Origin of the sequence: Gilliamella sp. B2889 (assembly GCF_026536885.1) — a bacterium.
GTDB lineage: Bacteria > Pseudomonadota > Gammaproteobacteria > Enterobacterales > Orbaceae > Gilliamella > Gilliamella apicola_E.
In genome coordinates this window covers 346,028-403,698 of the sequence record NZ_JAFNNF010000003.1, presented here as the reverse complement: position 1 = coordinate 403,698, position 57,671 = coordinate 346,028, and the positions used below count along the sequence as shown (strand labels likewise).

At 35.1% G+C, this 57,671-nt stretch carries 45 protein-coding genes, 5 tRNA genes, 1 pseudogene and 1 CRISPR repeat array; of the genes and pseudogenes, 25 read left to right on the top strand and 26 right to left on the bottom strand.

Features of this window, described 5'->3' with window-relative positions; genetic code table 11:
• The first annotated feature begins 9 nt into the window (after window positions 1–9).
• Genes J3U09_RS06820 through J3U09_RS06755 form a run of 14 tightly spaced genes read left to right on the top strand, consistent with a single transcriptional unit; the run spans window position 10 to window position 12,013 of the window.
• Complete coding sequence (locus J3U09_RS06820) at window positions 10–264, top strand: phosphopantetheine-binding protein (RefSeq protein ID WP_267357605.1); 255 nt, start codon at window positions 10–12, stop codon at window positions 262–264.
• Between the two features lie 15 nt (window positions 265–279).
• Window positions 280–528 (top strand): acyl carrier protein, encoded by a 249-nt coding sequence (locus J3U09_RS06815; RefSeq protein ID WP_065562160.1) that lies wholly within the window; start codon window positions 280–282, stop codon window positions 526–528.
• 4 nt (window positions 529–532) lie between these two features.
• Window positions 533–1,096: a hypothetical protein gene (locus J3U09_RS06810; protein ID WP_267330135.1), complete on the top strand. Its 564-nt coding sequence runs from the start codon at window positions 533–535 to the stop codon at window positions 1,094–1,096.
• Window positions 1,066–2,442, top strand: a complete 1,377-nt coding sequence (locus tag J3U09_RS06805) for an AMP-binding protein (RefSeq protein ID WP_267357603.1) — start codon at window positions 1,066–1,068, stop codon at window positions 2,440–2,442. Before J3U09_RS06810 ends, J3U09_RS06805 begins: the two co-directional genes overlap by 31 nt.
• Complete coding sequence (locus tag J3U09_RS06800) at window positions 2,439–2,789, top strand: hypothetical protein (protein ID WP_065562163.1); 351 nt, start codon at window positions 2,439–2,441, stop codon at window positions 2,787–2,789. Before J3U09_RS06805 ends, J3U09_RS06800 begins: the two co-directional genes overlap by 4 nt.
• Window positions 2,780–4,513: a glycosyltransferase family 2 protein gene (locus J3U09_RS06795; RefSeq protein WP_267357601.1), complete on the top strand. Its 1,734-nt coding sequence runs from the start codon at window positions 2,780–2,782 to the stop codon at window positions 4,511–4,513. The genes J3U09_RS06800 and J3U09_RS06795 overlap by 10 nt, the downstream gene beginning before the upstream one ends.
• Window positions 4,506–4,928 (top strand): acyl-CoA thioesterase, encoded by a 423-nt coding sequence (locus J3U09_RS06790; protein WP_267336788.1) that lies wholly within the window; start codon window positions 4,506–4,508, stop codon window positions 4,926–4,928. Before J3U09_RS06795 ends, J3U09_RS06790 begins: the two co-directional genes overlap by 8 nt.
• Entirely contained in the window at window positions 4,925–5,530 is a 606-nt protein-coding gene (locus J3U09_RS06785) for an outer membrane lipoprotein carrier protein LolA (protein WP_267357599.1), read from the top strand. The genes J3U09_RS06790 and J3U09_RS06785 overlap by 4 nt, the downstream gene beginning before the upstream one ends.
• Window positions 5,508–7,835 carry an MMPL family transporter gene (locus J3U09_RS06780; protein ID WP_267357597.1) on the top strand — a complete coding sequence of 776 codons (2,328 nt, stop codon included), beginning with the start codon at window positions 5,508–5,510 and terminating at the stop codon, window positions 7,833–7,835. The genes J3U09_RS06785 and J3U09_RS06780 overlap by 23 nt, the downstream gene beginning before the upstream one ends.
• Window positions 7,832–8,398: a DUF3261 domain-containing protein gene (locus tag J3U09_RS06775; RefSeq protein WP_220225025.1), complete on the top strand. Its 567-nt coding sequence runs from the start codon at window positions 7,832–7,834 to the stop codon at window positions 8,396–8,398. Before J3U09_RS06780 ends, J3U09_RS06775 begins: the two co-directional genes overlap by 4 nt.
• Window positions 8,399–9,580: a beta-ketoacyl-[acyl-carrier-protein] synthase family protein gene (locus tag J3U09_RS06770; RefSeq protein ID WP_267357595.1), complete on the top strand. Its 1,182-nt coding sequence runs from the start codon at window positions 8,399–8,401 to the stop codon at window positions 9,578–9,580.
• Window positions 9,580–10,053 (top strand): 3-hydroxy-fatty acyl-ACP dehydratase, encoded by a 474-nt coding sequence (locus J3U09_RS06765; RefSeq protein ID WP_255561339.1) that lies wholly within the window; start codon window positions 9,580–9,582, stop codon window positions 10,051–10,053. Before J3U09_RS06770 ends, J3U09_RS06765 begins: the two co-directional genes overlap by 1 nt.
• Before the next feature lie 5 nt (window positions 10,054–10,058).
• Window positions 10,059–10,790, top strand: coding sequence for a 3-ketoacyl-ACP reductase FabG2 (locus J3U09_RS06760; RefSeq protein ID WP_220225027.1), 732 nt, complete (start codon window positions 10,059–10,061; stop codon window positions 10,788–10,790).
• Window positions 10,787–12,013, top strand: coding sequence for a beta-ketoacyl-ACP synthase (locus J3U09_RS06755; RefSeq protein ID WP_220225028.1), 1,227 nt, complete (start codon window positions 10,787–10,789; stop codon window positions 12,011–12,013). The genes J3U09_RS06760 and J3U09_RS06755 overlap by 4 nt, the downstream gene beginning before the upstream one ends.
• 170 nt (window positions 12,014–12,183) lie before the next feature.
• On the opposite strand, the gene purD is transcribed toward J3U09_RS06755, so the two are convergent.
• From purD to araC, 3 genes and pseudogenes are all read right to left on the bottom strand, one after another.
• Window positions 12,184–13,473 carry a phosphoribosylamine--glycine ligase gene (purD, locus tag J3U09_RS06750; RefSeq protein ID WP_065562173.1) on the bottom strand — a complete coding sequence of 430 codons (1,290 nt, stop codon included), beginning with the start codon at window positions 13,471–13,473 and terminating at the stop codon, window positions 12,184–12,186.
• A gap of 26 nt (window positions 13,474–13,499) precedes the next feature.
• On the bottom strand, window positions 13,500–15,092 hold the full coding sequence (gene purH / locus J3U09_RS06745; RefSeq protein ID WP_267357592.1) for a bifunctional phosphoribosylaminoimidazolecarboxamide formyltransferase/IMP cyclohydrolase: 1,593 nt from the start codon (window positions 15,090–15,092) through the stop codon (window positions 13,500–13,502).
• A gap of 195 nt (window positions 15,093–15,287) precedes the next feature.
• Window positions 15,288–16,133 (bottom strand): annotated as a pseudogene (gene araC, locus J3U09_RS06740) (arabinose operon transcriptional regulator AraC); the annotation flags it as partial.
• Window positions 16,134–16,336: 203 nt separating this feature from the next.
• Between araC and J3U09_RS06735 the strand changes: the two are divergent.
• The 4 genes from J3U09_RS06735 to J3U09_RS06720 all read left to right on the top strand — a co-directional run bounded on the left by J3U09_RS06735 (window position 16,337) and on the right by J3U09_RS06720 (window position 21,815).
• The gene (locus J3U09_RS06735; RefSeq protein ID WP_267357590.1) at window positions 16,337–17,998 is read left to right on the top strand and encodes a ribulokinase; all 1,662 of its coding nucleotides are present in this window, start codon (window positions 16,337–16,339) and stop codon (window positions 17,996–17,998) included.
• Window positions 17,999–18,039: 41 nt separating this feature from the next.
• A complete protein-coding gene (araA, locus tag J3U09_RS06730) occupies window positions 18,040–19,548 on the top strand; it encodes an L-arabinose isomerase (RefSeq protein ID WP_065562177.1) in 1,509 nt (502 codons plus the stop codon).
• Window positions 19,549–19,631: 83 nt separating this feature from the next.
• Entirely contained in the window at window positions 19,632–21,047 is a 1,416-nt protein-coding gene (locus J3U09_RS06725; RefSeq protein ID WP_065734316.1) for a sugar porter family MFS transporter, read from the top strand.
• A gap of 75 nt (window positions 21,048–21,122) precedes the next feature.
• Complete coding sequence (locus tag J3U09_RS06720) at window positions 21,123–21,815, top strand: L-ribulose-5-phosphate 4-epimerase (protein WP_065562459.1); 693 nt, start codon at window positions 21,123–21,125, stop codon at window positions 21,813–21,815.
• Window positions 21,816–21,895: 80 nt separating this feature from the next.
• Here J3U09_RS06720 and era read toward each other — a convergent pair whose 3' ends face one another.
• The 8 genes from era to J3U09_RS06680 all read right to left on the bottom strand — a co-directional run bounded on the left by era (window position 21,896) and on the right by J3U09_RS06680 (window position 31,278).
• A complete protein-coding gene (gene era / locus J3U09_RS06715; RefSeq protein WP_065562179.1) occupies window positions 21,896–22,801 on the bottom strand; it encodes a GTPase Era in 906 nt (301 codons plus the stop codon).
• Window positions 22,798–23,475: a ribonuclease III gene (gene rnc / locus J3U09_RS06710; protein WP_370632544.1), complete on the bottom strand. Its 678-nt coding sequence runs from the start codon at window positions 23,473–23,475 to the stop codon at window positions 22,798–22,800. Before rnc ends, era begins: the two co-directional genes overlap by 4 nt.
• 2 nt (window positions 23,476–23,477) lie before the next feature.
• Window positions 23,478–24,476 (bottom strand): signal peptidase I, encoded by a 999-nt coding sequence (gene lepB / locus J3U09_RS06705; protein ID WP_065562180.1) that lies wholly within the window; start codon window positions 24,474–24,476, stop codon window positions 23,478–23,480.
• Window positions 24,477–24,496: 20 nt separating this feature from the next.
• Entirely contained in the window at window positions 24,497–26,293 is a 1,797-nt protein-coding gene (lepA, locus tag J3U09_RS06700) for a translation elongation factor 4 (RefSeq protein WP_065562181.1), read from the bottom strand.
• A gap of 139 nt (window positions 26,294–26,432) precedes the next feature.
• Window positions 26,433–27,329: a MucB/RseB C-terminal domain-containing protein gene (locus J3U09_RS06695; RefSeq protein ID WP_267357588.1), complete on the bottom strand. Its 897-nt coding sequence runs from the start codon at window positions 27,327–27,329 to the stop codon at window positions 26,433–26,435.
• Window positions 27,330–27,428: 99 nt separating this feature from the next.
• On the bottom strand, window positions 27,429–27,986 hold the full coding sequence (locus tag J3U09_RS06690; RefSeq protein ID WP_065562183.1) for an RseA family anti-sigma factor: 558 nt from the start codon (window positions 27,984–27,986) through the stop codon (window positions 27,429–27,431).
• A 47-nt stretch (window positions 27,987–28,033) separates the two neighbouring features.
• Window positions 28,034–28,606, bottom strand: a complete 573-nt coding sequence (rpoE, locus tag J3U09_RS06685) for an RNA polymerase sigma factor RpoE (RefSeq protein WP_065562184.1) — start codon at window positions 28,604–28,606, stop codon at window positions 28,034–28,036.
• Between the two features lie 200 nt (window positions 28,607–28,806).
• Entirely contained in the window at window positions 28,807–31,278 is a 2,472-nt protein-coding gene (locus J3U09_RS06680; protein WP_267357586.1) for a class I adenylate cyclase, read from the bottom strand.
• Between the two features lie 167 nt (window positions 31,279–31,445).
• Between J3U09_RS06680 and J3U09_RS06675 the strand changes: the two genes are divergently transcribed.
• The 3 genes from J3U09_RS06675 (at window position 31,446) to J3U09_RS06665 (ending at window position 34,830) form a co-directional block, all read left to right on the top strand.
• Entirely contained in the window at window positions 31,446–32,018 is a 573-nt protein-coding gene (locus J3U09_RS06675; RefSeq protein WP_267357583.1) for an NUDIX hydrolase, read from the top strand.
• A 311-nt stretch (window positions 32,019–32,329) separates the two neighbouring features.
• Window positions 32,330–33,130, top strand: a complete 801-nt coding sequence (locus J3U09_RS06670; RefSeq protein ID WP_267357582.1) for a YdgH/BhsA/McbA-like domain containing protein — start codon at window positions 32,330–32,332, stop codon at window positions 33,128–33,130.
• Between the two features lie 290 nt (window positions 33,131–33,420).
• Window positions 33,421–34,830: a hypothetical protein gene (locus tag J3U09_RS06665; RefSeq protein ID WP_141673907.1), complete on the top strand. Its 1,410-nt coding sequence runs from the start codon at window positions 33,421–33,423 to the stop codon at window positions 34,828–34,830.
• 115 nt (window positions 34,831–34,945) lie between these two features.
• On the opposite strand, the gene J3U09_RS06660 is transcribed toward J3U09_RS06665, so the two are convergent.
• From J3U09_RS06660 to J3U09_RS06630, 7 genes are all read right to left on the bottom strand, one after another.
• A tRNA-Gln gene (locus J3U09_RS06660) sits at window positions 34,946–35,020 on the bottom strand.
• A 22-nt stretch (window positions 35,021–35,042) separates the two neighbouring features.
• Window positions 35,043–35,127: transfer RNA gene (locus tag J3U09_RS06655), tRNA-Leu, on the bottom strand.
• 71 nt (window positions 35,128–35,198) lie between these two features.
• A tRNA-Gln gene (locus J3U09_RS06650) sits at window positions 35,199–35,273 on the bottom strand.
• A gap of 25 nt (window positions 35,274–35,298) precedes the next feature.
• Window positions 35,299–35,383: transfer RNA gene (locus J3U09_RS06645), tRNA-Leu, on the bottom strand.
• Between the two features lie 37 nt (window positions 35,384–35,420).
• A tRNA-Met gene (locus tag J3U09_RS06640) sits at window positions 35,421–35,497 on the bottom strand.
• Window positions 35,498–35,614: 117 nt separating this feature from the next.
• A complete protein-coding gene (locus J3U09_RS06635; protein ID WP_324170055.1) occupies window positions 35,615–36,706 on the bottom strand; it encodes a multifunctional CCA tRNA nucleotidyl transferase/2'3'-cyclic phosphodiesterase/2'nucleotidase/phosphatase in 1,092 nt (363 codons plus the stop codon).
• Window positions 36,707–37,315: a TIGR04211 family SH3 domain-containing protein gene (locus tag J3U09_RS06630; protein WP_065562190.1), complete on the bottom strand. Its 609-nt coding sequence runs from the start codon at window positions 37,313–37,315 to the stop codon at window positions 36,707–36,709.
• Window positions 37,316–37,541: 226 nt separating this feature from the next.
• On the opposite strand from J3U09_RS06630, the gene J3U09_RS06625 reads away from it, so the two are divergent.
• From J3U09_RS06625 to J3U09_RS06615, 3 genes are all read left to right on the top strand, one after another.
• Complete coding sequence (locus tag J3U09_RS06625) at window positions 37,542–39,659, top strand: alpha-galactosidase (protein WP_267331245.1); 2,118 nt, start codon at window positions 37,542–37,544, stop codon at window positions 39,657–39,659.
• Between the two features lie 330 nt (window positions 39,660–39,989).
• Complete coding sequence (locus J3U09_RS06620) at window positions 39,990–40,994, top strand: substrate-binding domain-containing protein (RefSeq protein ID WP_065562192.1); 1,005 nt, start codon at window positions 39,990–39,992, stop codon at window positions 40,992–40,994.
• A 202-nt stretch (window positions 40,995–41,196) separates the two neighbouring features.
• Entirely contained in the window at window positions 41,197–44,295 is a 3,099-nt protein-coding gene (locus J3U09_RS06615) for a beta-galactosidase (protein ID WP_416380044.1), read from the top strand.
• 52 nt (window positions 44,296–44,347) lie between these two features.
• On the opposite strand, the gene recB is transcribed toward J3U09_RS06615, so the two are convergent.
• The 3 genes from recB to J3U09_RS06600 are packed head-to-tail and all read right to left on the bottom strand — an operon-like array spanning window position 44,348 to window position 48,547.
• Window positions 44,348–47,803 carry an exodeoxyribonuclease V subunit beta gene (gene recB / locus J3U09_RS06610; RefSeq protein ID WP_267357578.1) on the bottom strand — a complete coding sequence of 1,152 codons (3,456 nt, stop codon included), beginning with the start codon at window positions 47,801–47,803 and terminating at the stop codon, window positions 44,348–44,350.
• Complete coding sequence (sixA, locus tag J3U09_RS06605; protein ID WP_218060002.1) at window positions 47,782–48,225, bottom strand: phosphohistidine phosphatase SixA; 444 nt, start codon at window positions 48,223–48,225, stop codon at window positions 47,782–47,784. Before sixA ends, recB begins: the two co-directional genes overlap by 22 nt.
• A gap of 25 nt (window positions 48,226–48,250) precedes the next feature.
• Window positions 48,251–48,547 (bottom strand): YfcZ/YiiS family protein, encoded by a 297-nt coding sequence (locus J3U09_RS06600; RefSeq protein WP_065562196.1) that lies wholly within the window; start codon window positions 48,545–48,547, stop codon window positions 48,251–48,253.
• A 146-nt stretch (window positions 48,548–48,693) separates the two neighbouring features.
• Here J3U09_RS06600 and J3U09_RS06595 point away from each other — a divergent pair, with 146 nt between their 5' ends.
• Complete coding sequence (locus tag J3U09_RS06595; protein ID WP_267357576.1) at window positions 48,694–50,091, top strand: MFS transporter; 1,398 nt, start codon at window positions 48,694–48,696, stop codon at window positions 50,089–50,091.
• A 29-nt stretch (window positions 50,092–50,120) separates the two neighbouring features.
• Here the strand turns inward: J3U09_RS06595 and J3U09_RS06590 are convergent, their stop codons facing one another.
• From J3U09_RS06590 to J3U09_RS06570, 5 genes are all read right to left on the bottom strand, one after another.
• A complete protein-coding gene (locus tag J3U09_RS06590; protein WP_267357574.1) occupies window positions 50,121–51,881 on the bottom strand; it encodes a DEAD/DEAH family ATP-dependent RNA helicase in 1,761 nt (586 codons plus the stop codon).
• Window positions 51,882–52,233: 352 nt separating this feature from the next.
• Window positions 52,234–53,085 (bottom strand): lipoprotein NlpI, encoded by an 852-nt coding sequence (gene nlpI, locus J3U09_RS06585; RefSeq protein WP_065734300.1) that lies wholly within the window; start codon window positions 53,083–53,085, stop codon window positions 52,234–52,236.
• A gap of 25 nt (window positions 53,086–53,110) precedes the next feature.
• Window positions 53,111–55,225 carry a polyribonucleotide nucleotidyltransferase gene (pnp, locus tag J3U09_RS06580; protein WP_065562199.1) on the bottom strand — a complete coding sequence of 705 codons (2,115 nt, stop codon included), beginning with the start codon at window positions 55,223–55,225 and terminating at the stop codon, window positions 53,111–53,113.
• Window positions 55,226–55,542: 317 nt separating this feature from the next.
• Complete coding sequence (gene rpsO, locus J3U09_RS06575) at window positions 55,543–55,812, bottom strand: 30S ribosomal protein S15 (protein ID WP_065562200.1); 270 nt, start codon at window positions 55,810–55,812, stop codon at window positions 55,543–55,545.
• 146 nt (window positions 55,813–55,958) lie between these two features.
• Window positions 55,959–56,882 carry a LysR family transcriptional regulator gene (locus J3U09_RS06570; RefSeq protein WP_065562201.1) on the bottom strand — a complete coding sequence of 308 codons (924 nt, stop codon included), beginning with the start codon at window positions 56,880–56,882 and terminating at the stop codon, window positions 55,959–55,961.
• Between the two features lie 317 nt (window positions 56,883–57,199).
• A CRISPR array of direct repeats spans window positions 57,200–57,473; the repeat unit is 29 nt; unit sequence CGGTTTATCCCTATGTATATAGGGAACAC.
• Window positions 57,474–57,671 lie beyond the last annotated feature (198 nt).

Sequence of the window (57,671 nt, the reverse complement as noted above, 5' to 3'; positions counted from 1 at the left end):
GGAAATTAAATGGAAAAATTATATCATGATATAAAATCATTAATAATCGAAGTGCTTAATTTAGAAGATATCACATCTGAAGATATCGATACCCAAGCTCCATTATTTGGTGATGGTTTAGGTTTAGACTCAATAGATGCATTAGAACTAGGTCTTGCTATCAAAAATCAATATGGTATTGTTTTATCGTCAGAAAGTGAAGAAACCAAAAAAGCATTTTACTCAGTTAAAACGCTAGCTGATTTTATTAATTCTCAACAGTAATAAGGAAGATTTTTAATGGATAAGCAACAAATTTTTCAACAAGTACAATCAGCACTAGTTCAGCTTTTTGAATTATCTGCCGATGAGATTAAGCCAGAATCTAAACTTTTTGAAGAATTAGACTTAGATAGTATTGATGCAGTAGATTTAGTTGTACATTTACAAAAAAAGATAGGCAAAAAAGTTGATCCTGAAACGTTTAAAGCAGTAAGAACTGTTCAAGACGTGGTTGATGCAGTGTACAATTTGCTAAATGCTAAATAGCATAATGAATAAATTTAAGTTAATAATAAAAGCAATGACAGGAATAATCCTGTTTTGCTATCCGATAGTTATTTACTTATCTTTAAAATATCAAATTATTAATATCGCTGTTTTATGCATTGCTGCATTATTAGTGTTAAGGCTAATCGCCTTACCTAATTTATTTTCAAATATTGGTTGGTTAGCAAAAGTAACAACTTGCTTTGGTTTGCTTTTAGCATTAACCAGCTGGATATTTAACAAATTTCAATTTTTGCTCTATTACCCCGTAGCAACAAATCTTCTATTCTTAATATTTTTTGGATATTCATTGTATCAGCCACAAAATATTATCGAAAGATTCGCCAGATTAAAACATGATAATTTACCAGCAAGTGCAATTAACTATACAAGAAAAGTAACTATATGTTGGTGTCTATTTTTCATACTAAATGGTTTAATCGCACTAATAACTTGTCTTATTAATGATATTTATTGGTGGACAATGTATAACGGATTAATAAGTTATATTCTTATCGGATTATTAATGGGGGGAGAATGGATTGTTCGCCAAAAAGCAAAACATTAGTTTTATTATCCGAGCAATTATTACGACCAGATAATGAAATAATTGCATTCAGAAAGCAACTAGCTTTAACTGTTGGAGAGCTAAAACAACAAATTAGCATAATTGTTAATGAATTAGACAATCATACTGAAGAAAATTGGGTTTTATTCATGGATGATAGTTTTAATTTTGTTGCAGGATTTCTCGCTCTCTTATATTCAGGAAAGCATCCACTTTTACTAAATCCTAGGCATGTCGAATTATTACACCATTATCAAGCTGTATTAACCGATACACATCTTACAAATATTAATTTGCCAACTAATTTGCCAATTATAAACATCAGCAATATTAATCAACATCAATCAGTTAAATCAAAAAAAAATAATCCGAATTTTAGACAAACATCATTTACATTATTCACCTCTGGCTCAACAGGTTTGCCAAAACCAATTAAAAAATCTATTTCTCAACTTGAGCAAGAAATTAATATATTAATAGATAATTTAAAAATTTCACCTTGTGACTTGCTTATTGCTTCTGTGTCACATGAGCATATGTACGGATTAACCTTTAAGATAATGCTTTCTTTAATCTGCAATATACCTTTCGTTTGTGAAACAATACTCTATCAGGAACAATTAGCAACTTACCAATCTAAAAAAATCACTTACATCACAACGCCATCAATTATCAAAAATTTAGATCATAATTTATCTACTATTAACTGTACTTGTGTATTTTCATCTGGTGGTGAGCTTAGTTTTGAAAATGCCCAATTTTGTTTACAGAATTTCAAAGTGTTACCTTATGAAATTTATGGTTCAAGTGAGACAGGTATTATAGCCAAAAGACAACAAAAATCGCTTAATACACCTTGGGAACTCTTTTATCCATTACAATTAAAATATACCCCCAATCAACAACCATTATTAATATCACCTTTATTACCACAAGCTGAATTACTAAATGATAAATTACAAAAAATAGATGACATTAAATTTTATTTAAAAGGCCGGATGGATAAAATAGTCAAAATTGCAGAACAACGCCTATCTTTAACCTATATAGAGAACCAGATCAATAAAATTACAGCCGTTGAAAAAGCAATTGTTATTCCCTTAGAAAAAAACAATAGAACAATATTGGCCGCCATCATTAAAATAAAACCATCTCATAGTAAGGAAATAGATAACTTTAATTATTTCAAACTTACACAATATTTTCGACATTTACTTAAAGATACATTATCATTAGTTGAAATACCTAAGAAATGGCGTTTTATTGAAAGTTTTCCTGAAAATTTGCAAGGAAAATGCACATATACTGACTTAAAAGCATTATTCGATACTCCAAATAAGATATGAAAAAAGAGTTTCCCAACGAAATAAGCATTAGTAAAACTGAAACAGAAGCTAATATTGAAATCACAATACCGCCAGATCTTTTTTGGTTTAAAGGACATTTTCCTACACAACCAGTGTTACCAGGTGTGACTCAGGTTAATTGGGTAATTGGTTATGCCCAAAAATTAATTAATCCAAACTTATCAATATCGTCCATCGAGGTGGTAAAATTTCAATCGCCAATATTACCTAATGATCGCCTAAAACTAACGCTACTCTGGAATGAAAATAAGCTAAAATTCACTTATAGTTTTATTACACAGCATGGCAACATAGCAAGTACAGGAAAGCTTACACTATGTCAGTAATTGAGCCTTCGCTATCAAAAAACTATTGCTTTATTATACCTTGTTACAATCATAGTGATGCTTTACCGCGTGTTTTACAAAATATTGAACATTATCAATTGACTTGTTTTCTAATTGATGATGGTAGCTCGTATGAACATGCACAAAAACTGACAGAAATAGCAAAACAATATGCATGGGTCAATTTAGTGCGTTTAACTAAAAATGAAGGTAAAGGTGCGGCAGTAATGTGTGGTTTTAGTCACGCATTAGATCATGGTTTTGCTTATGCCATTCAGATAGATGCTGATGGCCAACATGATAGCCAAATTGTCAAACAGCTTATTGAACAATCACAATTAAATCCCAACACTTTAATATCTGGTTGTCCTATCTATGATGATTCAGTTCCTAAACACCGACTTATTGCGCGATATATTACCCATTTTTGGGTATGGATTGAAACCTTAAGTTTTAATATTAAGGACAGCATGTGTGGGCTTCGTGTCTATCCATTAAAACAGACTTGTCACCTCATCAGTCAACAACAAATTGGTAAAAAAATGGATTTTGACACCGACATAATGGTTCGACTATATTGGCAAGGTACTGATTCTATTTTTGTACCAACACATGTCACTTATCCCGCTGATGGTGTTTCTCACTTTAACGCATTCAAAGATAACCTATTAATTACTTGGATGCATACTCGACTATTTTTGGGCATGTTGCCACGAATTCCAGCATTAATAAAACAAAACCGACGTAAGAAAAATAAAGATAGTCACTGGTCTCAAACTGACGAACGCAAAGGTTTAATGGGGATCAAGTTAATTTTAATGCTTTATCGCCTTCTAGGAAGACGTGTTGCTCAAATGTTCATGTTCCCAGTTATCAGTTATTTCTGGTTAACAGGGAAAAAACAACGACAAGCATCCAAAGCATATTTAGAAAAAATCCTTAAACAATATCCTAACGTGCCATTGATTGAAAAGAAAAAATTAACCTCTTTCCGACACTTTCAACAATTTGGTGAGTCACTGTTAGATAAACTAGCCAGTTGGCAAGGCGATATTAAGCTTGATGATATCTATTCACCAAACAAAGGCGAATATTTAAGACTAATTTCTGAAAAAAAGGGGATTATCTTAATTTGTTCACATTTAGGTGATATTGAAATGTGTCGAGCACTAGCAGAATTATCCCATAATGTGACAATAAATGCTTTAGTGCATAAAGGTAATGCTGTACGATTTAACAAAGTATTAAAACAGGTTAATCAAAATTCAATAATCAATCTAATAGAAGTTGCTACATTAGGAGCGGATACTGCCATAATACTGCAACAAAAGCTTGAAGCTGGTGAATGGGTAGCTATCATTGCTGACAGAACATCAATTAATCCTTACCAAAGAGTGCCAGAAAATGCTATTGTTTGGGCCAATTTCCTTGGTAAACCTGCACCTTTTCCTAAAGGGCCATTTATACTATCTTCTGCATTAAAGTTCCCCGTTTACTTTTGTTGGGGATTAAAACCCAATGGTCGATTCCAAATATATCTAGAACATTTTACTGATGAGCTAAAGTTATCTAGAAAAAATAGACAAGCGGAACTAGAACAAACCATTGAGTATTATGCCAATCGATTAGAATATTATTGTTTACAATCACCACTTGATTGGTTCAATTTTTTCGATTTTTGGCAATTTAATCCACCTGAAATAACGAATAATAAAAATGAATAATTTTAATCACTGTCATATCACCATCGACTATAAACCATCTTTCCATGACACAGACGCCATGGGCGTGGTTTGGCATGGTAATTATCTTAAATTTTTTGAAAAAGCTCGCGAAGCATTATTTCGAAAATTTAATTATGGTTATAAAGAAATGGTTGATTCGGGTTATATTTGGCCTATTGTCGATGCAAGAATAAAATATACAGCACCCGCCCTTGCAGAACAAACTTTAGAAATCTTTGCCAAACTAGAAGAATATGAGCATCGCATAAAAATTAGCTACCTAATAAAAGATAAAAAAACTGGTAAAAAAACAACTTCTGGCTACACAACTCAAGTTGCGGTCTCTACAGATACTCAGGAAATGTGTTTTGTTACACCTGATATATTTTTGAATTGCTTTGGATTAATTAAATGAACAAATGCCTAGTTGCTTTCGCAACAACACTATTATTAACTTTCTCAACAATAACGAGTGCAATCACGCTAAGTGATATACAACTGCTATTTAGCAAAAACCAAGTTGTTCGAGCTGATTTTACCCAAGATCGCTATATTAATGGTTTAACCTCACCCATCCATTCAACGGGAAAGATGATAATATCTAAGGAATTAGGTCTATGGTGGCAACAAAATACACCATTTGCTATGACATTGAAAATGAATCAACAGCGAATGGAACAACGCATAGAAGACCAAACTCCAGAAACAATAACTGCAGAAAAACAACCTCAGCTATTTCAGTTCAATCATTTATTAACGGCAATTTTCACTGCAGATAAAGAGATGCTTGAAAATAATTTTGATATAACAGTCACCGAACAAAATAATATTTGGACATTAACGCTAAAACCTAAATTAGCACCGCTAAATAAAATTTTTAAACAAATTATTCTTAGTGGAAAATCCTATTTAGAAAAAGTCACTATTAATGATATGCAAAATGACAAAACAGAGCTTACATTCAAAAATCATAAAACGACAAAATTAAATCAAGATGAACAATTGCTATTCAGATAATCAATTAACATTAAAAAGAAGAGCAATCTTATGGTTGATGATGGTCGCTTGTCTGATTCTTGCTGCTTATTACCTTTTAGCTAATAGTAAAATCAACAGTAGTGTTTTATCTCTATTACCTAAAGAGCAAACCAACAATGTTCCTACTGAACTTATTGATGGTTTTCAAAATCGATTAGATAGGCAACTTGTCTGGTTGATTAAGCCCACTAATGGCGAATTAGAACCAGTTAATTGGTGGTATCAAACCCTAAAAAAACAATCTTTTATTAGCCAAGTAAACGGTTATTTTGATGAAACATTTCAAAAAAATTGGGGAAAATTTGCTTTTCAATATCGTTATCAGCTACTGGACTCAAAAACTAGTGAAAGATTAAAAAATGGCACTCAGCTGAATTGGATAAAAAGCCAGCTATATTCTCCTTTTAGCGGAATAAGTGCAACTGAATTGGAAAATGATCCATTATTATTAACTCGTTCATCTCAATTAAATCAACTGGCTAACTCAGGTGGGTTGACCATTCAAAATAATTGGTTATCAGGACAAGATGACCAAGGCAATCAATGGTACATGATTTTTGCTGAGTTAAATAATTCATCATTTAACATGAGCCAATCTCACCAAATTACCACACAATTAAATGAACTTACCAAACAATTACATGAAAAGTGGCCAAATGTTGAAATTTTAAAACGAGGCGTGCTTTTTTATAGTGATTACGCAAGCAGTGAAGCTATAGATGATATAACAACCATCGGTAGCTTATCAATTATAGGCATTATCATATTGATAATTAGTGTATTTCGATCGATAAGACCAATTATTTTATCGATACTATCAATTTTTGTTGGAATTATTTGTGGTTTAGTGGCTGTTTTAAGCCTATTTGGTGAAATTCACATAATGACAATTGTTATGAGTACTAGTGTAATAGGAATAACTGTCGACTATTCACTGCACTACTTAACTGAACGACTGCTACATGGTAATCAAGAATCACCTTATGCAAGTTTAAAAAAACTCATTTCAACTTTGACGTTAGCGTTATGCACAAGTTTTATTGCTTATCTAATCTTATTAATTGCGCCGTTCCCGGGCTTAAAGCAATTATCAATATTTGCAGTTTTTGGTCTACTCGGTGCTTTTTTAACTGTAATATGCTGGTATCCTCTGCTCGTTAACAAATTACCAGTACGTGAAGATGTTGGTTATAAGTTACTAAGTAGCTGGCTAAATTTATGGAAAAATAAACAGATGCAATTGATAATGGTATCAATCGCTCTATTATTTATCGGCTATGGGTTTATTAATTTAAAAGTTGATGACGATATTGCCAAACTACAAGCATTGCCAGAACAATTACAACTACAAGAACAAAAAATTATCAGTATTACCCATCAAACAACAGATCAAAAATGGTTTGTTGTTTTTGGTGATACAGCTGAACAAACCTTACAACGACTTGAACAATTTTTACCTAAACTTGAACTTGCAAAATCAGAAGGTTATTTTGAACAATATCAGAGCATAAACTTACCTTCATTCCAAAAACAGCAAGAAAATATCGAATTTGTTAAACAATATAGTCCTGAAATTATATCCTCTTTAACACAAATGGGAATTAAGGCTAACTTACCTACTTTTGAACAACCAATTATTACACCAGAACTATGGCAACAAAGTGAACTTAGCCAAGGTCGAAAACTACTTTGGTTAACCTTACCAACGGGAAAAAGCGCGACTTTAATTCCAATAAATGGAATTAAAAATATCATTGAAATAAAAAAATTATCGGAAGTAGATAAAGGAATCTATTGGCTTGATCGCCGTGAAGAATTTAACACTATGTTTGCCCATTACCGAATACAATTATCCCAGCTGATTGCTGGTGCAGTGATTCTTATTTGCTCTTGCTTTATCTTCTATCATCGCAAATATGGTTTAAAAGCTGCATTAAAAAGCACATTACCTACATTATTATCAACAGGTATAGCATTAGCTATTAATGGCATAACCAATCAAACTCTTAATTTATTCTCAATGTTAGCACTAATTCTTGTTATTGGTATTGGTATCGACTATAGTCTATTTTTGAGCAACAATAAAAGCCAAAACCAAAGTGCATTATTAGCAGTAAGCATGGCGGCATTGACTACTATATTATCTTTTGGGTTATTAATAATAAGCCATACCGTTGCCATAAAAGGATTTGGATTAGTATTAACTGGCGGTATTTTTACAGCATTTTTATTTGCACCACTAGTCATCAATAATAGACAAGAAATATTAGGGACAAAAGGATGAAGAAATATTTATATTTAACTTTTTTATTATTAAGTATGTTGATTTCAGCCTGCTCGTCCCAACCTAAATCAGAAGCTTGGTTAACCAAAGAAACCAAAGTTAACTTGCCTAAGATAAATCTAACTCAAGACTATCACGATCAACAACTATTAACCTTTAAATATAACAATCAAGAAAACTCGGTAATAGTAATCGTTGATATCAAAGATAACCAATTGAAAGTAATTGGGTTATCCACTATAGGTATTCGTTTGTTTGAAATTGAATACGACGGTAGTAAAGTTAAAGCAAAACAACATATATTTGTTAAGCAACTTCCCCCTCCTGAGCAAGTATTATCAGACATAATGCTAAGCATATTACCAACAATTTCATGGCAAAACGTATTACCGGCGAATTGGCAACTCATTGATAACGACTTATTTAGGACCCTTGTCAATGATAAAAAACAAACAATCATTAAGATAACTTATAACCAAAAATCTTCAACAGACATTAGAAAACCAATTAAAATTCAACATGCTATATTTGGTTATCAAATTACAATTAAGAGTATGGAATAGATGATTTATGTTGCTGCGCTTGGCGCGATAAACACATTAGGACATGACAAACAACAGATAATCGATAATTTATCCCAAAATTATTGTGCAAAGCACTACTTGACTCAAGAAAAGGGTTGGTTATTAAATGGCCAAAATACTTGGTTAGGTAAAGTAACGGGGGAGCTTCCCTCCATTCCTCACAATTTGACGCAATATGCGACAAGAAATAATCAATTACTTTATGCTGCATATTTACAAATTAAACAGCAGATACAACAAGTTATCGAAAAATATGGACCAAAAAGAATTGCGGTTATAATGGGTACTAGTACTTCTGGAATACACGAAGGCGACGTTAACATTGAGCACTATTTAAAGACACATCATTGTCAACCCCATTTCTATTATCACCAACAAGAACTTGGTAATCCATCGTGTTTTTTAACAAAATTACTCAATTTACAAGGTCCTAGCTATACCATTTCCACGGCTTGTACATCTAGTGCAAAAGCCGTAATAAGTGGCCAACGATTGATTGAATCAGGATTGGTTGATGCTGCCATTGTCGGTGGTGCTGACAGTTTAAGCAGAATGCCGATAAATGGTTTTAATGCGCTTGAAGCACTATCGAATAATCCCTGTATGCCATTTGCACAAGACCGTAACGGCATAAATATTGGTGAAGCCAGTGGATTGATGTTAATAACTAAAGAAGAATCAAGTGATATTGCATTATTAGGTGTAGGTGAATCATCCGATGCTTATCATATCTCCTCCCCTCATCCAGAAGGAATAGGAGCACAAGTTGCGATGGAAATGGCATTAGAAAATGCAAACTTAAAACCAAATCAGATTGGCTATCTTAATTTACATGGCACGGCAACGGTGCTTAACGACCAAGCTGAAAGTAGAGCTGTTTATCGATTATTTGAGCAAAACTTACCTTATTGTAGTTCAACAAAACATTTAACAGGACATACATTAGGTAGCGCAGCTATTACTGAATTGGCAATTAGTTACTTATTACTTAAACAAAATATTAATTTACCCCAGCAAGATTTTTCAGTATCACCTTATGATAAAAAACTAGATAAAATTAATATTGTTACAGAAAAAATGATGCTACAAACACCAATCATTATGTCAAACTCTTTTGCTTTTGGTGGCAATAATGCATCTCTTATTATTGGAAAAGTATAATGCAATATCAATCAGCAAGTTACTATTTGCCACACAGAACTCCCATGATCATGATTGAGAAAGTTCATTTAGTCGATGAAAAACAATGCATTTGCAGTGTTCAAGTTACCAAAAATGGCATACTTTCTCCATTTTTAACTGATAATTATCAGCTACCCAATTTTTATGCTATCGAATTAATGGCACAAACTATTGGTGTTTGGAATGGATATCATGATTCCAAAAAAAATCACTCACCACAATTAGGCATGTTACTTGGAGGGCGAGCAATAAAAACCAATTTACCTTCATTTGAGCTTAATAGTGAATTAATTATAACCGCCAATTTAGTTCTTTTTGATTCTAAACTAGCTAACTTTGATTGTGATATCAGTATAAATCAACAATGTGTTGCATCAGGTAAATTAAATGTTTATGAACCTGATCCTAGTGAATTAGACCAACTTTTTGGTTCCCAGCGATTAAAAGGATAACAATTATGAGTCGAACAGTACTTGTAACTGGAGCAAGCAAAGGAATTGGTAAAGCAATTGCCTGTAAACTAGCGTCCGACGGTTTTGATATCGTCATACATTATCATAGTGACAAAAAAGGGGCGATTGAAACTCAAAAAATTATCGAACAAACCACCCAAAAAGCTAGACTAATTCAATTTGATGTAAGTAACACTGAGCAATGTCAGCAAATGATAGAAGCAGATACTGAACAATATGGAGCTTATTACGGTGTTGTTAATAATGCAGGTATTATCCGTGATGGTGCTTTCCCTGCTTTAACACAAGATGATTGGAAAGCTGTAATTCATACCGATCTTGATAGTTTTTACAATGTATTACATCCTTGTATTATGCCCATGATTGGACTACGTAATGGTGGAAGAATTATAGTTATATCATCAGTTTCTGGCATCGTTGGAAATCGTGGTCAAGTCAATTACAGCGCGGCCAAAGCAGGCGTAATTGGTGCAACCAAAGCGTTGGCACTTGAATTAGCTAAACGAAAAATTACCGTCAATTGCATTGCCCCGGGTCTAATAGACACGGGTATTTTAGATATGGAACCAATCGCTTTAAAAGAAGCAATGAACATGATCCCTCTTAAACGAATGGGGCACGTTGACGAAGTCGCAGGACTTGCAAGTTATTTAATGTCAGATAATGCGGGATATATAACAAGACAAGTCATTTCTATTAATGGAGGAATGGTATGACAAAACGAGTAGTCATAACTGGCGCAGGTGGCGTCACCGCATTTGGTAATGAATGGGATGATGTTGAGCTCAAACTAAAACAACTTCAAAATGCTGTTCGATATATGCCAGAATGGGAAATTTACGATGGATTGCATACCAAACTTGGTGCCCCAATTGATGATTTTGTTTTACCAGACCACTATACACGGAAAAAAATTCGTTCAATGGGCAGAGTATCATTACTCTCAACCAAAGCAACTGAAATCGCATTAGAAAAAGCAGGATTACTAGATGAGCCTGAGCTAACTAATGGTGATACAGGTATTGCGTTTGGGTCATCAACAGGTAGTACTCAACCCGTTGCATCATTTGCAACCATGTTAAATGAAAAGCATACTAACAACATCACCGCAACGACCTATATTCAAATGATGCCACATACAACTGCAGTTAATACAGGTTTATTTTTTGGTTTAAAAGGTCGATTAATTACCACATCAAGTGCTTGTACATCTGGAAGTCAAGCTATAGGTTATGCATATGAAGCTATAAAATACGGTATGCAAAAAATCATGGTAGCAGGTGGAGCCGAAGAGTTATGCCCTTCGGAAGCAGCTGTTTTCGATACCTTATTTGCCACGAGCCAACTTAATGACACACCAAAGTTATCACCAAGACCATACGATCGGGATCGCGATGGGTTAGTTATTGGTGAAGGAGCCGGTGCATTAATTTTAGAGGAATATGAACACGCCATGGCTCGAGGAGCAAAAATTTATGGAGAGATTATAGGCTTTAAAACTAACTGTGATGCGAGTCATATTACCCAACCAAGGCAAGAAACAATCCAATATTGCATTGAACAATCACTCAAAGATGCAGGTTTAGATCCAAGCCAAATTGGTTACATCAGTGCTCACGGTACCGCAACTGCTCGTGGAGATATTGCTGAAAGTAATGCTGTTGCCAATATCTACGGTAATAAAACCCCAATATCATCTTTAAAAAGCTATTTTGGTCATACTCTTGGTGCATGTGGCGCGATAGAGGCATGGTTAACATTAGAAATGATGCATACTGGCTGGTTTAATCCAACTATCAACTTAAATAATGTCGATCCTCAATGTGGTGATTTGGATTATATCGTTGGTTCAGGACGAAATTTAGATATTGAATATTTTCAAACTAATAACTTTGCTTTTGGCGGAATTAACACCTCAATTGTGATTAAAAGAATATAATTTGAAATTTCTTGTCATTAAAACAAGGCAAAAAAAGTTGAGGAGAGGGGTTTTTGAGTTTTTTTTCAAACCACAAAAAACTTTTAGGGCTAAAAAACCCCTCTCCTCAACTTTTTTTGGCTTAATGGTAGATAAAAAAATAGCGCTATATAGCGCTATTTATTTGAAATTTATTTATTTTTTTCGCGTTCAATAGCTCGATAGCCAATATCATGACGATAGTAACAACCATGCCAATAGATACTTTTAATTTGTTCATACGCACGTTTTTGAGCGTCTGAAACACTATCGCCTAAAGCTGTAACACATAGAACTCTCCCACCATTGGTATAGACTTGACCGTTTTCTAAACAGGTGCCGGCATGGAAGATTTTGCAATTAGTATCTGTTTCAGTAGGTAGACCTAATATAACATCTTTGGTGTTGTAATCGCCTGGATATCCGCCAGCAGCAAGAACTACACCTAAAGCAGGCCTTATATCCCATTTTGATTTTACAGTATTTAGTTCGCCCTTTGTGGCAGCCAAGCAGAGCTCAACTAGGTCAGATTGCATTCGCATCATGATTGGTTGAGTTTCAGGATCGCCAAATCGACAATTGAATTCGATTACTTTAGGATTTCCTTGTTTATCAATCATTAATCCGGCATAAAGAAAACCAACATATACATTGCCTTCTTTTGCCATGCCATTGACGGTTGGGTAAATGATTTCTTCCATAACTTTATTGAAGACGTCATCGGTTACTACTGGCGCTGGAGAGTAAGCGCCCATTCCACCAGTATTCAAACCAGTATCACCATCACCAACACGTTTATGATCTTGGCTGGTTGCCATTGGTTCGACATGTTTACCATCGACCATTACGATAAAACTGGCTTCTTCGCCATCAAGGAACTCTTCAATTACGACTCGATGACCGGCATCACCAAAGGCATTTCCCGCTAACATATCGTGTACTGCCTCTTCGGCTTCCTTTTGTGTCATGGCAACAATCACGCCCTTTCCTGCCGCTAAACCATCAGCTTTTATCACAATTGGTGCGCCTTTTTGACGAATATAAGCAATGGCTGGCTCAATTTCTGTGAAGTTTTGGTATTCAGCAGTTGGGATGTTATGTCGAGCTAAAAAATCTTTAGTGAAAGCTTTTGATCCTTCTAGCTGAGCAGCCGCTTTTGATGGGCCAAAGATAGTTAATCCAGCTTTTTGAAAACTATCGACAATACCAATCACTAATGGCGCTTCTGGTCCAACAATAGTTAAGTCTATTTGTTGCTCTTGAGCAAAGTTGAGTAGACCAGCAATATCTGTTGCTTTGATGTTGATATTTTCTAAATTTGGCTCAAGTGCGGTACCTGCATTACCTGGTGCAACAAACACTTTAGAAACTAATGGCGATTGTGCTGCTTTCCAAGCTAAAGCATGTTCGCGCCCACCATTACCAATTACTAATACTTTCATACAAGGTCCTTTCAATACTTTTATAATTAATGCCTAAAATGACGCATATTGGTGAAGATCATGGCAATGTTATGCTCATTAGCGGCTTGTATTACTTCATCATCACGGATTGAACCACCCGGCTGAATAACACAGGTGACACCAACCGCAGCCGCGGCATCAACACCATCTCTAAACGGGAAGAATGCATCAGAAGCTACAACTGAACCAGCAACTTCTAGATTCTCATCTTGTGCTTTTATTCCAGCAATTTTGGCCGAATAAACACGACTCATTTGCCCTGCACCAATGCCAATAGTCATCTTATCTTTAGCGTAAACAATAGCATTAGATTTCACAAATTTTGCCACTTTCCAACAAAATAGTGCATCAGATAACTCTTTTTCAGTCGGTTGTCGTTTGGTAACTACCGTTAATTGGTCTTTGGTTACCATACCTAAATCACGATCTTGTACAAGCAATCCGCCATTAACTCGTTTTAAATCTAAACTGGCTTTTGTGCTCGCTGGCCATTCGCCACATTCTAATACTCGAACATTTTTTTTCGTTTGTGTAATGGCCAAAGCGTTTTGATCAACCGATGGTGCAATAATTACTTCAACAAATTGTTTATCAACAATAGTTTGGGCTGTTTTAGCATCTAATGGACGATTAAAAGCAATAATTCCCCCAAAGGCAGAAGTTGGGTCGGTTTTAAAAGCATTAAGATAGGCATTTAAGATGTTATCACTCACCGCAACACCACATGGGTTAGCGTGTTTAACTATTACACAAGCTGGTTCATCAAATGATTTTACACATTCTAATGCAGCATCGGTATCGGCAATATTGTTATAAGATAGCTCTTTACCTTGTATTTGTTTGGCTGTAGCAATAGAACCTGGCTCAAGATGTTCTTCCACATAAAAAGCTGCATGTTGATGTGAGTTTTCGCCATATCGCATATCTTGTTTTTTAACAAATTGTAGATTTAAAGTGCGAGGGAATTCACCAGCAGGCTTTTCTGTATCACCATAATATGGAGGTACAAGTTTACCAAAATAGTTAGCGATCATACCGTCATATTGAGCTGTATGTTCAAATGCTTTTATTGCTAAGCTAAATCGATACTTGAAAGAGAGGCAATTTTGCTGTTTATCTAACATATCAATGATTGTGCTATAGTCCTGACAATCAACAACAATGGCGACATCTTTATTATTTTTAGCTGCAGATCGCACCATTGTTGGTCCGCCAATATCAATATTTTCTATCGCATCTTCTAAACTAGAATTTGGGTCAGCTACCGTTTTCGCGAAAGGATATAAGTTGACAACCACCATATCAATCGTTGCGATCTGATGTTGTTGCATCACTTCGTCATCAATCCCTCGACGCCCTAAAATGCCACCATGTATTTTAGGATGTAACGTTTTGACTCGACCATCCATCATTTCAGGGAATCCCGTATAATTCGATACTTCGGTAACAGGAATGTGGTTGTCGATTAAAAGTTTGGCGGTGCCACCAGTAGAAAGGAGTTCAATATTACGTTCAGATAAAGCTTTAGCAAATTCAATGATTCCTGTTTTATCAGAAACACTGAGTAAAGCACGACGGATAGGACGAAACTGCTGCATGAAAAAGCTCCGAAATTGATATTCTAAATCCAAGTCTGTGAGCGGCTATTATATATAAAACGAGGAGCGATGTTTAGTATTAACTTTCTGAAAAAATAATTACCTAATAATTTGTATTTATTCAATGATATGGTCATTTTGCTTATCATAAAAGTAAAGCGAGTTGACACTTTGGATTTTTCTTTCATTTTGTTCTCGAGTGCTATTGCGATATTTTTGAGGACATAGACCAATTCTTTTTTTGAAGATTCGCGAAAAATAAAGTTGATCATCAAATCCGATTGAACGGCTAATTTCTGCGATACTCATATTAGTGGTTTGCAATAACAGTTTTGCACGATTTACCCGTTGCTCTTGTCGCCATTCTCCAATAGACATACCAATCTGGTCTTTAAATATATGAGCAATTCGCGATGTCGACAAACACACTTTCTGCGATACGATATCAAGCGTAAAATTATTTTCATCCAGAGTATCAATTAAATAGTTGCAAACTTGTAGTACTCGGGTATCTATTTTAGGAGGATTAGTGCAAGAAGTCTCTTGTGCGCAACGTATCAAGAATTGCTCTAACATGCTCATAGCTAAATTTTCAGAATATATCGTATTTGATTGCCCTACCTCGACAATTTTTATAAATAGCTGTTCTAGTTCATCTTTTACTTGGGTATTAGGGCGATAAAATCCCGTTTCTTTTAATCGGTTTTCCCAACTTAATAAATATTTCCATGTTGATTTTGGTCTGAAATATACCCAAAAATGAAACCAATTATTCTCATCTTCTTTACGTCCGTATAAATGGGGTTCTTTGGGAGGAAAAAGAACAAAGTCACCGGGATAACAATTAAATGATTCATCATCACGATAAATAGTACCTTGGCCTGCATAAGTGAGGTTAATAATGTAACCATTTAATCCATTAGGACGATCAATGAAAAAATCAAATTTTCCTTCTTTTTCGATCGGTGTTAAACCAGATACAAGATGGACATTAAATGAATAACCAGGTAACAAAGGGTTATTTTGTTGTTTATTGCTCATTTGTCATCACCAATTTTTTGAAACTATTTTATTTTTACATAAAATTTTTTTTTGAATAGTGATAATTGTGAGATCTACATCACAAAACAAATTAGGTGTGCAGAATCGTCTATATTTATAGCAACAACATACCTACTTGTTTTATCGGAAATTATTTATTCTTCCAAAAAACTCCATTTAATTAGTCTTTGAGGTGTTAGCGGATGAATAAAAAAATAACCATTGGATTGGATTTTGGTAGTGATTCTGTCAGAGCTTTAGCGGTCGACTGTCAAAATGGGAAAGAGTTAGCTACAGCAGTAGTTTATTACCCACGCTGGTCTAAGGGCCAGTTTTGTGATCCACAAAAAAATCAGTTCAGGCATCATCCCCTTGATTACATTGAGTCAATGACTCAATCAATACAATCTGTTGTCAATCAACTTAAATCTGATGCACAAAATATAGTTGCTATTGGTGTGGACTCAACAGGTTCTACCCCAGCACCTATTGATGAAAATGGCGATGTGTTAGCTTTAAAACCAGAATTTATGAACAATCCTAATGCAATGTTTATTTTATGGAAAGATCATACCTCGGTACACGAAGCTGAAGAAATTAATAGAGTGTGCAAAACTGAACCATACTCTAAATATTTGGAATATTGTGGTGGAGTTTATTCTTCAGAATGGTTTTGGGCGAAGATTATGCATATTTTTCGTCAAGACAGTGCTGTAAAAAATGCTTCGGCTTCTTGGATTGAACTCTGTGATTGGGTACCCGCTTTACTTTCTGGAACGACAGCGCCAAATGCAATAAAGCGTGGTCGATGCGCTGCCGGTCACAAATGTTTTTGGAGCGAAGAATGGAATGGTTTACCCCCTTATGAGTTTTTTGAAAAACTCGACCCAAGTTTAGTTAATAACTTACCTTATCCTTTATTTGAAAAGACTTATACCGCAAATCATAAAGTGGGCACTATTACCCAAGAGTGGGCAGAAAAATTGGGATTACCAACATCGACCGTAATTTCTGGTGGTGCATTTGATTGTCACATGGGTGCCGTTGGTGCAGGTGCAAAACCTTATACATTAGTTAAAGTAATTGGCACCTCTACCTGCGATATTTTATTGGCAGAACAAAACGTTATAAATAATCGTTCAATTAAAGGCATTTGTGGTCAGGTGGATGGTAGTGTGATACCAAACTATATAGGTCTTGAAGCTGGGCAATCAGCTTTTGGAGACATCTATGCATGGTATAAAAAACTCTTGTGTTGGCCTCTTGAAAAGTTAGTTTCAATCTCACCAGAATCTCAACCAATAGTGAAGGAGTTAAAGCATAAATTATTAAATGATATTGCTCAAGCTTGGGCAGAAAATCCAAATCTAGACACAATTCCTATAACGCTTGATTGGTTTAATGGTAGACGAACCCCTTATGCCAATCAACGAATCAAAGGTGTTATAACCAATTTAACGATTTCAACTGATGCTGCAACATTATTTGGAAGCTTGGTTTTATCAACAGCCTTTGGCGCTAGAGCAATTATGGAATGCTTTATTAATCAAGATGTGCCCGTTAATGAAATTGTCGCTTTAGGAGGAATAGCTAAAAAATCCCCAGTTATTATGCAAGCTTGTGCAGATGTAATGAATAAACCGCTGACCGTTGTGAGTTCAGAACAATGTTGTGCATTAGGTGCAGCAATCTTTGCAGCTGTTGCAGCAGATGTTTATGCCGATATTTCCACCGCTCAAAGTAGTATGTCTAGTAAGCTTGAAACCACCTTTATCCCTGATGATAACAGGGTCCCTATATATGAAGAATTATATAAAAAGTATTTAGTTTGGTCAGCCTCTAGTGAACCCAACTATAACGCTTAATTTAATTTACAAAATATGAATAAATTATAAAGGAGTCCATTATGTTTGTTTATTCAGAAGCTGAAATTTGGTTTGTTGCAGGTAGTCAACACCTTTATGGGCCAGAAGCACTTGAACAAATTAAAAGAAATATTCAAGAGGTAACAGATTATTTTAATCATGAAGCAAATCTACCCGTTAAAATTGTTCTTAAACCACTCGCAACAAAACCTGAAGATATATATGACCTTTGTCAGGAAGTAAATTATTCTTCAAAATGTGTTGGATTAATTACATGGTTACATACATTTTCACCAGCTAAGATGTGGATTAATGGATTAACTCATCTACAAAAACCTCTTCTACAACTTCATACTCAATTTAATAAAGTCGTTCCGTGGGATTCAATGGATATGGATTTTATGAATCTTAACCAAACTGCACATGGAGGACGTGAATTTGGTTTTATCGGTTCTCGTATGCGCCAACCTCATTCTCTGGTAACTGGTTACTGGAAAGATAAAGATGTTCATGAGCAAATTGGGAAATGGATGCGAGTTTGTGTGGCAATTAATGCAGAAAAAACCATGAAAATCGTTAGATTTGGTGACAACATGCGCGAAGTTGCTGTAACAGAAGGGAATAAAGTTTCTGCACAAATTAAATTTGGTTATTCAGTCAACACTCATGCAGGTGGTGATTTGGTTTCAGTCATTAACTCAATTGCTGAAGGTGATGTCAATCAGCTAATTGATGAATATGAAACACTTTATAAACTTGCTCCCGTCGCCCAAATTGGTGGAGAGAAAAGACAAAACTTAATTGACGCAGCGAGAATCGAATTAGGTATTGAGCAATTCCTTAAACAAGGTAATTATGGCGGATTTACCACAACATTTGAAGATCTATACGGTATGGCACAATTACCAGGACTTGCTGTCCAACGATTAATGGCTAAAGGTTATGGCTTTGCTGGTGAAGGTGATTGGAAAACCGCAGCATTACTAAGCACCATGAAATTAATGGCCAAAGGGCTTTCAGGTGGCACCGCTTTCATGGAAGATTATACCTATGATTTTACTGAAGGTAATGAATTAGTTGTCGGCTCACATATGTTAGAAGTTTGCCCATCTATTATAGACGATGACATCAAACCTTTACTTGATATTCAACATTTGGGCATTGGTGGTAAAGCCGATCCTGCTCGACTTATTTTCCCTGCAAAACCTGGTTTAGCAATCAATGCCAGTTTAATTGATATTGGTAACCGCTTTAGACTAGTTGCGAATGAACTCGAGACAATCAAACAGCCTTATGCACTACCAAAACTACCTGTAGCATGTGCAGTTTGGAAACCAAAACCATCGTTAAAAGTATCAGCTGAAGCCTGGATTCTTGCTGGTGCTGCACATCATTCTGTTTATACCCAAGCACTTTCTATGGATTATTTCAGACTTTATGCACAACTGCATAACATTGAGTTGTTAGTTATTGATGAAAGTACCCAAATTAATGATTTCAGGAATGAATTGCGTTGGAATGAGATTGCGTATTGTAATCCTTATGCTTGATAAATTTATTTTAGTTCAATAATTGGAAATATTATTTCCAATTATTATCAAAATTACAGAATAAAGGGAATAAAGAGGTGGATATGAATACGTCTTTAACAACGAATAAAATGGAAATAAATTCTGCAAAAAAAATGACCTTTCTAATCGGCTTTTCAGCTGCAATGGCCGGTCTACTATTCGGTCTAGATATAGGTGTAATTGCGGGAGCTTTACCGTTTATTACTATTCAGTTTGAACTAACTACTCAGCTACAAGAATGGGTAGTGAGTTCAATGATGTTAGGAGCTGCTTTGGGGGCTCTATCCAATGGTTGGTTATCTTTTTATTTAGGTAGAAAATATAGCTTATTAGCGGGCGCCTTATTTTTTATTATAAGTTGCTTTGGATCGGCTTTAGCACCTAATGTAGAAGTTCTTTTAGTCTGGCGAGTTATTTTGGGGTTTGCTGTTGGTATTGCATCTTATACAGCGCCACTTTATCTTTCTGAAATGGCGCCAGAAAACATTCGCGGTAAGATGATTGCTGCTTACCAGCTGTTAGTCACAATTGGTATTTTGGTTGCATTTTTATCAGATACCTATTTTAGCTATACAGGTGATTGGCGAATGATGCTTGGTATCATTTCTATACCTGCAATCATATTGTTTATAGTAGTGATTTTCCTGCCTAATAGTCCTAGGTGGTTGGCATCAAAAGGACGATTAAATGAAACTGAGAAAGTTTTAAAATCAATTCGTAGCGATCCTGTAAAAATTCAACAAGAATTTAATGATATCAAGGATAGTTTACAAGAAAAACAGGAAGGCTGGACACTGTTTAAAGCAAACAAAAATGTACGCAGAACAGTTTATCTTGGTATGGCATTACAAGCGATGCAACAATTTACCGGTATGAATATTATTATGTACTATGCACCAAAAATCTTTAGCCTTGCAGGATTTGAAAGTACCCAGCAACAAATGATTGCTACAATTATTGTTGGTCTTACTTTTGTGTTAGCTACATTTATTGCAATTTTTACTGTTGATAAGTTAGGACGAAAACCAATTCTAAAAGTTGGTTTTGGTATTATGGCTTTAGGTACATTAGTACTAGGTATTTGTTTGCAACTTATCGAAAATGGTAATCCATCATCATTTACATCCTATGCAGCAGTTGGAATGGCAATTATGTGTATTGGTGGTTATGCAATGAGTGCAGCACCAGTGGTGTGGATTTTATGTTCTGAAATTCAACCTTTAAAAAGCCGTGATTTTGGTGTGACTTGTTCAACTGCGACCAATTGGATTTCAAATATGATAATTGGTGCAACATTCCTTACATTATTAAATCATATAGGTGTTGCTCAAACATTTTGGTTATATACCGGCATGAATGTTTTATTTATCTTCATTGTAATTTTCTTTGTACCTGAAACCAAAAATATTTCATTGGAACGTATCGAAAAAAATCTGATGTTAGGTAAAAAACTTCGTCATATTGGAGATGATCATTGAGGTTTATATTAGAACAATTGATATTGTTTTATGTTTATTCCTGATGTTTTATTTATTATCAAACAGGATGTTAATATGTTTACTGAATTAAAAGAACATGTTTTAGCAGCAAATTTATTATTACCTTATTATCAGCTTGTGACATTTACTTGGGGGAATGTATCTGCAATTGACAGAAGTAACGGTGTTATTGCTATCAAACCGTCAGGAGTCGCTTATGATAAGTTGCAAGTGAATGATATTGTTATTGTCGATCTTGATGGTAAAAAAGTCGAAGGTAAACTTAATCCTTCAAGCGACACACAAACGCATATTGAGCTTTATAAGGCTTTTGAACAAATTGGTGGAGTTATTCATACTCATTCAAGAAACGCAACAATTTGGTCTCAAGCAGGATTAGATATTCCAGCTTTAGGTACAACTCATGCAGATTATTTTTATGGAGATATTCCTTGCACTCGCCAGTTAACACCAACTGAAATAATTAACAATTATGAACTCAATACAGGTAAAGTGATTATTGAAGAGTTTACTAAACGATCCATTGATGTATTGGCAATACCTAGTGTATTGGTATCCGGACATGGTCCTTTTAGTTGGGGAAAAAATGCAGATGATGCTGTTCATAATGCAGTTGTCTTAGAAGAAGTCGCTGCTATGGCATTAGCTACACGCAATCTAAATGTCGGCATAAAAATCCAACAAGAATTATTGGATAAACACTATTTCCGTAAGCATGGACAAAATGCTTATTATGGGCAGGGTTAGATATTTTTGGATAATATCAATCTACTGCAAGTAGATAAAAAAATCAGGCAAACTTTTGCCTGATTTTTTAAAGAGTTAGATTAATCGTCACTATAACCTAAACTACGTAATGCTCGCTCATCATCAGCCCAACCAGCTTTGACTTTAACCCATAATTCTAAATGAACTTTGTTATCAAAGAAAAGTTGCATATCTTTACGGGCTTCAATACCGATTTTTTTGATTTTTTCACCTTTGTTGCCAATGACCATTTTCTTTTGTCCATCGCGTTCAACTAGGATTAAGCCATTAATGCGGTACATGCCAGTACGTTCATCAACTTTAAATTGTTCAATTTCAACCGTAACCGAGTAAGGTAATTCATCACCTAAAAAACGCATTAGTTTTTCTCGGATGATTTCTGAAGCCATAAATCGTTGTGATCGGTCAGTGATATAATCTTCAGGAAAGTGGTGTTCACCAACGGGTAAATGTTTTTTGACAATATCTTTGATGATGTCAATCCCTTCACCTTTTTCTGCACTAATTGGCACAACATCTAAAAAGTTAATTTTTTGACTAATTTCTTGGATATGTGGTAACAGTTGGGTTTTATCTGTTACATTATCAATTTTGTTGATAACTAACAGTATAGGTGCCTTGCAATCTTTGAGTTTGCCTGCAACCATTTCGTCATCTTCAGTCCAGTGGGTTCCTTCCACGACAAAAATAACTAATTCAACATCACCAATTGAACTGCTAGCGGCACGATTCATTAAGCGATTAATCGCTCTTTTTTCTTCAATATGTAAACCGGGTGTATCAATATAGATAATTTGATCATCGCCTTGGGTATCAATTCCGACAATACGGTGACGCGTTGTTTGCGCTTTACGTGAGGTGATTGATACTTTTTGACCAAGTAGTTGGTTTAATAGTGTTGATTTGCCGACATTTGGTCTTCCAACTATGGCAACAAATCCACAATGTTGTTTTGATTCTGTCATTTTATTCCTAATTGGTTTAATGCTTCTTGAGCTGCGGCTTGTTCAGCCTTGCGACGGCTTAAACCTCGCCCTAAGTATTGGTGATCATCGTTTTCAATTTTACATTGAATTAAGAACTCTTGCTCATGATTGTCGCCAGTAACTTCAAGAATTAAATAACATGGTCTTTCATGTCGTATACCTTGCAAATATTCTTGTAAACGTGTCTTAGCATCTTTTTGCTTAATACCAGGTTGAATTTCATCTAAGCGTTTTTGATACCAAGATAAAATTATGCGGCGAATGTTTTCAATTTCACTATCTAGATAAATAGCGCCAATGATAGCTTCTACTGCATCAGAGATAATGGATTCACGACGAAAACCACCACTTTTTAATTCACCTTGACCTAAAATTAGGTAATCACCTAATTTGAATTCTTTTCCCATTTCAGCAAGTGTCTGTCCACATACTAAACTTGCTCGCATTTGACTAAGATCACCCTCATCTTGCTTGAGAAATCGATGATAAAGTTCATCAGCAATGACAAAACTTAATATCGAATCACCTAAAAATTCAAGGCGTTCATTATGCATTTTATTAGCACTACGATGAGTTAGTGCTAACTGAAGTAAAGATGTGTTTTTAAACTGATATCCAATAGCTTGTTGTAGTTGATTCAAATTTTTCATCACAGTTAGTGGATTCCACCTATACGGCTAAAACGAATTCCTGTTGGCCACTTATCAGGTTGTTTTTCAAAACTGATCCAAATAGTTGTAGCTCGACCAACAAAGTTTTTTTCAGGGACAAAGCCAAAATATCGACTGTCACCGCTGTTATCACGGTTATCACCCATCATAAAATAGTTATCTTGTGGAACAACCCATGTTGCTATCGGTTGACCATTTTGATGATAAAAATAACTTGTATCTTCCATTTTTCCAGGCGTTGTTAGAACATCGTGAGTAATTTCACCTAAGGTTTCTTGTTGAATTTTCATATCTAATGTAATTCTAGAGTTAGAATCAACAATACCTTTGTCTTTATATTGTTCTATTGTATAAAAGCCTGGGTTTTTCCCCATTTCGTTCACTTCTTTCCAATTACTTGGTTGTGGTTGAGTGTAATGTAAATCTAATGGTTCAGAACGCTGACCAACACAATTATTATCGGTTGATTGGCAAGCTGGATAAATGAGAATTTTCTTTTCATTAGACAAATAGACAATTTTATCGCCAGGTAAACCTACAACGCGTTTAATAATATCTATATTAGATCCATTGGGGTGTTTGAAAACCGCAATTTCACCACGTTTTGGATGACCGGTTGAAATTAAGACAGTATTGGTGATCGGATCACGTAATCCATATGAAAACTTTTGAACAGCAATAAAATCACCAACTAATAGTGTTTGCATCATTGACCCAGAAGGAATTTGAAATGGTTCATATATAAATGATCGAATAACAAAAACCACAAAAAGAACAGGGAAAAACGATGCTAAATTTTCAATCCAGCCTTTAGGTTTTCCAACTTCTGCCAAAATTTTACCATCAATTTCACCATTAGCTTGCTTACGAATCTCTTCAACTTTACGTTGTCTAGCAGGTTTCCATCGGTACTTCTCTAAAAACCAAAAGATCGCAGTAATGAATGTTGCTATTGTTAATATGATGGCGAATAAGTTAGCCATTTTTTATCCTCTTTAACTGATTAATCTTTACCAACATGTAGAATAGCTAAAAACGCTTCTTGCGGTAATTCTACATTACCTACTTGTTTCATGCGCTTTTTACCTTCTTTTTGTTTTTGTAAAAGTTTTTTCTTACGACTTACATCACCACCATAGCATTTAGCTAAAACATTTTTACGAAGTTGTTTAACTGTTGAACGAGCTATGACGTGGTTGCCAATTGCAGCTTGAATCGCGATATCAAATTGCTGACGCGGAATAAGATCTTTCATCTTTTCGACTAGTTCACGCCCACGGTATGGTGCATTGTCTTTATGGGTAATGAGTGCTAATGCATCAACACGCTCACCATTAATTAATACATCAAGCCTAACCATGTCTGCGACTTGGAAACGTTTGAAGCTGTAATCTAAAGAGGCATAACCACGTGAAGTTGATTTCAGTTTGTCAAAGAAATCTAAAACAACTTCAGTCATTGGAATTTCGTAAGTTAATGCAACTTGATTACCATGATAAACCATATTGGTTTGTACACCGCGCTTTTCAACACATAGAGTAATTACATTACCTAAATACGTTTGTGGAACTAATATGTTACATTCAGCTATAGGTTCACGAAGTTCTTGAATGTTATTCACCGCAGGTAATTTTGCAGGGCTATCAACATAGATAATTTCATTTTGAGTAGTCAAAACCTCATAAACTACTGTTGGTGCAGTAGTAATTAAATCAAGATTATACTCTCTCTCTAATCGTTCTTGAATGATTTCCATATGCAATAAACCAAGGAAACCACAACGGAAACCAAATCCTAACGCACCAGAATTTTCAGGTTCATAAAAAAGCGAGGCATCGTTAAGGCTTAGTTTTCCTAATGCATCACGAAATGCTTCGTAATCATCAGAACTAGTTGGAAATAATCCTGCATATACTTGAGGTTTAACTTTTTTAAATCCTGGTAGTGGCTTGTCTGCTGGAGATTTTGCTAAAGTTAACGTGTCCCCTACAGGTGCTCCTAATATATCTTTGATTGCACAAACAACCCAACCTACTTCACCACAATGCAAGCAGTCTTTATCTATTTGTTTTGGAGTAAAGATCCCTAGGCGATCAACATTATAAGTCATTCCTGTACTCATAACTTTGATTTTATCACCTTTATTTAACTCACCATTCTTGATACGAATTAGTGATACAACACCTAAATAGTTATCAAACCATGAATCAATAATTAGTGCTTGTAGTGGTGCATTCGAATCACCTTCTGGCGCAGGGATATCATGAACGAGTTGTTCAAGCACATCAACCACACCTACTCCGGTTTTAGCCGAGCATCTTACTGCATTGCTAGCATCAATACCAACAATGTCTTCAATCTCTTCTGCCACTCTTTCAGGTTCGGCTGCCGGTAAGTCGATTTTATTAAGTACTGGTACAACCTCAAGGTCCATATCAAGTGCTGTATAACAGTTTGCAAGAGTTTGCGCTTCAACACCTTGCCCTGCATCAACAACAAGTAATGCACCTTCACATGCAGCAAGTGAACGAGAAACTTCATATGAAAAATCCACATGTCCTGGTGTATCGATGAAGTTTAGCTGATATGTTTGGCCATCTTTAGCATGATAATCTAAAGTAACACTTTGTGCTTTAATTGTAATACCACGTTCACGTTCCAGATCCATTGAGTCTAAAACTTGAGCTTCCATTTCACGATCAGAAAGTCCTCCACAGATTTGGATAATACGATCAGAAAGCGTTGATTTACCATGGTCAATATGAGCAATAATTGAAAAATTGCGGATATTTTTATTCATATCAATAAGTTATATTTTAGTTATGTACTGTTAATTATCGTTAGTGTTATTGGCTATAAATAACAAGTCAAATAATCACGAAAATAGAAGCAAACATTCTACACATTAATGGTCAGTAAGCATAGTGTTATCGAGAGGTTTACGGCGATTTCTCAACAATATTTTGGGCAATTCTTTCAATTGTCCCTTCAGGTAAATTACCAATAATAATAATATTTTTGTTACCCAGATTAGTTGAGAATATTGTTCTTCCGCCCTGCTGAATAAGTTGATTAGGTTGACTTGCTTGCTCTAAAGAGACATTTACTGTAAAAGAAAATACGCCATCAGAAAACAATTTAGTTGCAATATCAGAACTATAAAAATTGACATTATACGCCGCTATTTCTTTAAATCCTTTTGGCAACCATGCTAAGCGCCAAGCATCAAGTAAATTATTCTGTTTTTCGATTGATAATAAAATTGGGTAAGTTCGATTATCAATATAATTTTTGAATTTTTTAACATCGAAATCAATATCGATATCAACAACTTTCAATTGATTAACAATGTCATTATCATCATCAATTAAGTCTATTCGTAATGGTAAGAAAGTCTCATCATCGATCCATATAACATAGCTATAGCGATCTTTGTCTTTTGCAATTATTTTAACTAATTGAGCACCACGATTTGCCGTTCTAGTTTTACCTAATAAAATAAAATCATAAATATTCGCTATTGAATTAAAGTCATTATAAATTACATCAGGAAATGCCTCTGTTATGCGAGAACTAGCAATCGAAAATGAAGGGCTATCAGGTTGAAAATAACTGGTGGTGTTGTTATGCAAGATAATCTCTTTTGCTGGACCTTCAAGATAAAGCAATTGCGCATTAATATTTTCTTTTTTAGCTGCGCCTAAGTGATTATATTCAAAAGTTGAGCCAAATTGTTCTCTATCTTGTGATACAAAATGAATTTGATAATCATTGATTTGCACCGCTTTACTCATTTTATTTAATAAATTTAACGCTTCATTTGTTTCTGTTGCCATGGTTGAGGCAGAAAACAATATAAAAAACAGAGTAATAATAAAATTATTACTCTGTTTTAGCTTTATTTTTATTAAAGAAAATAGAAAATTCATTTTTATTTAACGGGCATTTAACCTTTTTTGTAATTCATAATCTTGAACGAGCAATCTAATTTTATCGTATTGTCTTTTTTCAAGTAATTGCTTGTCATTATGTTGTATTCCACCAACAGGAGCTACATTAACACCCATAGGAACAGTATTAAGCGTTGGAGCACCACTGGCATCGTCCGATTGACCTTGATGATATTGAACACCAGCAATAATTGCTAATGTAACACAAGCAGCAAGTCCAACTTGGCTAACTTTAGCCACAACATCTTTAATTCGCACCCAAAATAGATTTTCAGCTTTAGGAATTGAAATCTCATCTTGAGAAGGTTGCTCTGTTAATTGTGGGTATAAATCATCATCCGCAATCGCCATAGCAACTTGATTGCTAATATCTAATGTTAATGAACTACCGTGCAATTCTCCTCGCATTGCTTCTCTTGCGATATGATAGCGATGCCAGCAGGATTGCAAACTTTCATCATGGCTAACGACATCAACAAAGTTATCGTCTGTAAACTCACCATCCATCAATAATGAAAGTTGCTGCTTCTGTTCTATTTGCATAGTAGATACCTTAATTTCTTGCTACCTATTTTAATTTGTTCAAACCACTAACTAATTAATGGTTTTATTTTTTCATCAATAGCATCACGTGCTCTAAAAATACGTGATCTCACAGTTCCGACTGGTGTACCCATAATTTCAGCTATTTCCTCATAACTTAATCCATCAATTTCACGTAGTGTGATGGCGGTTCTTAAATCATCAGGTAATGCTTCAATTGCTTCAAATACTACTCTTTCAACTTCTTTAGAAAGAACTAAACTTTCAGGGTTATCGACATCTCTTAATGAGTCTGCACCTTCGTAACTTTCCGCTTCACTTGCATCAATATCCGAAGATGGTGGTCGTCTGCCTTGCGAAGTTAAGTAATTCTTTGCAGTATTAACCGCGATTCGATACAACCAAGTATAAAAAATACTTTCACCTTTAAAAGAGCTTAATGAACGATAAGCTTTAATAAAAGTTTCTTGCACAACATCAGGTATTTCAGAAGGTAAAACATAACGTGATACCAAATGAGCTAGCTTATTTTGATAACGTACCACAAGTAAATTAAACGCATTTTTATCTCCGTTTAAAACGCGATCTACTAAAACTTGGTCTGTTATTTGCTCCCCCATTAAAGGCCATCCCTCATTATATTATCACTATTAGTGTGGCCCAAAATTGTGCACTCTAACAGTTAGATTCATAAATTTAAAAAAAGTTCCCATTATTTTAATAGAAATTTCATTTTCATTGCTAATTCTTTTATTTTTTATCATGTTGCATACTAAAAAAGTACGTTCCTCAACTTTTTTAATATACTTTTTGAACAAAACTAATTTAGTAAGAAGATTTCGCGTTCACCAGCATCGTTGTATGTAATTTGGTAAAATTGCGGTAAATTAAAATTAACAGAGCTACTGGTGGTAAACGTAAAGCGGTCATCAGATAATACATAAAAATCATTAATATCCTTGACCATGTTCTCTTTGGTACCGTTACAATTACGGTAAATTTCGATCTGATTATGCTCGTTTAAAATGTATAAATCAAATCCATTTGCGGTATCTTCAAAAAAGAATTGAATAATACCTTCATAAGCGACGCTATCTATCTCTTTAGGTAATTCATTACTTTCATCTAAAATATTTAGCGGTCTACCTTGAACTTTGTTGTTTGATACTGCACCATAAAAATCAATAGCACTTTCAAATTGATGGAATGACACGCCAAACCGTTCGAAGAATAGATACCAAGACGCCCCATCAATTCTCAATGGCTTAACTTGTGTTGAATTATTTTTAGTTGTCGATAATCTCAAATCAACACAATTGTACATCAGCCTTTTCATTTGATTTTTAATTTCATTACTTAGCTGGTTACTATAACAAAAGATTTCGACCGAATTGGGTAAATCAGCATCTTTGTGCATACGATTGAGTAAAGCTTTTATAGCTTCTAGCACGCACAAAGTACCACTAAAATGCAAGACCCGAATTTCATTCCATGAGTTACGATAAAGCAAATCAATTGAGCTAACCAAACTTAATTCTTGCTTACCATAGTTTAGAACATTAGTGCTGATTTCATCTTCTAACTTTAAATTAACCGTTGGATCGTTTTCTAAATTCAATATGATTGCTAAATGGCGTATTTCACACGGACCATATAATTGTTCTTCTGTTGCTGTTGGAACATCAATTGGAAAATAATTTTTCAGATCTTCAATCAGTTTGGTGATTTTTTTGTTATCACGGTCATCACCATCATAATAGTAAAATTGAGTTGAATCTGAAATCAAACCATTAAAGTAACACCAACCAACTAATTTGACTAAGTATTTACTATATTCTAGATATTGATGTCCAACAATCGAATTGAGTTTAGGTTTTTGGTTATAAACATACCAACCAGCTCGGTTAATCCGGTCTTCTTTAACATGGATAAAAGTTAAAACATCTTCCTGTAAATTATCAGAAATATTTAATTTCAATGTAGAGATTTTACCAGGAAGAACTTCAAAAGAGGCATATAATTTGCGAGTCAATATTGCTAGATCTTGTGGGCTAATCAATGAATCTAAATTGTTACGACGGCCAAAATTGAGCAAATTTCGATAACCCGTCATCATAGTATGTAGTAATATTTCGTGTATTTCACGAACTTGTTCTATTTTCCAAGTTTTACTAGCATCTAATTTTTCCAATAATGATTGTTGCCACCCCCAATTTTGTACAAATTCATTTAATATGTCACGTCGCCATGACGATGAATTTACTTTTTGTGACAATTTTTCATTCACTTTTAAATAAAAGCAATGTCTAACTAATTCCAGCCGTTGAAAATCTCTAATCTTTGTTAAATAGTTTGAGATCCTATCCAATAACATCGAGTATGAATCAAGATAGTGATGGGAATGGATTTCTCCTTTTTGAATTAATTCACGCATATCAAACGCAATAGGCCTATTTTTTGGATAGATCGAAGAATAAGCTTCAAGTAATAATGTTTTTAATACTGCTTTGAATGGTGAATCGATACTTTTATACAGTTGCCATAAACTCGCACCAAAGTACTCTTCAGCAGATAAACCCGTCAAAGGTCCAAAATCAATCCATTCTTCGCGTTTGATGATATTCGATACAACTAATGCCTGGACACATTTTTCATAGGTTGGATAAGTGACGTCATTGACTGTAAAATCAGAAGGAATCGCAAACCATAACAGACGTTTACCTGCTAAAAGGTTGGCTGAACGGTAAAATTCTTCGAGTAGTAATATGTGCTGTGCAGATCCACAGTTTTCACCCATTAGACATTCATGATGTTGGTTAATAAACCGATCGACGTCAACAACAAATAAAGTAAGTTTAATGCCGAGATCTTTAGCCCAAGTTTCTATTAATCTGCACTTCTTTATTAATGCTTGCTTTTTAACATCAGATAAACTATTTTCGATACAGATCCATATATCAAGATCTGATGAGGTAGATTGCCCGATGGAACATGTGCTACCCATTGAATATAATGCTGAAATATTGGCGTGATTTTTTTTATTTACCTCACTGAAATTGAACTCATTTTTTAACTGTTCAACAATTTCATTGGATGGTTGATAATACGCAATACCTAATGGAGTCTCTTCGCCCGCATAACCTGGCAGATTGGGATGGTTAAAATGAAAAAGAACTGGCAATAATGAAAAGACACGCTGAAATTCCAGAGACATACCACTTTGAGCACGTTCGTGTTTTAGTATTGCAAGATCATCAAGTTCTTTTTTTATATTATTTATATCGTATTGCATAGCATTATTCAGGTGAAACAGATGTACTATTGACGAACAATTTCTCCAATAATTTTCTATTATAGCGTAAAAAGAATGTAAATTTACAAATAAATGAAATAAATATTATGATCACCCTAGAAAAAATATCACAATCTTTGAAAAATACCAAAAACCAATTTCAATTCATGAATAAAGCTGCCGTGTTAATCCCTATTATCACTATTGAAAACCAATTGCACCTGCTTTTTCAGGTACGTTCAAAAAAACTTAAATGGCAACCAGGCGATATTTGTTTTCCTGGAGGACGAGTTGAGTTATCGGATATCAGCCCTGAATATACCGCCAAACGTGAAACTTTCGAGGAGTTGGGTATTACGCTTGATCAAATAACCCTATTAGGACAATTACCTAAATTTTATGCCTCATTAGGCATGATAATTTATCCATTTGTTGCAAAAATTGAGCATGTAGATAAATTGGATAATTTACAAATTAATCATGATGAAGTTGAGTCGGTTTTTACGGTTCCATTAGAATGGTTTATTGAGCATTCCCCCAAAAAAGCAACTATGTTTGTTGGCTTTAAACCTGATGATAATTTCCCTTTTGAATTAGTTCCAAATCGCACAGCAAATTGGCAAAAGAAATCGCAACATGATGTACACTTTTATCAGTATGGTGATTATGTCATTTGGGGATTAACTGCACAGATAATTAATTGTTTTATAAGCACCATAAATATAAATGCTTGGCTGTAATATGATAATTTATTACAAAAATAATATTATTTAATATCGCAATATTTCTTTAGCATAAAATGCTTAAAAATATATTCTTTACAAAAATTTAAAGTGATACCTACACAAATATTCTAATTGATATATACTATTTAACGGTTATTTTTCTTTTCCACAATTTCCACATTGTTTTATCTAGCTGTTTGAAAGAATTAGTAAAAGATAGATCCCGAGAGCGTTTTTCGTTTTCATACTCTCATGCAATACCCTCATAGAATAAGCGTTACAGATTGTTTTTTTATTTTTATAACATAAATACAAAGGACATTATTATGAAACGTTATAATAAATCATCTATTGCATTAGCTTTACTATTATCTCTACCTATTGCCAATATTTATGCGGCTTTACCATTAACAGCAGAAGAAAGTAATAATTTAATACCCTTCAAAGAAGTCTCTGTAACCGGTAGCTACTTACAAGCACAAAATGCAGCAGATGATATATCAAAAGCTGCGGACGAAGTTGGTGCTAAATATTATCATATAACTGGTATTGAACAACCTTCTACAGGCACATCAACTGATCGTGCAATTGTTTATGCCGATGTTTATAAATCAAATGCACCTATTGCGGTAAGCAAAGAAGAAGTTACTCACAACGGTGTTGTGCTTTATCCTCGTTCAAAAGCCCTTTATTATTTACCATTTGCAGTCGTAAAATTTAAAGGCGATTATAATAACACTTCTGAAATTTTAGATGCAGCAAGTAAAATCGCTTCTGAAAAAGATGCCTATGCGTTTTATGTTTATTCAATTATTGCTGATGATGTAAAAAATCGTGAACAAGATGTTGATGTTGCATTATACAAAAAAGAGGCACCAGTTCGTGACTTTATCATTTCTAAAGCAATCGCAAGTCAAGATGCTTATGAAATTACTAGCGAAGCATTCAAAATCATGAAGCCATATAAAACAATCGTTTTCCATGGAACATTTAATAATACCAGCGAAGTTAGCGCAGCAGCACAAAAATATGCTATCGCTAACGATGCACACTTCTACTATGTAAAAGAAATATCTAATAACCGTGCTGAAACAGCCCAAACTGTTTATGTAAATTTATATAGATAATCATTTTTTCAAGGCTGTCCATGCGTAAAACTTTTTTTCCCGCATGGATAGTTTTTATTCAATTTTTGCATGTCAGTAATAAAAAATATCTTTATCAATAAATTAATTTTCCCACATTTTTAACATTGAAATAAGTATCAACTTAATTGAAACGTAATGATTGTATCTTTCTATTAAATTTAAGAATAATAAGGTAAGGTAACATGATGTTATTGAAAGGATTTAAATTTAAAAAGTTTTCTCAATTTTCAATAAGGTTTATAGTTTTATTAACAAGTTCGATATTTTTAATGAGTAATTTAGCTTTTGCACTGGTAGCAGTCACAGCACAATCTATTAATGGCAATCGCCCATATTTTATCGATCCTGATGCGGTTGGTGTTAATGGTTCCCGAGAGTATGATCAACAAAACTTCCAATATTTTGGGATAAAATTCCAATCTCAGGTTTTTACAGGAATCGATGACCTAAATCGTCAACTAAAAAATATCAATTTCCCTCAAGTTGATCCCAATGCCACCACTCCAAATCAATTATTGACATCGTTAAAATCTAATTATGGTCTTGATGGTACAATGATACCTTTTTCCATGTCTAATCCGGTTGACAGTCAATTGGTTGCTGATGATGATGGAGACAGTATAACTCAAATAACCCCACCCGATGGGGGATTTAAAATAGACTGGTTCTATCGCTATGATAATAAATCCTATTTATTACTTGAATCAGATAGAAACAGAACTTTTTGTGAGTTGGCAAGATTAGGTTGGAGCCCTTATATTAGAATTTCAGGCTCTATTGCTTTAGTAACGCAATATGGTGTTCCAAATTATAAAGTTTATCCCGAAGCTAAAAAAGATTTTTTGATTTACAATGCAATCAAACCAACTGTTTGTGCCAATCGTCCATCAATTGTGCATTCATTCCTCTTCGAAAATCGGGATTATACTGGTGATTGGGTCTATTTAACTTGGGGGGATGCTAATCAACACGTTATTGATTCTGGTTTCGTCAATAAAGTAAGTTCTGGTGGGTTTCCAACAACGGGATTTGATCAAGCCCGATTCCTTATGTTTATAGCTGGAGCACCATTTGATTTATCGACGATAACATCATCAAATAGTTCAAAAGGCGTGAATATAGAAATAAACCAAATTACTGTTGGTGATATAGATAGTCATCTAATTAATACAGGGCTTCAAGTAAAATTGACAGGTGAAGCAACGGATGTAAATCCTACCTTTACCATAAAATCTGATGGCGAAGATATATACACGTTTACGATTAAGAAATGGTTCACATCGCCAAGCCAAGATGTTTACCATTACAACCAAAGCGCAAGTGTTTGCAATGGTAAATATGTTGTTCCTACTATTGAGGATTTGACCAATAGCGACCAAAACCTTATAACCAATGGTCCATGTAAGTCAGATAATAATTCTGATAACTGTTTGGCTATTACAACTAATCACTATTATCGTAGGATTGGTAATAGCCTTCTAGGAGAATGGGGTAATGTAACAAACGAAGGAAAACTTTATCACCACACCTACCCAGGTAACCATTTTCCTAAAGGTCATCTATATTGGACATCTGATGAACGAGATGCTACCAACCAATATACTGTTGGTACAACTATAGGAGCGATTGAGTGGCAACCCAAAAATAATGAATTAAATTTCGTCTGTGTACTTAAATAATAATTGTTCTAATCATTGCGCTTGTAGATTAAAGTGCGATGATTATTACTTTTAAGTTTGACTGCACATTAATTCATTTCTCGACAGCAAACTAAAGTATTAAGTTAGGTCTTAATGGCTGGGGTACCAGGATTCGAACCTGGGCATGGCGGGATCAAAACCCGCTGCCTTACCGCTTGGCTATACCCCAATTATAAAGGAGAAAAGATATCTGGTACGGGTAGTGAGATTTGAACTCGCACACCTTTCGGAACTAGAATCTGAATCTAGCGCGTCTACCAATTCCGCCATACCCGTGAAAAGGAATAACTAAGAATGTAAAAAGCAAAACAGATTAGCTAATAGATATCAAAATTTGCAGATTGGAATGGCTGGGGTACCAGGATTCGAACCTGGGCGTGGCGGGATCAAAACCCGCTGCCTTACCGCTTGGCTATACCCCAATAAAGGATAGATATTAAGATTAAATGGTGCGGGTGAAGGGACTTGAACCCCCACGCCTCGCGGCGCCAGAACCTAAATCTGGTGCGTCTACCAATTTCGCCACACCCGCATAATATACTTTCGGTTAAAGTATAACTTAATCTTAATGGTGGCTACGACGGGATTCGAACCTGTGACCCCATCATTATGAGTGATGTGCTCTAACCAACTGAGCTACGTAGCCATTTCATTCGCAACGTCATAACCAACACTGCGAGGCGCATTATGCTTGTGTTACGGCAAATCGTCAACCCTTTTTTTTAGATATTTTGAAAAAAAGTGACAATTGATTAAGATGCAATCAAATACCGTTTAATAACGCTTCAATTCGCCTTTTTTGTAACTCATCTTGAATCAACTTTCCTTTATAACCTTCAGCAATAATATTTTGAACATTGACGCCATGAGCTAATTTATATGCCCTTTCTAGGTACTTTGCTTGTGGAAATGATTCTGTTTTAGCATAAGATTGGCTAGCAATAATTAATTGATTAAGATGATGAGGATTACGCCAAACATCTATTCGATTGAATAAATCAATAATTTGTTCAGCTGTTAATTGTGTCACGTTTTCAACTTTAAGACGGTATTGCTGCACCATTATCGCTAATTTTGTATATTGATTTGGTGCTTTAATTTGTGAACAAAGTTTTTCTGCTTCAGTTGTTAATTCACCAAATAATACTGCAAAACGAACCGTTAAATCATCGGTTAATAAAGTTGATTTCTTTAATGCATCTGCAACAGTATAAGAAAGAGTTAATGATGGAAATAATATCGCCAAAGCACCACATTGTTTTAACACTTGAAAATAAACTTGTGGATCGGAACTTGCTAATGCCTTCTCGGTCTCTTTCCAAACACGCTCTGGAGTTAGAGTATTTATTTCACCAGCTAAAACCATCTCTTCCATTAACTTTTGAGTTTCAGATGCGATTCTAAAACCTAAATGATAATAACGAGCAGCAAATCGAGCAACTCGTAACACTCGTAAAGGATCTTCTCTAAACGCAGGGGAAACATGACGCAATAATTTAAGTTTGATATCATCAATACCATGATAAGGATCGACAAGATTACCATCTTCATCCATGGCAATAGCATTAATAGTCAGGTCTCGGCGGATAAGATCTTGCTCTAAGGTAATATCCTTACTAAAGTCACAAATAAATCCAGTATAGCCTTTACCCGATTTTCGCTCGGTTCGAGCTAAGGCATATTCTTCTTTAGTTATGGGATGTAAAAAGACAGGGAAGTCTTTACCAACTTGTTGATAACCTAGAGCTAAAAGCTCATCGGGTGTAGAACCAACTACAACCCAATCTCGATCAACAAGAGGAAGATGTAATAATCTATCTCGAACAGAACCGCCAACAAGATAGAATTTGCTCATTTAGCGCATCCAGCGATCTTTTTTGCGGCGCCCCGGCATAATAGCTGGCAAAATTAAACCTAATAGGAATCCACCACCAGCTACTAAGCCACCATAAGTAAACCAAGTAACAATAAGGTCTCGTCGCTTATCATCAACTTGATTTAGCATTGATTCAAGTTTAGTGTCTTGTGATTTATTGATTTGTTCTAATTCTTTATTTCTAGCTTGTAGGCTTTCAATTGTTTGTTCGGCTTGTTTTAATTTTTCGGAATAATCATTGATAGCATTTTGTCTATACTGCTCTGCGTTATCAACCTTATCTTTATATTCCGCAAGTTTTGACTCTAACGTTGGGACAAGTACTTTAAGGCTAGGTTGATCTTTTAGTTTATTTGATTCAATCCAAGCCGAGCTACCGTTAGGAAGTTGTATCCGGGTGTATTTACCGTCAGCGCTTTTCTCTAGTTCTGCAACTTTTTCCCCTGCTTTAACTGCATTCGTATAGGCATATTGAGAACCTGGACCGCGGCGAAGATAAATATCAACATTTTCAGTCACATATTTATCTGCTGCTTCAACACTAAAAACCAGCGTAATTAAAGAAAATAAAGTAATAATATTTTTCATAATATTTTAAAATTTCACCCATGATTAAAAATCATAATAACACAAAATACTGCCTTTTCGCACAACCATTTGCAATAAAAATTGCTTAATTAACCATTTTAGAAAAACAAAATGAAAACGATTACATTAATTGAGATCTTAATCACAAAATTAAAAATTAATCATATTAATTAATGAAAATTATTATTATTCTATATCGGAAAAGTGATTAACCTTTGGAGAGAATATGAATTGCCATCTTAGAACCCGCGATATAGATATTATCTTACGCACCCAACCTTATGCTGAACTATGCTATTTTGGTAAACGATTACAAAACGTAAATCTTGATGATATCGATATGCTTATACCTGCTGTACCCAATTCACGTATTGATATCGATGTCCCGTTCACCCTTTGTCCTGAGGAAGGAGTAGGAAACTTTAGCACTCCAGGACTAGAAGGTCATCGAAATGGTAAAGATTGGTCACCAGTTTTTGTTACCAAAAAAGTAACCAAGAAAAAAAATGATATAACTATAATTAGTGAAGATAGTATTGCAAAACTTCGTTTGACTAGTAAGCTGATTTTAGATGAAACCGGTGTATTACAATGTCAAAATAGTCTGACTAATCTAGGTAAAGAACCATATCAAGTCAACCGTTTATCTGTAACATTACCAATTCCTGAACGTGCACAAGAATTAATGGCATTTAGTGGTCGTTGGATTAAGGAGTTCTTCCCTCACAGAACAAAAATCGAACATTGTGGATACCTGCAAGAAAACCGCCGTGGTCGTACTTCACACGAATACTTTCCGGGTATGGTAGTTGGTACCGATGGATTTAAAGAACAAACTGGTGAAGTTTGGGGTATCCATTTAGGTTGGAGTGGTAATCATCGTATCCAAGTTGCAGTGAAAAGTAATGGTAAGCGCTTCATCCAAGCCGAAGCGCTTTATCTTGCTGGAGAAATATCATTAGCTAAAGGTGAAACTTTAAGTACTCCTTGGCTTTATGCAACCTATAGTAATGAAGGCTTAAATAAGATGAGCCAGCATTTCCATCAATTTTTACGCCAAAATATTATTCATTTCGCAAACGATAAACCTCGTCCTGTCCATCTTAATACTTGGGAAGGAATCTTCTTCGATCACAACCCAGATTACATCATGAAAATGGCGACAAAAGCAGCACAACTGGGTGTTGAACGTTTTATCATTGATGATGGTTGGTTTGGCAAACGTGATGATGATTATCAAGCATTAGGCGATTGGTATTTAGATAAACGCAAATATCCAAAAGGACTTGAACCAGTTATCAAACATGTAAAAAAACAAGGAATGGAATTTGGTATCTGGGTTGAGCCAGAAATGATCAGTAAAAACTCTGATCTTTATCGAGCACATCCTGATTGGTTACTTGAATTACCTGGCTACAATCAACCTGAAGGCCGTCATCAATACTTACTTGATTTACAAAATCCAGCGGTATTTGATTATCTACTCGAAAGATTAAATTGGCTACTCGGTAGTTATGATATTGACTATATTAAATGGGATATGAATAGAGAAATTGTTCAGGCAGGCCACGAAGGTCACCCAGCTGTAGTTGGACAAACTAATGCGGTTTATCGTTTAATGGATATTCTGCAAGAAAAATATCCTAATGTTGAAATTGAATCATGTTCTTCTGGTGGTGGTCGTATAGATTTTGAAGTGTTAAAACGTACTCAACGTTTTTGGGCCTCAGATTCGAATGATGCATTAGATAGACAAATCATACAACGAGGTATGAGCTACTTCTTCCCACCTGAGGTAATGGGTGCTCATATCGGCGGCAAAACTTGTCACACCACCTATCGTGAATTAGATATGAATTTACGAGGTTTAACAGCATTATTTGGACATATGGGTGTTGAGCTCGATCCCGTGAAAGAATCGGCAGAAGAACAAAAAGGTTTTACACATTATATCCGTTTACATAAACAGCTACGCCCATTATTGCATAGTGGTAATAGTGTTCGTTTAGATGTTGATGATAGCGCAGCTATGCAAAGCTATGGTGTGGTCAGTCAGGATAAAAAAGAAGCAGCATTTATTATAGCGCAATTGGCATTACCGACTTATGCATTAAGTGGTAACTTACGCTTAGTTGGATTATTAGCTGATAAGCAATACAAAATCGAAATTCTAGATCTACCTGATCACATTGATCCGAAAGTAAATGGTCACGCCATGAAATCATTTCCAAAATGGATGACAACCGATACCACACTGTCAGGAGATTGGTTAATGAATATCGGCTTACCATTACCTGTACTCGATCCTGCTACCGCAATGTTAATAAAAGTTACGGCAAAATAGTACGAACTGGTTAAAATTTAACTAATTTGAGGGGAATTTAGTCAATTAATCATTCCCCTTATTAATAAATTACAACTGAAACGATTCAGGCGTCAATGCTTTGTTGGCAAAGCCAAAATTTTGCTTTATTATCATACATTAAGTCATAAAAGTGAGCAGATATCTGTATCAACTATTTAAGATAAGTAAGAACGTATTCTGTAATATTTCATAACTTCATTATGAATCATTTTTGGCTTAGTTATTAACAGTTCTACTTAACTTGATACCAACACAAAACTAATAATAAACTTTAAAAAAGTTACGGTAATAATTTAAAAGGTTTTTTTTATGGCGACAATAAAAGATGTTGCACATTTAGCTAAAGTTTCTGTTGCGACAGTCTCGCGAGTGATTAACAACGCCGAAAACGTTAGTGATACCACACGCGAAACCGTAAAAAAAGCCATGGAAAAATTAAGTTATTATCCTGATGCTAATGCTCGTGCATTATCACAACAAAACTCTAATACTATTGGAATTGTTGTGGCTGACGTATCCGATCCATTTTTTGGTGCTATGGTTAGCACGGTAGAAAGAGTTGCATCCAAAACAGGACATTTTTTGCTAATTGGTAATGGTTACCATAATGAACAACAAGAATATAATGCAATAACTCACTTAATAGAGCATCGCTGCTCATCACTAGTTGTTCATGCAAAAATGTTACCCGATAGCAGATTGATAAAATTAATGGAGCAAGTGCCAGGGATGGTATTAATCAATCGGCTATTGAAAGGTTTTGAAAAGCGTTGTATTGCTCTAGATGACCGTTATGGTTCATATCTAGCCGTAAAACATTTAATCCAGCATGGACATACTAAAATTGGATATTTATGCTCTAACCATGAAATTTCTGACTCGTCCGATCGGTTACAAGGCTATAAAGATGCATTAATTGAACACAATATTGATGTTAATGAAAACTTTATTGCCTTCTCCTCACCTAATGAAGAAGGAGGAGAACAAGCAATGATGTCACTATTGGAACGTAATCGAGAAATTACCGCAATTGCCTGTTATAACGACTCAATGGCCGCTGGTGCAATGTCAGTGTTATATGATAACGACATAAAAATTCCAGCAGAAATTTCCATTATTGGATTTGATGATTTGCTACTTGCGCGCTATTTACATCCAAAATTAACCACCATCCGTTACCCACTTCATACAATGGCTGAACAAGCTGCGGAACTGGCATTATGCTTGGCAAAAGGCGAAGCACCTTCAGCAAATTTAATTAATATATATACGCCCACCCTCTCTAAACGGTATTCAGTCTATCCAATTGAATAATTGATACAAAATATAAATTAATCAAAGTATACCTACCAATGTAATCGCATACATAAAAAATTAAAATTATAAAAATAAAATCAATCAAATAAAAATGTATTCGATTACACAAATGTTAACTTGATCACTGTTTTCAATAATTGAATCATTATAATTAAAAAGTCAAAAAAGATTTTAGACATTATCAGATATACTTGAACAAATGGAGAGGCTTATGAATCCGTCCCTAGATGATATTATCAACAGACAAGATTGGAATAATCTATCTGTATTAAGCATGAACAAACTTGATACCCATCCAAAATTTCATAGTTGGCGAAACAAGCAAAATGCTAAAAATAATGCTGATTCAAGTGCCATTATTTCACTTAATGGTGACTGGTTTTTTAGTTATTACCAAAATCCTAAACAAGTACCTGTATCATGGTTAAAAAAAGAAATAGATAAAAATACTATTCCAGTTCTATCAAATTGGCAATTACATGGCTATGATGCGCCTGTTTATACTAATATCCGATATCCATTTCCTTATAATCCCCCATTTGTTCCTGAAGATAACCCAACTGGTTGCTATTCTCGCTATTTTAAAATTGATAAAAAATGGTTAAATAAAGGGGACACAAGAATTATATTTGATGGTGTCAGCTCAGCATTTCATCTTTGGTGTAACGGCAATTGGGTTGGCTATTCACAAGACAGTCGCATCGCTGCTGAATTTGATTTAACGCCTTTTTTAAAAGAAGGTGAAAATCGAATTGCTGTATTAGTATTGAAATGGTGTGATGGTAGTTATTTAGAAGATCAAGATATGTGGCGATTAAGTGGTATTTTCCGTGGAGTTTCACTACTTAACAAACCAAAATCACATTTGAGTGATATTCATGTTAAAACGGAGCTTGACGCTTGCTATCAAAATGCAATATTAACATTGCAAGTTAACGTAAAGCATGACAGTGAGATAGACATGCTAAATGTCGGTATTGAGTTATGGCAAAAAGACAAACTCATTCTTGAACAAACGCAACCAATCGGAATATCTTTTGTTGATGAAAAAGGTGGATATAATGACCGAATGACATGCCATATTCCCGTCAATAAACCACAATTGTGGAGTGCCGAAACCCCAAATCTTTACCGACTAGTTGTTAGCTTAAATCATAAGAAAACCGGCTTGATTGAATCAGAGGCTTATAATATTGGTTTCCGAACTGTTGAAATCAAACATGGGCAACTCTGTTTAAACGGTAAACCACTTCTTATTAAAGGAACTAACCGTCACGAATTTTATCCTGATATGGGCTATGCTGTTACCGTACAAGCCATGTTGCACGATATCAAGTTAATTAAACAGCACAACTTCAACGCTGTACGTTGCAGCCATTACCCTAACGATCCTCGTTGGTATGAACTTTGTGATGAATTTGGACTATACGTAGTTGATGAAGCCAATATTGAATCGCACGGCATGTTCCCAATGTCTCGATTATCTGACGATCCTCGTTGGTTAGCAACTTATAGTGAACGAGTAACTCGCATGGTTCAACGTGACCGAAATCATCCTGCCATAATTATTTGGTCATTAGGAAATGAATCAGGGCACGGGGCAAATCATGATGCACTATACTCATGGATAAAAAGCAATGACCCAACTCGTCCAGTACAATATGAAGGTGGTGGTGCCAATACTAAAGCTACTGACATTATTTGCCCTATGTATGCCCGAGTTGAACAAGATCAACCTCATCCTAATGTGCCTAAATGGGCGATAAAAAAATGGATATCCATGCCAGATGAAGAGCGACCACTCATTTTATGTGAATATGCTCATGCAATGGGAAACAGTCTAGGTGCATTCTATAAATATTGGCAAGCCTTTAGACAATATCCTCGATTACAAGGAGGATTTATTTGGGAATGGGCTGATCATGGTATTCGTTGCCATACCAAATCTGGCGAAAGTTATTGGGCTTACGGTGGTGATTTTGGTGAAGCGTATCATGACAGACAATTTTGTTTAGACGGTTTAGTGTTTCCTGATCGCCAAGCACACCCAAGTTTAATTGAAGCTAAAAAAGTACAACAACCTTTCCAATTTAAACTTATAAACCAAAAACCATTAGTTATTGAAGTAAAGAGTGAGTATTTATTCTATACTACTAACAATGAAACATTAGAATGGGAATTGTTGGTTGATGGTAAAATCCAACAAAGTGGTAAAGTTAAACTGACTATTTCACCTAATAACCCTATTGAACTCAAACTTATAGATGACATTGATAATAACTTTGATGGTGAAGACTTACACTTATCACTCAGAGTCATCCAAAATAGAGCTACTACTTGGTCTCCAGCAAAACACGTTGTGGCTTGGGAACAATTTAAATTAACCAATAGGTTTATTCCACAATTAGCATTTAGTAACAACAAAACATCACTAAAATTAACTGAAAATAAAACCGAATTTGTTGTTAATTGGAAGAACCAAAGTTGGCAAATCAACAAAAAAACTGGCCAACTTAGTCAATGGAGCAAAAACAAAAAACCACTATTAGCCAGCGCTATTGCAGATCAGTTTATACGAGCACCAATCGATAATGATATTGGAATTAGTGGTGACTTTGACAGTAATAACAATCCATATGCATGGGTCGAACAGTGGAAGGCGGCGGGTTACTTTGATTTAAGCCACAAATGTTTAGCAATAAGAGCATCACAAACTGAGAATTATGTGATCATTGAAGTTTTGCACAGCTACTCGGTGAAAAAACGCAAAGTTATTCAAAGTAAGTGGGTACATCAGTTTGATCAAGATGGTATCTTAACTATCTCAGTTGAAGTGGACATTGCCAATGACATGCCAGCACCAGCTCGTATAGGTTTGACGTATCAATTAAAAGGGATACCAAAACAGGTGAAATGGCTTGGCTTAGGACCACATGAAAATTATCCAGATCGAAAAACTTCAGCGATTTTTGGTGATTGGTCATTACCATTTTCTGAACTTTACACACCTTACATTTATCCATGTGAAAACGGCCTACGCTGTGATGTAAAACAATTAACACTTAATGAGATGACGATTACTGGTCATCAATTTAAATTTAACATCAATCAATATGGAACTAAACAGTTGATGGAAAAAAGTCATAGACACTTATTAGAACCACAACAAGACGCCTATGTTAGTATTGATGCTTATCATATGGGAATAGGCGGTGATGATTCTTGGACACCAAATGTTCACAGTGAATATTTACTAACCGATAAACATTATCGATATCAACTAAAATTTACATGTTGATTTACATAATTTCTTCAAAAAATTAAAGGCACAACTATTTGTGCCTTTTTATTTAAGTTAAATTCTCACCATCAAACAATTTATCAAGTTTCTCAATAAACTCTTGTTTTGGTAGATGGTAAAAAATACCTTTATCAGGAAGCCCACGTAAGAATAGATAGTAAACTCCGCCAAAATAAGTTTCATATCGATAGTCGGGTAAACGACTTCGCAAAAATCGATGCAACGCCAAACAATAAAGTTGATATTGCAATTCATAACGATGCTCACACATTACTTGATTTAATGCTTGCTCAGTATAGGCCTCTATACCATCACCTAACCAATTTGATTTATAGTCAACAATATAATATTTACCTTGATACTCAAACACTAAATCGATAAATCCCTTTAACATGCCTTGTACCGTTTCAAAATCTAAAGGTGGACACTGTTTAGATAAATCATCGTATTGTTTGCATAAACTATCTAGTTGCGAGCTAGTCACGGCATGGCGAATAGGAAAATAGAATTGTAGTTCATTAATGCATTTGCTATTTAAAATACTGGCTAATGTCGAACAATCTTGATGTAGCTTAGTTGTTAATACTTGTTGAAGCCAATCATTTAGTACCCTTAACCAAGGTTCATCCAAACCCAATTTTTTAATCGTAGTTGTACATAATTCATCGGCATTACTTGGCGTTAAATTTTCCATAATGGAATGTAACAATGTACCAACATAAGCACCTTTTGGGAAATGATGAATGTCATATTGCACCTCAGATAATAAAGAAGCATCTGGCGGCACACGACTCTCACTCCAATCACTAGCTAAATTAAAACCATTGTTATGTTTTTGTAACTCGGTATAGCTTGTCACTCGCCAACTATTAGATAATTTACGTTTAAATTCATTAGCAGCCAGTAACATATTAGGAGCTTCTGTGGCAGTATACTGCTCCCCAAATATAGGTAATTGTAGTTCAACCAAATCTGCAAATTTACCAATCGAGCGTAATTGGCCTTTTAATAAATAATCAATTGCTGATTGACTCTTTTTCAATGATGCTAAGCCAACACTACAATGATAGATTGAGCGCGTCATCGCCACATAAAGTAATCGTAGATCTTCAGCTAAACGTTCATCTTCAATTTGTTGTTTGACATCATCGGTTAATAACCAAGCATAAGTGGGTTGATAATCATTATTTTTATCATGATAAAACTGACTATCTGAATTACGAAATTGGGCAGCAAATGGTAACCATACAATAGGAAACTCTAAACCTTTTGATTTATGGATCGTAATAATTTTTACTAAATTTTCATCGCTTTCTAAGCGTTGTTCATGATTTTCTATATTAGAGTCAGGGCTGACAATTTGCCTAGATAACCAACGAACCAAAGCATGTGGGCTATCTAGTTCATCAGCGGCTTCTTGCAGCAATTCGCCTAAATGCATAAAGTTAGTTAATGTACGTTCACCATTTGGGCTAGCTAGGATATTTTCAGCTAACTTACGCTTTTTCATCATCCGCCGCAACATTACTAACACACCATAATATTGCCAAATAATCTGGTACTGTTTGAACTCCTCTATCAACCCTTCCCATTTATCTTGATCATCGATAATTTGCTCCAGCTCGGCCATTGTTTGCCCTAATAGTGTCGTCATTAAAGCTAAACGCAAAGCCGCTTCATTTTCGGGCATTAAAACAGCTTGTAATAGATAAAGAATCTCTTGTGCTTCTTTAGATAGGAATACGCTATTGCGATTGGATAAATAAACGCTTTTAACCCCAAAAGCAGCCAATTTTTGTTGGATGATTTCGGCTTCGCGCCCAGTTCGGACTAAAATCGCAATATCAGCAGTGGTGATTGAACGATGCTCATCTTTATCCTTTATCAAAATTGTTGGATCTGTCAACCAAGTCACAATTTGCTTAGCGCAACAGCTAGCAATATGTTCTTGATAATCTGTTTTTGTGGTAACTTCATCAGGTAATAAATAGGCTGTTAACGCATTAACTTCACGTTGATTGATGATCAATCCTTTATGCTGATTTCTTTCAGCACTTTCCATTGGAAAAAAAGAAATATTTTCAAAAATAAAAGGATTATCATGATTGCTAAATAGTGCATTGACTGCATCAACCATAGACGATGAGGAGCGATGATTAACCTGCATAGTAAAATTATTTTCACCGGTTGATAATTTCGCTTTTAAATAAGTAAAAATATCCGCACCACGAAAACTATAAATAGCTTGCTTCGGATCACCAATAAACAGTAAACCGGTTGATTCAGGATAACAACCATAGATACGATCAAATATTTTATATTGCACAGGATCAGTATCTTGAAATTCATCAATCAAGGCCACGCAATATTTTTGCGCAATACTTTGTGCTAATCGCTTTCCATTTTTAGCTCGTAAGGCGCGATTTAACTGGCTTAATAAATCGTCAAAACTCATCTTACCAAGTTTAACTTTTTGCGCATAAATACCTTTTTGAATGACGCTAACTATATCCATTAAAATTTCGCTACGTAAATCAATAGCACTATTGCATAACCGATCGATCTTTTCAAAAACAACATGAACAGGAGGATCTTTATCTTGCTTAGTTTTTTCAATTAAAATCGATTGGCTAAATTTAGTTAATTCACTAGGTATTTTGAATGATTGGGTGGGTAATTGAGCCCAAGCAGTCACTTTAGCAAACCAATTTGGTAAAAAGCGGTTATTATAAGATTGTTTATTAACTCCTGATCGAGCAATGATTTCAGGAAGATCTGCAACAGAATCTAACCACAGTTTTTTAACTAATTCGATCTGCTCAAAATGTTTTCGATAAAACTGCTCGATCTTTTTAGTAATGTCAAAATTCTCTTCTTGCGATTGATCAAATTCAAAATTTAAATAAGGATTAATATCTGATAATAACGATTTTGGATCTTGCCAATAATCAAGAATTAAATAAACTAACGCTCTATCAAGCGGAACAAAATAGTGACGCCAAAAATCTTGGACAACTTGTAACTTTAGGTCTTGCTCATCAGTAATTAGCGTCTGCTCAAACAGTACCCCAGATTCAAAAGCATGGCTAGTTAAAATGCGTTGACAAAAACCATGGATAGTATAAATCGCTGCATCATCCATTGATTGCTGAGCTTGAGTTAGTCTTTGGATAGCATCATCTGTATCTTCAACTAAATCAATTAGCTGTTGATAGATAGGATCTTCATGACGACCTTGTAAAAGTCCTAAACGCAGTTCTTGGATATTTTGTCTTATTCGCGATCTAAGTTCTTGAGTTGCAGCTTTTGTAAAAGTCACAACTAAAATTTGATTAACCTCGAGCGGTGTAGGATAGTTATTTTTACCAATCCCAAGTAATAACCGGAGATAAATGAATGCGAGCGAATAGGTTTTACCAGTCCCAGCCGACGCTTCGATCAGCGTTCGACCTGTTAACGGTAAATCAAAAAGATTAAGTTTTTTTATTCCACTACATGAAACCATTCTAACTTTCCTGCCGCATTGGGTGATAGTTCAACACAAGCAATAGCAGCTGTAGGAAACATTGGTGGTGAAACATCTGGACATAATTCATTAACCAAATAACCAACTAAAGGAAGATGGGAAACAATAATTACATTCTCGATCCCACGAGCGGGAAGTGTCATTAATAAATCGGCAATATGGGAAGGACTTCCACCTGGCACCAAAAAATTATCAGTTTCAACTTTAGGTATATGGCAGTATGAAGACAATTCAGAGAAAGTCTGTTGTGCTCTTAGATAAGGACTAACTAACCCTAAATCAAATTTGAAATCTTGCTGATTAAGCCATATACCAGCCAAACTGGCTTGTTTTCTACCAAAATCAGTCAATGATCGACTTGCATCAGATGAAGCAGAAAAACCTGCTTCACCATGCCTCATAATACAAATCTTCATAAAACAGGGATTAACGTAATTTTAATTGGAAGATCATACATTCTGCACCACAACAGAAAGTGAATTTAGCTGTCAATTTATAGCCATTTTCTACTTTATCGATGCTGCTATTGATTTCGCAAGGTTCTGTTTCAACATCTTTAGCTGCTTGTGTCAAAGAGGCTAATTTTGCTTTTGCTTCTGATTCAGTTGTGAAAATATTTTCATATTCTGCACTACAATCTTCATTATCAATAATTGTGCCGACATCAACACAACAACAAGCTGGTGTTTCATTAGCTTTACATTTATTTAGAGAATCTGTCATCCTATACCTCTGTTCACCGATTGAATTGGTATTAGTATACTCTGAATAAACACCAAGGGCAAAATGTAAAAAAGCTTTACCACGGCAAAAATTTTTAGCGTATATTAGTTCCTAATTTTTATATTTTTGAATTAATTTGTAATATTATGGAACAGTATAATCACGTTCGTAAAATGGCTATTTTAGTAGCGGCAACCTTCTTCATGGAAAATCTAGACGCTACGGTGATAACCACAGCAATTCCCGCAATGGCGAAATCATTTTTAACTAATCCACAAGATTTATCTATCGGTATTAGCGCCTATATGTTAGCACTTACAATTGGCCTTCCCGCGAGTGGCTGGATCGCAAATCGATTTACAGCTTATCGTGTCTTCTCGATTTCAATTATATTATTTATGTTTGCATCAATATTGTGTGCTTTATCGACTAACCTAACCATGTTTACTATCGCAAGATTGATTCAAGGTTTAGGGGGATCATTAATGGTGCCAGTAGGTAGAACAGTAGTACTAAGTCGAACTGAAAAACAGCATCTTGTTAGCACAATATCAATTCTCGTTTGGCCAGGTTTAATTGCACCATTGATGGGACCAATTATTGGTGGATTCTTTGCCCAATATCTCACTTGGCATTGGATATTTATCCTCAATATTCCATTAGGCTTTATTGCATTATTTTTCGCTCATCACCTATTACCTAAAGAACTACCTGAAAAACGCTCATTTGATATTGTTGGATTTATCGCTTGTGGCTTAGGCTTATTATTGTTTGTGTATGGACTTGAAATGGTTTCCCACTCAAATAGTCGTTTATGGCTAGCTCTCGGCACTTCCTTTGCAGGTTGCCTAATATTAATCTTCGCCTATTACCATCTCACACATACAAAATACCCATTAATTAGCCTATACGCATTTTCAAAACGCACATTTAGAATGACCTTCTTTGGAGGCTCACTAATACGGATGGGCTTGAACAGCGCTCCATTTATTTTACCACTAATGTTTCAAATCGGTTTTGGATGGTCACCATTAACAGCTGGTTCCTTATTACTTTCACTATTCGCAGGAAATATCATTTTCAAAACCATTAATACACCTTTAATTCACAAGTTTGGGTTTCGTAAAATTCTAATCGTTAATGGTCTATTATTGTCATTTAGTTTTGTATTGTGTGCGCTCTTCACACCAAAAACACCAATCATTTGGATTATATTGGTTCTATTCTTTTCTGGTGGTGCACGTTCGATCCAATTTACTACAATAACAACCTTAAGTTTTTCAGAAATTGAAAAAAACGAAATGCAAAGCGCTAATATTTTATCAACCCTTTTTCAACAACTAAACAACGTGCTAGGCATTGTTTTAAGTGCCTTATTTCTATTTATTGCGTCAAGCTATAATGGACATAATCAGATAATGGTTGAAGATTTTCGGTTAGCATTATTTATGGTGGCAGGAATGACTCTATTGGCGATGATTGATTTTATCTCGTTACCCAAAAATGCTGGCAACAATTTAAATGAAAAAAAACCTCTGCCATAAGATGCAGAGGTTTAAGATGAATTAAAGTCCTAAAACTTAGGTGCTGATGGGCGACCCCGTTTTTTCGCAAAACCTTTATCCTTAGACTCAGGTTTACTACTTCTACTTCCACGCTTAGCTTCAGATGGTTTACCTGTAACTAAACTCATTTTCATCGGTTGATTTAGCACTCTAACGCGCTCAAAGTGCTTAAGGATATCTTTAGGCATACCTTTTGGTAATTCTACTGTTGAATAAGTCTCGTAAAGTTTGATATTACCAATATAGCGACTACTAATATCAGCTTCATTGGCAATTGCACCAACAATATGGCGCACTTCAACACCGTTTTCTTTACCAATTTCAATACGGTACATATCCATCTCGCCAACATCTCGACGCTCACGACGTTTTGGAGACTCACGATTATCGCCTCTTAAACGACGCTCACCACTTCGACCATCACGATATTCTCTTGTTGGTTTAAAGACCGGATCAGGAGGAAGAATTAACGGACGATCACTTTGTGCTAAACGTAACAGTGCAGTTGCAATCGTTTCAAGATCTGCACCACTATCAGCTTGGATTTGAGTTAATAACGATTGATACTGATCTAAATCCGCACTCTCAAGTTGTTGTTGAACTTGCTGAGTAAATTTAGCCAAACGACGTTTTTCAAGCAATTCTTTAGAAGGTAGTGCCACTTCCGGAATGGGTTTCTTGATAGTTTGCTCAATATTTTTAAGCAAACGACGCTCACGACTATCCACAAACAAAATCGCTCGCCCTGCTCGTCCAGCGCGTCCAGTTCGTCCGATACGATGAACGTACGATTCAGAATCAAGTGTAATATCATAGTTAATTACTAAACTAATACGCTCAACATCTAACCCACGTGCTGCAACATCGGTTGCAATTAAAATATCTAACCGACTATTACGTAAACGATCGAGTGTTTGTTCTCGTAGTTGTTGCGTCATATCACCATTTAAGGCAGCACAACTATAACCGTGTTTTTCTAATACTTCTGCTACTTCTAAAGTTGCTGTTTTAGTACGCACAAAAACAATCGCAGCATCAAAATCTTCAGCTTCTAAGAAGCGCACAATTGCTTCATTCTTACGCATACCGCGTACTAACCAATAGCTTTGATCAATATCGGGAGCCGTTTGATTAGTCCCTTTGATTTGCACTTCTTTTGGATTATGCATAAAACGTTTAGTAATCCGACGAATTGGGGCTGGCATAGTTGCTGAAAACAGCGCCGTTTGATGATCTTCTGGAATTGAAGCCATAATGCTTTCAACATCATCAATAAAGCCCATTCTTAGCATTTCATCAGCTTCATCTAATACTAAACCTTTAAGATTAGAAAGATCTAAAGTCTTACGGTTTAAATGATCTAATAAACGACCAGGTGTCCCCACAACAATTTGAGGACCTTGTTTTAATGCACGCAATTGCACATCATAACGTTGACCACCATAAAGAGCTAATACTTTAACCCCTTTTACATATTTAGAATACTCAGCACAAGCATCAGCAACTTGAATAGCTAGCTCACGTGTTGGTGCTAAAACCAATAATTGTGGCGCTTTCAAATTAGCATCAATATTCATTAAAAAAGGGATTGAAAAGGCTGCAGTTTTACCACTACCTGTTTGAGCCATACCTAATACATCATTACCCTCTAAGAGTAAGGGAATACATTCAGCTTGGATTGGTGATGGTTTCGTAAAACCAAGATCATTTAATGCATTAAGGATTTCCTCAGATAAACCAAGGTCAATAAAAGATATTTCTTTTGTCATGTAAACTCGCTTATAAATTTGCCTATATACGCTTAATATTTGGTTAGGATTACATTTGATCGTTATTAATCAAGATAATTCATGAGGATTACTGCATACATCACAAATTATGACTATACCAAAATAAAGAAGCCTATATAAATTTATGCCAGCTCACTAAATTGAAAATTTACAACTCACCCCAATAACTAACAACCAATACTTACTCAATCAAATAGCCATTTATTCTAATGCAATTGATATTTGGAAAAATACAATTGATAAGAAACATGTAAAGAATCGAGAATATATTTTGGGCAAATCAGAACTACGCTATAACAATATTTTCACTTTTAAACTGGCATGACCCTTGTTACTTTTCGTCAAGTAACTTAATTTCATAGAGCGCCTGTTGATGTTCAACAAAGTTATAAATATTATTTGCTAAAGCATATTTAAATAACATTTTGGCACGCTCATTGTTACCTTTACTTTGGTAATATTTACCTAAATAAAAGTAAGCTTCACAAAGGCGCTCGGCTAATTGCCGATCATTTTCAACACCTTGTTGAAGGTTTTGCATTAATTTAGATTCGCTTATCTTACCTAAATAAAATGCAATGATATTACTGCCATAACTCGATTTATCGTTAATAAGATCGTAACGTTTTTGTAGCTGAGTTAAGGCAGCTTGTTTATCTATTTCTTTTTCAATCAAATAAAGCCATAAAATCCGAATAGGCTCATTGACATCATATTTATAAAATTTTTCTGCATCAAGCTTTGCAGCTTGATAATGCCCTGTACGATACAGAGTTACTGCACGATTAAAATAGGCATAAGCATAAGAAGAATCCAGCTCTAATGTTGTATTAAACGCCATCATCGCATTATCGAAATCACCGTCTCTTAACGCATAAGTACCCAGAAAATTATATACATCTGGAATTTCTGGGTTAAAGCTTAAAAGATGGTTAAAATCACTTTGTGCAAATGCTTTAAAACCTAATGAATCGTAAATAATTCCTCGTTCAAAAATAAGCTGCATCCTAGATGGGGTATCAAGATCGCGACTTGATAACTGCTGACTAATTTGCGCTATTTTCAATTCATCGTCATAGGTAACTTGCTCAGGAGCAACAAGTAACGGCTGAGAATTTGAACAACCTGACAAAATAATGACTGCAAGAATACAGCACAACATCCTCAGGTTGAATAATCTCATTTTTTAACTCCTGGTGAATAATATCTTATTCAGCTGCTGGCTCAACATCAGAATTCGGCTCAACAGCATCTTTCATACTTAAACGAATTCGACCTTGGCGATCAATTTCAAGTACTTTAACATTCACTTCTTGACCTACTTTCAAGTAGTCTGCAACTTTCTCAACACGGTGATCAGCAATTTGAGAAACATGAACAAGTCCTTCTTTACCACCAATAATTGATACAAAAGCACCGAAATCAACAATACGGGTTACCTTACCAGTATAGATTTTACCAATTTCAACATCAGCAACTAAATTATTAATACGTTCGATTGCATCTTTAGCCTTATTGCCATCAGTTGCCGCAATTTTAACTGTACCATCATCAGTAATTTCAATGGTAGTACCAGTCTCTTCAGTTAGTGCACGAATCGTAGCACCACCTTTACCGATAATATCGCGTATTTTATCTGGATTAACATTCATCGTATAGATACGAGGAGCAAATTCAGAAATTTCCTGACGAGGTTTATTAATTGCTTGTTCCATCACCCCTAAAATATGCAAGCGAGCACCTTTAGCTTGATTTAATGCAACTTGCATAATTTCTTTAGTGATACCTTCAATTTTGATATCCATTTGAAGTGCACTCACACCTTCACGGGTACCGGCTACTTTGAAGTCCATATCACCTAGATGATCTTCATCACCTAAAATATCAGATAACACCACAAAGTTATCGCCTTCTTTCACAAGCCCCATTGCGATACCTGCAACAGAAGACTTAATTGGCACACCAGCATCCATAAGCGCTAATGAAGCACCACAAACTGAAGCCATTGAAGAAGAACCATTAGATTCAGTAATCTCTGAAACAACACGAACAGTATATGGGAACTCTTCTTTACTTGGCATTACAGCAGCAACACCACGCTTAGCTAAACGACCATGACCAATTTCACGACGTTTTGGCGAACCAACCATGCCAGTTTCACCTACTGAGTATGGAGGGAAGTTGTAGTGTAATAAGAATCGCTCAGTATACTCACCAGTTAACTCATCAATAATCTGAGCGTCACGTTCAGTTCCTAATGTTGCTGTCACTAGTGCTTGAGTTTCACCACGCGTAAATAAAGCACTACCATGCGTTCTTGGTAATACATTGGTACGAATATCAAGCGCACGAATCATATCTTTTTCGCGACCATCAATACGTGGCTCACCAGCGATAACACGTTGACGAACGATTTGACTTTCTAAATCAACAATAATATTGATAACTTCGTTTTCATCAAGCTCTTCGTCTTTCTCTTTAAGTACCGCTAACACTTCTTCTTTAATCAAATCGATTTGTGCATAACGAGCTTGTTTTTCAGTGATACGATAAGCCTCACCTAAACGAGCTTTAGCTAAGTCAGAAACAGCATTAAACAGCTCTTCATTTTTAGCAGGTGCAACCCAATCCCATTTTTCACAATTCGCTTTCGCTACAAACTCATTAATATTATCAATAACAACTTGTTGTTGATCATGACCAAAAACCACCGCAGCTAACATCTGATCTTCAGTTAACAAATCAGCTTCTGATTCAACCATTAACACGGCACTTTTGGTACCTGCAACAACCAAATCTAAACGGCTTGATGCTAGCTCTTTAACTGATGGATTTAGCACAAACTCATCATTGATAAAACCAACACGTGCTGCGCCAATTGGACCATGGAACGGTACACCAGATAAACAAAGCGCAGCCGATGCACCAATCATCGCCACCAAATCAGGGCTAACATCTGGATTTACAGACACCACAGTTGCAATGATTTGAATCTCATTAACAAAACCTTCTGGGAATAAAGGACGAAGTGGACGGTCAATTAAACGAGCAATTAACGTTTCGCCTTCGCTCGGACGACCTTCTCGTTTAAAGAAACCACCTGGAATACGGCCTGCTGCATAAGTACGTTCTTGATAGTTAACGGTTAAAGGAAAGAAGTCTTGCCCTTCTTTCACTTTCTTATTAGCTACTACAGTCACAAAAACCGCAGTATCGTCCATATTGACCATAACCGCAGCTGTTGCTTGACGCGCCATAATACCCGTTTCTAATGTAACTGTATGACGACCATATTGAAATTTTTGATATGTCGGATTAAACAAAATAAATTCCTCTTGTTATAAATCATGTTGAAGTTTGATATTTCGACAGGAAGCAGCGCAATGCTGGAACATATTGATACACACTTCAACCATGTGGGGGATACTCAACAAAAGATTATTTCACTGTCACGACTAATGACAAATCTATAAATTATAGAGCTCTCATTAGTCGCGCGAAACATGAGACATAATCTTCTATTTTTATTAATTTTTCTCTACAAAGCAATTAAACATGCTTTTCGAGCTCAGCATTATAGCAAAGCCCTAAATTTATACAACGAAAAAGAGGCCTAAGCCTCTTTTCAAGTAGATAAATATTAGCGACGTAAACCTAGTTTTTGAATCAACTGGTTATAACGGTCAAAGTCTGTACGACGTAAATAATCTAATAATTTACGACGGCTAGAAACCATACGTAATAAACCACGACGGCTATGGTGATCTTTCTTATGCTCAGAAAAATGACCTTGTAAATCATTAATACGCGCAGTTAAAAGAGCGACTTGAACTTCAGTTGAACCAGTGTCGTTAGTACCACGACCATATTCAGCAACGATTTTCGCTTTTGCTTCTACAGTTAGAGACATAATAAACCTCTTAAAATAAATAAAAAAATGGAATGACCGATCTCTAATTCAGACATTCCTCGGTATTCATATAATCAATATATGAATTGTGCGCAATTATACTGGAATTTATTGAAATAGCAATTTGATTTAGTAATTTAAAACGCTTATTTAAGTTTAAAACCATATTCTTCTTGGATAAGCTTTTTCAACGCTTCAATATAATTTTGCGCCGACAAACTTAATTGCGCTTTTTGCGAAGTTATCCAACCGATTAAAATCTTCTCATCAACGGCCAAAGGAATAGACAAAATATCCGAACCATTCAAATCAGTACTGAGCACGCCAGTACTAATTGTATAACCATTTAACCCATGCAATAAATTAAACAACGTCGCTCTGTCACTTACATGAATACTTTTCTTATGATAGACGGTACTTAAAATCTCTTCCGAAAAATAAAAAGAGTTATATTCACCCTGTTCAAAAGAGAGATATGGAAAATCCTCCAAATCTTCAAGCGTCAACGACTTCATAGCAGCTAAAGGATGATGGGTGCTAATAAACACATGAGGATCGGCTTCAAACAAAGGATTAAAAGTAAGACGATGCTCTTTAAGCAGTCGCAAAATCACCTTTTGATTAAAATCGGTCAGATACAAAATACCCACTTCACTACGCAAATTGGCAACATCAGTAATAATGTCGTAAGTCCGCGTTTCTCGTAAGGTGAACTCATATTCATCTGTATGATTCTTCTTGATTAAATTAACAAACGCATTAACTGCAAACGCATAATGCTGCGTTGAAATACTGCATAACTGCTTAGAGGGTTCTTTTTTTGAAAAATGTTGCTCCAACAATTGAGCTTGATCTAAAACCTGCTTAGCATACCCCAAAAATTCCACACCATCAGCCGAGAGTGAAACCCCTTTTGATGTTCTTACAAAAATCTCGATACCGAATTCGGCTTCCAAATCCTTAACCGCAGTGGAAAGACTAGGCTGAGTAATATAAAGATTCTTAGCAGCCTCATTAATCGAGCCTGAGCGAGCTATTTCTAAAATGTAACGTAATTGTTGAAGTTTCATGGCATCACTTAATGGATTGTTATAAGCAAATCATTTTGCAATATAAATTTAACTATATATTAAATATAATTATATGTGCAGTAAAAACTATAGCTCAAAAATCCAATTTAACAAAATAGATAGACTGTTTAATTTAATATAGCATTTTGTTTACAATATAATTCATTGCTGTTATTCACCTTTGGATCGTCGATAATTATCATACTCATCAATTATCTAGTATCAATATATCTTACCAGTTTCCTATATAGATACCACAATGATAACAAATCACTTCTTCAATTTAGTAATTAAATAAATTTTTACTGAATTTTGTACGGTTTATCCCTATGTATATAGAGAACACAATATATCCAGCTGGGTGTCCATCTAAAAATGCGGTTTATCCCTATGTATATAGGGAACACTTCTAAAATTTCTTTAATATTCATTGTTTATTCCGGTTTATCCCTATGTATATAGGGAACACCCACTAGAAGTGTATGCAATAACACAACACCCCGGTTTATCCCTATGTATATAGGGAACACTGAGCCAAAAGGAAAAGATGTTAAACCTTTGTCGGTTTATCCCTATGTATATAGGGAACACTCTTATTATAACCGATTGTTTTATAATTAAAATATTAACCTGGATTTTTCTACCAACTTTTTTGTGTTTTTTTATATCTAAGATAATAATCATAACAACAAAGATATAGTGCTACAGTTTTGTACAAGAAATTTAATAAATATTTATGGTTTAGAAGAAGATATTTAATATGAAATTATTCAATATCAAATAATTTTT

Bases quoted from the DNA above. Each gene is read 5' to 3' on its own strand.
- J3U09_RS06820 (WP_267357605.1), top strand. From the start codon at position 10: ATGGAAAAATTATATCATGATATAAAATCATTAATAATCGAAGTGCTT.
- J3U09_RS06815 (WP_065562160.1), top strand. From the start codon at position 280: ATGGATAAGCAACAAATTTTTCAACAAGTACAATCAGCACTAGTTCAG.
- J3U09_RS06810 (WP_267330135.1), top strand. From the start codon at position 533: ATGAATAAATTTAAGTTAATAATAAAAGCAATGACAGGAATAATCCTG.
- J3U09_RS06805 (WP_267357603.1), top strand. From the start codon at position 1,066: ATGGATTGTTCGCCAAAAAGCAAAACATTAGTTTTATTATCCGAGCAA.
- J3U09_RS06800 (WP_065562163.1), top strand. From the start codon at position 2,439: ATGAAAAAAGAGTTTCCCAACGAAATAAGCATTAGTAAAACTGAAACA.
- J3U09_RS06795 (WP_267357601.1), top strand. From the start codon at position 2,780: ATGTCAGTAATTGAGCCTTCGCTATCAAAAAACTATTGCTTTATTATA.
- J3U09_RS06790 (WP_267336788.1), top strand. From the start codon at position 4,506: ATGAATAATTTTAATCACTGTCATATCACCATCGACTATAAACCATCT.
- J3U09_RS06785 (WP_267357599.1), top strand. From the start codon at position 4,925: ATGAACAAATGCCTAGTTGCTTTCGCAACAACACTATTATTAACTTTC.
- J3U09_RS06780 (WP_267357597.1), top strand. From the start codon at position 5,508: ATGAACAATTGCTATTCAGATAATCAATTAACATTAAAAAGAAGAGCA.
- J3U09_RS06775 (WP_220225025.1), top strand. From the start codon at position 7,832: ATGAAGAAATATTTATATTTAACTTTTTTATTATTAAGTATGTTGATT.
- J3U09_RS06770 (WP_267357595.1), top strand. From the start codon at position 8,399: ATGATTTATGTTGCTGCGCTTGGCGCGATAAACACATTAGGACATGAC.
- J3U09_RS06765 (WP_255561339.1), top strand. From the start codon at position 9,580: ATGCAATATCAATCAGCAAGTTACTATTTGCCACACAGAACTCCCATG.
- J3U09_RS06760 (WP_220225027.1), top strand. From the start codon at position 10,059: ATGAGTCGAACAGTACTTGTAACTGGAGCAAGCAAAGGAATTGGTAAA.
- J3U09_RS06755 (WP_220225028.1), top strand. From the start codon at position 10,787: ATGACAAAACGAGTAGTCATAACTGGCGCAGGTGGCGTCACCGCATTT.
- purD (WP_065562173.1), bottom strand. From the start codon at position 13,473: ATGAAAGTATTAGTAATTGGTAATGGTGGGCGCGAACATGCTTTAGCT.
- purH (WP_267357592.1), bottom strand. From the start codon at position 15,092: ATGCAGCAGTTTCGTCCTATCCGTCGTGCTTTACTCAGTGTTTCTGAT.
- J3U09_RS06735 (WP_267357590.1), top strand. From the start codon at position 16,337: ATGAATAAAAAAATAACCATTGGATTGGATTTTGGTAGTGATTCTGTC.
- araA (WP_065562177.1), top strand. From the start codon at position 18,040: ATGTTTGTTTATTCAGAAGCTGAAATTTGGTTTGTTGCAGGTAGTCAA.
- J3U09_RS06725 (WP_065734316.1), top strand. From the start codon at position 19,632: ATGAATACGTCTTTAACAACGAATAAAATGGAAATAAATTCTGCAAAA.
- J3U09_RS06720 (WP_065562459.1), top strand. From the start codon at position 21,123: ATGTTTACTGAATTAAAAGAACATGTTTTAGCAGCAAATTTATTATTA.
- era (WP_065562179.1), bottom strand. From the start codon at position 22,801: ATGACAGAATCAAAACAACATTGTGGATTTGTTGCCATAGTTGGAAGA.
- lepB (WP_065562180.1), bottom strand. From the start codon at position 24,476: ATGGCTAACTTATTCGCCATCATATTAACAATAGCAACATTCATTACT.
- lepA (WP_065562181.1), bottom strand. From the start codon at position 26,293: ATGAATAAAAATATCCGCAATTTTTCAATTATTGCTCATATTGACCAT.
- J3U09_RS06695 (WP_267357588.1), bottom strand. From the start codon at position 27,329: ATGGCAACAGAAACAAATGAAGCGTTAAATTTATTAAATAAAATGAGT.
- J3U09_RS06690 (WP_065562183.1), bottom strand. From the start codon at position 27,986: ATGCAAATAGAACAGAAGCAGCAACTTTCATTATTGATGGATGGTGAG.
- rpoE (WP_065562184.1), bottom strand. From the start codon at position 28,606: ATGGGGGAGCAAATAACAGACCAAGTTTTAGTAGATCGCGTTTTAAAC.
- J3U09_RS06680 (WP_267357586.1), bottom strand. From the start codon at position 31,278: ATGCAATACGATATAAATAATATAAAAAAAGAACTTGATGATCTTGCA.
- J3U09_RS06675 (WP_267357583.1), top strand. From the start codon at position 31,446: ATGAATAAAGCTGCCGTGTTAATCCCTATTATCACTATTGAAAACCAA.
- J3U09_RS06670 (WP_267357582.1), top strand. From the start codon at position 32,330: ATGAAACGTTATAATAAATCATCTATTGCATTAGCTTTACTATTATCT.
- J3U09_RS06665 (WP_141673907.1), top strand. From the start codon at position 33,421: ATGAGTAATTTAGCTTTTGCACTGGTAGCAGTCACAGCACAATCTATT.
- J3U09_RS06635 (WP_324170055.1), bottom strand. From the start codon at position 36,706: ATGAGCAAATTCTATCTTGTTGGCGGTTCTGTTCGAGATAGATTATTA.
- J3U09_RS06630 (WP_065562190.1), bottom strand. From the start codon at position 37,315: ATGAAAAATATTATTACTTTATTTTCTTTAATTACGCTGGTTTTTAGT.
- J3U09_RS06625 (WP_267331245.1), top strand. From the start codon at position 37,542: ATGAATTGCCATCTTAGAACCCGCGATATAGATATTATCTTACGCACC.
- J3U09_RS06620 (WP_065562192.1), top strand. From the start codon at position 39,990: ATGGCGACAATAAAAGATGTTGCACATTTAGCTAAAGTTTCTGTTGCG.
- J3U09_RS06615 (WP_416380044.1), top strand. From the start codon at position 41,197: ATGGAGAGGCTTATGAATCCGTCCCTAGATGATATTATCAACAGACAA.
- recB (WP_267357578.1), bottom strand. From the start codon at position 47,803: ATGGTTTCATGTAGTGGAATAAAAAAACTTAATCTTTTTGATTTACCG.
- sixA (WP_218060002.1), bottom strand. From the start codon at position 48,225: ATGAGGCATGGTGAAGCAGGTTTTTCTGCTTCATCTGATGCAAGTCGA.
- J3U09_RS06600 (WP_065562196.1), bottom strand. From the start codon at position 48,547: ATGACAGATTCTCTAAATAAATGTAAAGCTAATGAAACACCAGCTTGT.
- J3U09_RS06595 (WP_267357576.1), top strand. From the start codon at position 48,694: ATGGAACAGTATAATCACGTTCGTAAAATGGCTATTTTAGTAGCGGCA.
- J3U09_RS06590 (WP_267357574.1), bottom strand. From the start codon at position 51,881: ATGACAAAAGAAATATCTTTTATTGACCTTGGTTTATCTGAGGAAATC.
- nlpI (WP_065734300.1), bottom strand. From the start codon at position 53,085: ATGAGATTATTCAACCTGAGGATGTTGTGCTGTATTCTTGCAGTCATT.
- rpsO (WP_065562200.1), bottom strand. From the start codon at position 55,812: ATGTCTCTAACTGTAGAAGCAAAAGCGAAAATCGTTGCTGAATATGGT.
- J3U09_RS06570 (WP_065562201.1), bottom strand. From the start codon at position 56,882: ATGAAACTTCAACAATTACGTTACATTTTAGAAATAGCTCGCTCAGGC.